Genomic DNA, 54,786 nt, shown 5'->3' on the forward strand with positions numbered 1-54,786 from the left:
CAGGGGATAGGCGGGACGGCCGCGGTGGTCTCGAAGGTAACGGGTTCTTTGACGATTCAGGTATTGTTCGATCGGTTTCCAATCAATCAGCTGATCCAACTTCAATAGTGGGAAACGGTCGATGTGTTTGGCAATCATGGCTTGTGCGGTTTGCTGGAAGAAGGTGCTCATGAGAAATCCCCTAAATGTCTTGGTGGGAATTTAGGGGATTTTGGGGAATTTTGCAAAGGTCTCAGTCTATTGGTTAAATGAGAATATTATTTATTTGATATAGATCAGTATGTATAATTAGGTAAAGTATGGTTAGGGAAGAGGGTTTACTCTATAATCCAACCGTTTGTAATTTTATTTCGGCGAAGGCCGGATTTTGGGAGTTGTTATGTCAACTATGTTTTTTATCCAGTTTGCCGTTGTACTGCTGTGTATCCTGATTGGCGCGCAGGTTGGCGGTATTGGTTTGGGCGTGCTCGGCGGTATCGGCTTGGCCGTATTGTCTTTTGGTTTCCATCTGCAGCCGACCAGCCCGCCGATTGATGTGATGCTGATGATTATGGCGGTAGTGTCTGCCGCGGCGGCAATGCAGGCCAGCGGCGGTTTGGACTATATGATTAAGATTGCCACGCGCGTGTTGCACCGCAATCCGAAATACATCACCTTTATTGCGCCGGCGGTAACTTACACCTTTACCGTCTTGGCAGGTACGGGCCATGTGGCTTACTCGGTCTTGCCCGTGATTGCCGAAGTCAGCCGTCGCAATGGCATCCGTCCTTCCCGTCCGCTGACGATGGCGGTTATCGCTTCCCAATTTGCGATTGTCGCCAGCCCGATTGCCGCCGCGGTTGTTGCCTGCGTCACCATGCTTGAGCCGCAGCACATCACGATGGCGGACGTGTTGAAAGTAACCATTCCGTCCACGATTTTGGGTATCGGTTTGGCTTGCGTGTTTGTAAACAAACTGGGCAAAGAATTGAAAGACGATCCGCATTATCAGGCTTTGCTGAAAGACCCGAACTATGTGAAAGAATACATCGATGTGGAGGAACAACAAACTGATGTTGCCATTTCGCCGAAAGCCAAATTGTCGGTCGGTATTTTCTTGACTGCGGCATTGCTGGTGGTCGTGATGGGTGCGCTGCCTGAGTTGCGTCCGGCTTTTGAACACGATGGCGCGATCAAGCCTATGGGCATGGCGCATACGATTGAAATCGTGATGTTGTCTGCTTCTGCACTGATTATCTTGGCGTGTAAACCCAATGGCGATGCGATTACCCGAGGTTCGGTATTCCATGCCGGTATGCGTGCCGTGATTGCGGTATTTGGCGTGGCTTGGTTGGGCGATACCTTGATGAACGGCCACTTAACAGAAGTGGAATCGACCGTCAGCCATTTGGTTGAATCTGCACCATGGACCTTTGCCTTTGCCCTGTTTGTCTTGTCGGTATTGGTCAACAGCCAAGGCGCGACAGTGGCGACGCTGTTTCCAATCGCCATCAAACTGGGGATTCCTGCGCCCATCATCATCGGTACATTTGTTGCGGTAAACGGCTATTTCTTCATTCCGAACTACGGTCCGATTATTGCCGCTATCGACTTCGATACAACCGGCTCGACCAAAATCGGCAAATTTATCTTCAACCACAGTTTCATGATTCCAGGCCTGTTGAGCATGGCATTCAGCTTAGCCATCGGCTTGTTGTTGGTTCAGATATATTATTGATAGGCTGAAAAATAAAGGCCGTCTGAAATTAAATTTCAGACGGCCTTTTTGATATTGTTATTTGAGAGCTTAATTGCAGTATTTATTGACGTCGTTTTGGTATTGCTTAATCAGGCTGTCGCGATTGGCCAAGCGTGCGCTTTCGGCGACTTGGCGGTTGATTTTGGCGATTTTGCAGTTTTCCAGCTTGTTTTGGCGGTTTTGCTCTTCGATTTTTTTATTGCGCTCTTCGATTTGTTTGTTTTGTTCCGCAACCTGTTCGTTGGGCTGCTCGGCAACCGGCTCAGATGCTGCAACAGCAGGTGCAACGGCAGGTTTGACGTTGTGCGTGCGGATGTTGACTACCCCGGAACGCTTCGGTTGCAGGCGGTTTGGCGTATCGGAATAGCTGTTGCCCGACGTGCCTTTCCAAGTGTAAACCTCGGCCGCGCCGGTCAGGGCGGCGGAAGAGAGAAGGGCTGCTGTCAGACAGGTTTTGAGTGCGGAAGATTTCATGGATTTCCCTTATGTAAATGATGTTCTCATTCGACCTATTTTACTTGAAACTGCAATGCGTTGGCATATTTTTGTACTGCGGATCAAATCATGTAAAAAAATAACGTTAAAACATGTATTGCCAATGTTAGCATCAAGCCGGTGTGATATAATGCCGTGCATCTTGCACAAACTGAAAGACCGAGCATCATGCGTATTGTAGAAAAAGCCTATACTTTCGACGACGTTTTGTTGGTTCCAGCGCACTCAAACGTGCTGCCTCGAGATGTCAAACTTCAAACCAAACTCACCCGCGATATCACGCTCAACCTCCCTCTACTTTCTGCTGCAATGGATACCGTTACCGAAGCGCGTCTGGCCATCTCTATGGCTCAAGAAGGCGGCATTGGTATTATCCATAAAAACATGACGCCGGAGTTGCAAGCGCGTGCCGTTTCCAAAGTGAAGCGCCATGAGAGCGGCGTGGTGAAAGATCCCGTTACCGTTGCGCCGACCGCATTGATCCGCGAAGTCTTGGAAATGCGCGCACAACGCAAACGCAAAATGTCCGGTCTGCCTGTTGTGGAAAACGGCAAAGTGGTCGGTATCGTGACCAACCGCGACCTGCGTTTTGAAAACCGTGTCGATCTGCCTGTTTCTGCCATCATGACCCCTCGCGACCGTTTGGTTACCGTTCCTGAAGGTACCAGCATCGATGAAGCCCGCGAAATCATGCATGCGCACAAAGTTGAGCGCGTTTTGGTGTTGAACGACCAAGACGAACTCAAAGGTCTGATTACAGTTAAAGATATTCTGAAAACAACCGAATTCCCTAATGCCAACAAAGATGCCGAAGGCCGCCTGCGTGTCGGTGCCGCGGTGGGTACCGGCGGCGATACCGAAGAGCGCGTCAAAGCATTGGTGGAAGCAGGTGTGGACGTGATTGTGGTCGATACTGCCCACGGTCATAGCCAAGGCGTTATCGATCGCGTGCGCTGGGTAAAAGAAACCTATCCGCACATCCAAGTCATCGGCGGTAACATCGCTACTGCTAAAGCCGCTTTGGATTTGGTGGCTGCCGGTGCGGATGCCGTTAAAGTCGGTATCGGCCCTGGCTCGATTTGTACGACCCGTATCGTAGCAGGCGTAGGCGTGCCTCAACTGACTGCGATTCACAATGTTTCCGAAGCCCTGAAAGGTACAGGCGTTCCCCTGATTGCCGACGGCGGTATCCGCTTCTCCGGCGATATTGCCAAAGCTCTGGCAGCAGGTGCATATAGCGTCATGCTCGGCGGTATGTTTGCCGGTACGGAAGAAGCACCGGGCGAAATCGAACTCTACCAAGGCCGCTCTTACAAGTCTTACCGCGGCATGGGTTCGTTGGGTGCGATGAGCCAAGGCTCTGCCGACCGCTACTTCCAAGACAAAACCGACAGTACAGACAAATATGTTCCTGAAGGCATCGAAGGCCGCGTTCCTTACAAAGGTCCGATCGTGAACATCATCCACCAGCTGACCGGCGGCCTGCGCTCCAGCATGGGTTACTTGGGTTGCGCCAATATTGCTGAAATGCACGAGAAAGCAGAATTTGTGGAAATCACTTCTGCCGGTATGAGCGAATCCCACGTTCACGACGTACAAATCACTAAAGAAGCGCCTAACTACCATCGTTAAACGAGTATAAAAAGGTCGTCTGAAAATATTTCAGACGGCCTTTCTGTTTTTATAAGGTTTTAAAAATGAAGCAAATATTGCTTGCCGCTGTTATGCTTAGTATTTGGGGCGTGGTATTTGCAGAATAATTGGGGAGACAAACGCTTCACGCACTCAAACCAGAGTGCATCTGTTGAAATGACATGTATCAACTAGTACGTTTTGAACTGAGCGATTAAACCAAGTTTAAGACGGCCTTTTAAAAATCGTATTACAATAAGCCAAAATTAAAAACACATTCCATTATGTCCAAAAAAATCCTGATTATTACCCCAAGCTGGATTGGTGACTGCGTCATGACCCAACCGCTTTATCACCGTTTGCATGAGCTGCATCCCGGCTGTACCATTGATGCCTTTGCGCCCAAATGGTCGATGGCCGTATTTGAGCGTATGCCTGAGATCAACCGTGTGATGGAAAATCCGTTTGGACATGGCGCGTTGGAATTGAAAAAACGCTGGCGTATCGGACGTGAATTGGGAAAAGAAGGCTATGATCAAGTGATTGTTTTGCCCGGTTCACTCAAATCCGCCATTATTGCCTTGGCTACAGGCATTAAACAGCGTACGGGCTACGTCGGCGAGTCGCGCTATTTTTTACTGAACGATATCCGCAAGTTGGATAAGGCCGCGTTGCCTCTGATGGTTGACCGCTATACTGCGCTGGCGCATCCGACCCCAGCGGATTTTAACGGGCATTCCGATAATCCGTGTTTCACGATTGATCCTGAAAGCCGTCAAGCCGCTTTGTCAAAACATGGTTTGGCGACGGATAAACCGATTTTGGCATTTTGTCCCGGTGCGGAATATGGCCCGGCCAAGCGTTGGCCTGCGCGTCATTTTGCCGAACTCGGCCGCCGATATTTGGCCGAGGGCTGGCAGGTTTGGCTGTTCGGTTCGCAAAAAGATTTTGATATTGCAGATGAAATCAACCGACTTTCAGACGGCCTGTGTACCAATCTTTGCGGTAAAACCAATCTTTCTGAAGCCATTGATTTGTTGTCTTGCGCCGATACGGTCGTGTGCAATGACAGCGGTCTGATGCACCTAGCGGCCGCGCTTGATCGGAAATTGGTTGCGGTTTACGGCTCATCCAGCCCTGACCATACGCCGCCTCTAAGCCAAAAGGCAAAAATCGTCAGCTTGAATTTGGATTGCTCGCCATGTTTTAAACGCGAATGTCCGTTAGGGCATACGGATTGTTTGAACAAGCTGACGCCGGATATGGTGCAAAAAGTGGCGGAAGAGCTGACTCGTTCGGCGTAATCCAAGATATATACTGGAAAACAGTAAAGGACAGATTTGAGTCTGTCCTTTTAATCTTTCGTTTCTTTTATTTTTTAACAAAAGGCCGTCTGAAAATCATATTTCAGACGGCATTTTTTGGTTTGAAATCAATACATTTGATTATTTTTGATGCAGATTATAAACGTATTCCACTTCCTCGCGGCTGCCCATGAATACGGCAACACGTTGGTGCAGACCGGTAGGTTGGATGTCGAGCATGGCTTCGATGGCGTCGTTTGATGCGCCGCCGGCCTGTTCCATAAGCAGGCTCATCGGGTTGGCTTCGTACATCAGGCGCAGTTTGCCCGGTTTGGATGGGTCGCGTTTGTCTTGCGGATACATGAATACGCCGCCGCGCATCAGGATGCGGTGGATTTCGGCAACCATGCTGGCTACCCAGCGCATATTGTAGTTTTTGCCGCGTACGCCGGTTTCGCCTGCCAGCAATTCGTCAATGTATTGTTGAACAGGAGCGAACCAATGTCTTTGGTTGGACATATTGATGGCGAATTCTTTAGTGGATTCCGGAACGCGCGGATTTTCTTTGGTCAGCAGGAATTGGTTGGCATCATCCAGAGTGAAGACGAACACGCCATGACCGACAGTCAGTACCAGTTGGGTTTGCGGACCGTATAAAACATAACCTGCGGCCACTTGGTCGCGGCCTTTTTGCAGGAAGGATTCGGTAGTCAATGCGCCTTCTGGTTTCGCCAAAATGGAGAAAATGGTGCCGACGGAGATGTTGACGTCGATATTGGAAGAGCCGTCCAACGGGTCAAACAATACCAAATAGCCGCCGTTTTCGTGCGTGGCGACATAGGTGTCTTCTTCTTCGCTGGCAAGACCGGCGATGTTGGTATTGGCTTTTAAAACATCAATCATGATGTTGTTGGCGATGACGTCAAGTTTCTTTTGGTCTTCGCCTTGGATATTGCCGGTACCTGCCATGCCCAAAACGCCGGAAAGCGCGCCGAGGCGGACTTTGGCGTTGATGTCCAAACAGGCGGCGGCTACGGATTCCAGTACGCTGGCCAGCTCTTGCGGCAGTTTGTGTTCGGGCAGGTGTTGGGCTAAGAATTGGTTCAGTGTCTTCATGGTTTCACTCTTTTCCTAAGTTTGAATCGGGTATTTTTCAATTTCAGGCCGTCTGAAAACGGCGTATTCATTTGGTTTTGCTGTCGGCCATGCCTAAAACTTCTTTAGTGCAGGCGATGCTGGTGTCTTTGATGCGTTTTTTCAGCTCGTCGCTCATGGAGTCGCTGCCGCCCAAAAGCGAGGCCGCTTCTTCAGGATTGATTTGGTCGACTGTTTTTTCGCCGATGCAGCGGCAGATTTTTTCAGTGGTCGCGGAATCAAACGGGCTTTTTCCGGAGGCTTTTTCTACGCAGGCTTCGGTTGCCGAGCGGACAAATTCGGTGCGGAAACTTTGGGTAAATTCTTCTTTAAATTCGTTTTTTGCTGATTCGCTGCACGCGCAGAGCAGGAGTGTGCAGGCTAGGGGTGTGCGTATATTCATGAGTGGACGGCCGTTAATTGTTATGTTGTGAATTGTAGTGGAAAAAGGCTTAAGTATAAAGGGTTAAGGCCGTCTGAACAGGTATGGCGGCAAAATCAAAGCGTTTGGGTATACGTTCAGACGGCAGTGTTTATTTCGTTTTGCTTTCCAATACATAATGCGCGCCGACATCTTGCGCCAAAATTTTGGCAAGTTCGGGCAGATTGTTTTGCAACTGTTCGGCAAGCATATAGGGCGGGTTGATGACGAACATGCCGCTGCCGTGCATACCGAAGCCGTCGCTGCGCGGCGTATGGACATGAAGCTCGGCGTGCAGATAATTGTCGGGAGCGATTTTTTTGAGTTCGTCCGGAAGTTTGCGGCTTTCTTCGCGGCTCAAGCAGGGATACCAAACCATGTAGCAGCCGGTTTCAAAGCGTTTTAAAGCATCTTTCAAGACTTGGACGACACGGCGGTAGTCTTGTTTTTCTTCGTAGGGCGGATCAATCAAGACGGCGGCGCGGCGCGGCGGAGGAGGCAGAAGTGAAATCAAACCTTGATAACCGTCCGCTTGGCTGACCTGCACTTTACGCGCAGGGCGAACTTCGCGCATATTGTTTTGTAAATGGACAAAATCGGCAGGGTGCAGCTCAAAGAGGCGCATTTTGTCGCTGTCGCGCGTGAGCGCCTGTGCTAGCCAAGGCGAGCCGCAGTAAAGGTTGTCTTGCGGCAGTATTTGTTTCAGACGGCCCACAAATTCGGCCAATTCGGCAGGCAGCTTGTCAGCTTGTTCCAAGAGCACAAAGCCTTGTTTGTATTCGCCGACTTTTTGCGCTTCATCGCCGCTCAAATCATACAAACCGGCACCGCTGTGCGTATCGATATACCAATAGGGCTTGTCTTTGCGGTTGAAATATTCGAGGACGAGGAAGAGGGTAAAGTGCTTGAGCATATCGGCATGGTTGCCGGCATGGAAGGCGTGGCGGTAGCTGAGCATGATCGGGCTGCGGAAATAAAAATTCGATTATACCCCAAACCATCGCCATCACCGCTTTCAGACGGCCTTTGTGCCTGGAAAATGCTACAATATCCGCCTTATCGTACCATCGGAAAGAAGACATCATGTTTACAGGCATCGTACAAGGTATGGGCAAAATTACAGACATCGCCCAACCTTCGCCCGACTTTCGTACCCACACAGTTGAGCTGCCCCCCGAAATCGCCGACAATCTGCAAACCGGCGCCTCTGTCGCCAACAATGGTTGCTGCCTGACCATTACCCGAATCGACGGCAACAAAGTCAGCTTTGATTTGATGGACGAGACCTTACGTAAAACCAATCTCGGCAGCTTGAAAGTCGGCGACAGTGTCAATTTGGAACGCGCGGCGCGGTTTGGCGATGAAATCGGCGGCCATGTAATGAGCGGCCATGTGATGGCGGTTACCCGAATTTCCCGAATTGAATCAAGCGAGTTCAACCGTACAGTTTGGTTTGAGCTGCCGGAAAACCTCAAGCCCTACATCCTGACCAAAGGCTTTGTCGGTTTGGACGGTTGCAGCCTGACCATAGGTGAAATCAGCGACAGCGAATTTTGCGTACACCTGATTCCGGAGACTTTGGAGCGCACCCTGTTTGGCAGCCGCAAAGAAGGCGACCTCATTAATATTGAAATCGATCCGCAAACCCAAGCCGTTGTCGATACCGTGATGCGAGTATTGGCGCAAAAGGCCGTCTGAAAAAAAGAAAGCCGAAATGAAATTATCCAATTTTTTGAAAAAAGCGAATTCCGTTTTAAACCGTCTGGATTTAATCCTGCCTGACGAAGCCGGTAAAACCGACTGGCGCGCTTTGGCCTACCGTTGGCACAGCGTGGGCAAAAAAGGCATTTTGGAAAGCCTGCCACGTCCGCATACGTTTCCTTTGAGCAGATTGGCGGCAGTCGGTTCGCAAACCGACAGGCTGAAACGCAATACCGAGCAATTTTTGGCAGGCCGTCCGGCAAATAATGTCTTGATGACCGGCGCACGCGGTACGGGCAAATCTTCCTTGGTTAAAGCGTTGTTACACGAATACGCCGAGCGCGGCCTGCGACTGATTGAGGTGGATAAAAGCGATTTGATCAGCTTACCGGCTTTGTTGACGCTGTTGTCCGAGCGCCCCGAGAAATTTATCGTTTTCTGCGATGATTTGTCGTTTGAAACCGGCGATGAAACCTATAAAGCCTTGAAAACTGCTTTAGACGGCGGACTGTCGCAACGTTGCACCAATGTTTTGGTTTATGCCACTTCCAACCGCCGTCATTTAATTCCTGAATACATGGATGAAAACGGCGGTACTACGGGCACTCGCGGCGAAATCCATCAGAAAGAGGCTGTTGAGGAGAAAATCTCCCTTTCCGACCGCTTCGGCTTATGGCTGAGTTTTTATCCTTTCGATCAAAACGATTATTTGACCGCCGTGGCGAACTGGTTGGACGATTTCAATGTGCCTTTTGACGATACGGCGCGCCAAGCTGCGTTGCAATGGGCGCAAATGCGCGGCAGCCGTTCAGGCCGCTCGGCATGGCAGTTTGCCTGCGATTGGGCAGGCCGGTTGCCGGAAGAAAGAGTGCTGGATTAAGGCTGAAAAAGTAAAGGCCGTCTGAATATGGTTTCAGATGGCCTTTTTGTATTTTATTTATCCATCAGCGCAAGCATGAAGACAACCATTGCTGGCGTTGGCGCGGATTGAGCAGATGATAGAAGCGGTATTGGATTTCCATTTCATCCACCGCATAGTCCATGCTGGAGAGGTAGCGGTTTTCAACATAATCGCGGGCGGCGTTTGAGTCGAATGAGTCGCCGGAGAGGATTTTGATGATGGTTTGACGGCGGTTGCGGTCGGAGCGTACGGTTTTGCGGTAGGCTTTATCGTTGATCTGTTTGAAGTCGGTACGCAGGCGGCGCAGGGCGGCGTGTTGGTCGGCGGATAAATTGAGCTGTCGAATGTCGCAATTCGGGTGGAAGTCGTCCAAAGTGGCCAGAAACGGACCGGCATATGCAGGCAGACTGGAACAGAGTAGGGCGAGTGCTAAGAAAATAAAAGTCGGATAGCGGGAAAGTGCAACAGACACGGTGTTTTCCTAATGTTTCATCAGGTTTGGAAATATAACCGATAAGCGTGTGAAAGGCAGTATCAATGCAGTTAACTTTTGTTAATGATGTTAGATTTTTTTGCACATGTATGTAATCTAATAATTTATTTTCAAAGCCTTACTATGTGATTATAAGTTTCATTAATGTATATGAAATGTAAATTCATAAAAATGACGGTAGAGACGTTGTCGGCGGCATACAACATAGGGTTAAAAATGCGATAATGACAAAGGAACACACTTTAGGAGAATAAACATGACCGACTACCGTATTGCCCCCAGTATTTTGTCCGCTGATTTTGCCCGCTTGGGCGAAGAGGTTGCCGAAGTTATCCGCGCCGGTGCGGATTTGATTCATTTTGACGTGATGGACAATCATTATGTGCCGAATCTGACTTTCGGCCCTATGGTTTGCGCGGCTTTGAAACCGTATGCAACCGTGCCGGTCGATGTGCATTTGATGGTTGAGCCGGTGGACGATTTGATTCATGCGTTTGCCAAAGCCGGTGCCAATATCATTACCTTTCATCCCGAAGCCAGCCGCCATGTCGACCGCAGCTTGGGTTTGATTAAAGAATACGGCTGTCAGGCAGGTTTGGTATTGAATCCTGCTACGCCGGTCAATATTCTGGAAAACGTTTTGGACAAACTGGATATGGTTTTGCTGATGTCGGTCAACCCGGGCTTTGGCGGACAAAGCTTTATCCCGAATACGCTGGTGAAAATCCGCAAAGTGCGCGAGATGTTGGACGAGTATGAACGGCAAAGCAGCCGCCGTATCGCATTGGAAGTCGATGGCGGCGTGAAAACAGACAATATTGCTGAAATTGCAGCGGCAGGTGCGGATACGTTTGTGGCCGGCTCGGCAATTTTTGGCAAACCGGATTACAAAGCCGTTATCGATGAAATGCGTCAACAGTTGGCGCAAGTCGGATAACTAAGCCGGGATATTCTTGGTTTCCAAACTTTGGAATCATCAATGTTTAATATAAAGGCCGTCTGAAATGATTTTCAGACGGCCTTTTGTTTTAATCTAAACCCTTACAGCGGCCATTTCAATGCAGGATTGCTTTCAATGACTGCTTTGAATTGGTTTTGAATACGCTCAATCGCTTCTTGGGTATCCGCTTCAAAACGCAATACCAAAATCGGCGTGGTATTGGAAGCACGCATCAGGCCGAAGCCGTCAGGAAATTCAACGCGCAAGCCGTCGATGGTGATGATTTCGGTCGCACCTTCGAACTTGGCATTGGCAGCCAACTCTTCAATCACTTTGTGGCCGTTGCTGCCTTCCGGCAGGTCGATGTTGAGTTCCGGAGTGGAAATGCTTTGCGGCAGCTTGTTCAATACTTCGGACGGATTGTCGAAGGCAGACAGGATTTCCAAGAGGCGTGCGCCGGCATACATGCCGTCGTCGAAGCCGAACCAGCGTTCTTTAAAGAAAACGTGACCGCTCATTTCGCCGGCAACCAGTGCGCCGGTTTTTTTCATGGTGGATTTGATGAAGCTGTGGCCGGTTTTTTCCATCACAGGTTCGCCGCCGTGTTCTTTAATCCAAGGCGCAAGCAGACGGGTGGATTTAACGTCGAAAATTACTTTGGCTTTAGGATTGCGGCCCAACACGTCTTGCGCGAAAAGCATCAGTTGGCGGTCCGGATAGATGATGTTGCCGTCTTTGGTGACCACGCCCAAGCGGTCGGCATCGCCGTCAAATGCCAAGCCGATTTCGGCATCGCTGTTTTGAAGCTCGACGATGAGGTCTTGCAGGTTTTTCGGTTTGGAAGGATCAGGGTGGTGATTAGGGAAATTGCCGTCCACTTCGCAGAAAAGTTCGGTAACTTCATTGCCCAAACCTTTGTAGAGTTTGCCTGCAAATGCGCCGCCGACACCGTTGCCCGCGTCGATGGCGATTTTCATCGGGCGTTTGAGCTTGATGTGGCCGACGATATTGTTGTGGTATTCGCCGGAGATGTCTTTTTCGGTTACGCTGCCTTGTTTGTCGGCAGTAACAAAACCGTCTTTTTCAACAATGGCTAAAAGTTCTTGAATGGCTTCGCCTGCGAGCGTGTCGCCGCCGAGCATCATTTTGAAACCGTTGTAATCAGGCGGATTGTGGCTGCCGGTAATCATCACGCCGCTGCCGCCGCATTCGTTGATGGCTGCGAAGTAGAGCATAGGGGTGGCAACCATACCGACGTTGAGGACGTCGATGCCGCTGTCTGTAAAACCGCGTTGAATTTGTGCCATCAGACCGGGGCCGCTCAAACGGCCGTCGCGGCCGAGTGCGATGCGTGTAATGCCTTTTTCGGAGGCTTTGGTGGCAATGGCTTTGCCGATTAAGTAGGCAGCTTCGTCAGTCAGGGTTTTACCGACGATGCCTCGGATGTCGTAGGCTTTGAAAATGTCGCGGGCGATATTTGCCATGTGGATTTCCTTTGAATTTAAGGGAAAATAATAGGCGTTATTCTAACACGGCTAAAAGGCCGTCTGAAAAAATCAGACGGCCTTTTGTCGTTACATCAAAGAACAGTGTTGTTTGGACGAATCAATTGTTGAAAGTGTTGCACTGGTTGATGTCGCCGCTTTCCAAACCGCGCTTGAGCCAAGTCATGCGTTCTTCGGACGAGCCATGGGTAAAGCTGTCGGGCACGACATAGCCCTGGGCCTGTTTCTGCAAGCGGTCGTCGCCGACGGATTCGGCGGCAAGCATCGCTTTTTGAATGTCTTCTGTTTTGAAGATATTGTTGTTGATGGCGTAGTGTCCCCAAATACCAGCGAAACAGTCGGCCTGCAATTCGAGTTTGACGGAAAGGGCATTGGCCTCTTTTTTGCCGACTTGCTGTTGCATTTTGTGGACTTTAGGCAGAATGCCGAGCAGGTTTTGAACGTGATGACCGACTTCATGAGCAATAACGTAGGCAAACGCGGCATCGCTGGCGGATTCGAGCTTGGTGCGCATGTCTTCGTAGAAACTCAAATCCAAATAAACTCTTTGGTCGCCCGGACAGTAAAACGGGCCCATGGCAGATTGGCCCGTACCGCAGGCGGTGGACGTACTGCCTTTATACAACACCATGGTTGCCGGGGTATAGCGTTGGCCGTGTTGCTGGAAATATTTACTCCATGCTTTTTCGGTATCAGCAAGGACGACACGGGACAGTTCTTTCAACTCGGCTTCTTGTTGGCTGTCGAGTCGGGAAGCTTGCTGGGTAGGGATGCCCATCGAAGATGAGCCGCCGACCAAACCGCTCAAATCCACGCCGTAATATGCGCCGACCAAAACCACGATAATGCCGAGTATGCCCGGTGTTTTGCCGCCACCACCGCCACTGCTTCCGCGGCGATCTTCGACGTTTTGGCTTTGTTCACGACCTTTCCAATCCATAACGCGTATCCTGTGTAGTTTTCATGCGGCGGATTATACTATGGAATGTCAAATGTGTTTGATCGAATTGTGAATATTGCTTGAGGCCGTCTGAAAATGCGGCATCGGGAAAGTGAAAACGGCAGTATCTTTCAGACGGCCTTGGGGTTTGTTAGAATGAGTCAACCTACTATTGGGAGATATAAGATGAAAGTCAGCAGTAAAGCTATTGTCAACGGTGAATTTGAAGACAAATACGGCAAGCGCGGCAGCCAGTTCAGCCCGAACGGTATGCCTACTTATTCGATTCCTTTTGAGATCGAAGATGCTCCTGAAGGAACAAAGTCGTTTGCCGTGGTATTGGAAGACAAAGATGCCATTTCAGCATCGGGTTTCGTATGGACGCATTGGTTGATTTCGGATTTGAAACGTACTTCCGTGGAAGAAAATGAAAGCATTTCTGCAACGGATTTCACACAAGGCGCGAATACTTGGGCGAGCGCGTTGGGTAAATTTGAAATCGAAGAGGCTTCGTTTTATGGCGGTATGGCGCCACCGAACAACCGCCATCGTTACGAGCTGATTGTGTACGCGCTGGATACCGTTTTGGATTTGCCGCGCGGTTTCCGCTTTAATGAGCTGCATTTTGCCATGCAGGGCCATGTGTTGGATTCGGCATGTGTGGTCGGTACTTATGATGTGTGAAGGTATCGTCATTAATGATTGAAAAACAGCCTGTCCGTTTTGAATTCGGACAGGCTGTTTTTCTGGGAAATCAAATCAATTAAACCACTTCGGCTTTAGTGATGATGACAGGTTCGGTCGGTACATCGTCGTGGTAGCCGTGGCGTTTGGTAGAAACGCCTTCGATGGCATCGACTACATCAAAACCGTCAACGACTTTGCCGAATACGGCATAGCCCCAGTCTTGAACGACGGTTTTGCCGTACAGCTCTTTAGAACGGAAGTTCAGGAAAGCGTTGTCGGCAGTGTTGATGAAGAATTGCGCGCTGGCAGAATGAGGATCGGAAGTACGCGCCATGGCGATGGTGTATTTTTCGTTAGGCAAACCGTTGGACGCTTCGTTTTGAATCGGATCACGGGTTTCTTTTTCGTTCATGTTTTCATCCATGCCGCCGCCTTGAATCATGAAGCCTTTGATGACGCGGTGGAAGATTACGCCGTCGTAGAAGCCGTCTTTAACGTATTGCTCGAAGTTTTTAGCAGTAACGGGGGCTTTGTCGAAATCGAGTTCGATTTTGATGTCGCCTTTGTTGGTGTGCAGGATAATCATGGGTTTCCTTTCGTTAGAATCCGGTTTTGAATCATTCGTTAAATTGTGTCTGAACGAGAAACTTCAAGGCCGTCTGAAAAATATTCTTTCAGACGGCCTTGTTACTTAGTCGATGGTTTACATCAGTACAGCATAAGCCCACAGAGCAACCAATACCACGCAGAGGATATTCAGCAATAAGCCGACATTCATCATTTCGCGTTGCTTAATCAAGCCTGTACCGAACACAATCGCGTTAGGCGGTGTGGCAACCGGCAACATGAAGGCACAAGATGCGCCGACACCGATGACGAATACCAAGACTTGTTCGGGCAGACCCATTTGCGCGGCGATGCTGGCGAAAATAGGCACAAGCAGGGCGGCGGAAGCTGTGTTACTGGTGAACTCAGTCAGGAAGATGATGAAGGTGGCAACCACGAAAATCACCAGCAATGCAGGAGAGTGGGAGAACGTGGAAGCAACTTGCTGACCCAGAGCTTCAGATGCGCCGGAAGATTGCAGCAACGCGCTCAAGCTGATACCGCCACCGAAGAGCATCAATACACCCCAGTCGGTATTGCGAGCAACTTCTTTCCATTGCGCCACGCCGAATACGACGACGGCAACGGCGGCAATCAGGGCGATAACGGTATCGGGGTTGGAAATGCCAAATGCGGCTTTGATTTTGGAGCTGAATACCCAAGCGATGGCGGCTGCCAAGAAAATCAACAGCGCGATAACGCGGTGCAAAGTCCAAGGGATAGATTCGGCTTTAACTTCCACGCGCTCGTTCAAATTAGGTTTGAGGATGACGTACATGGAGAACAGCATCAGCGGCAGAATCAACAGCATCATCGGCAGGCCGAGCTTCATCCAGCCGACGAAGTCCAAGTTTAGCGCTTTGGCGGCAATCATGTTCGGCGGAGAACCGACCACGGTGCCCAAGCCGCCGATACTGGCGCAGTAGGCGATACCGAGCAGGACGAAAACGTAGGTTTTGCGTTCTTTTTCTTGGTCGAGGTGGCTCATCATACCCATTGCCAAAGGCAGCATCATCGCGGCAGTTGCAGTGTTACTGATCCACATAGACAGGAAGGCGGTAACGGCAAACAGCATCAACACGGCAACTTTCATATTGCCACGGGACAGGCGCAACAGGCTGACAGCGATTTTACGGTCGAGACGCTGCATGTGCAGGGCGGTTGCAAGCGCGAAGCCGCCGAAGAAGATGTAAATCGTCGGGTCGGAGAAACCGGCCATCGCTTTTTTGATGTCCATATCCGGGAAACCGAGTACAACGGCAAGGATAGGGATCATCAGTGCGGTAACGGTAATGTGTACGGCTTCGGTAAACCAAAGCGCGGCAACGAAAATCAACAGCGCTATACCTTTGTTGGCGTCGGGGCTGTAGGGAAGGATGTAATAAATGCCGAAGCAGACAACGGCGGAGATGATGGTGGTCAGCAAGCCTTTAAAGTCGGTAATCGGCTTTTGTGCACTGAGCAGCTCGACGTTTTCCGGATGCTGGGTTTTGTCCTTTGCGTGCAGATCCATAGAATGTTCCTCTGAAGTTTGCTGGTTTTTCTTTTACGCTTGTGCTGGCCGTTTTCAGACGACCTGACAGCGACAGTATATTTGTAATTTGATGTAGTGTAAATAAATTGTAAATTATTTTTCAAAATAAAATAAAAAACGGACAAGCAGCAGGAAGGCTGTTTGTCCGTTCGATTAGGAAAGTGATTGGATTTTAAACGTTTTGCGTCAGATTGTCTTGTTCCTTAAACAACAAGCCGCAAACGGCCAAACCTGCCGCCGCCAGCAAGGCTCCGGCAATGCCGATATTGGAAAGGCCGAACCAGACGGTTACATAATGCCCCAAAAGCGCACCGCCGCCGATACCGACGTTGTACAAACCTGAATAAATCGAGTTGGCCACATCTGTTGCATCCGAGGCAAATGCCAAGACTTTCGACACCATGCCCAAGCTGACGATGACGATGGCCACGCCCCAAATAAACACCAGCGCGTACACCGCATAAGGGAAAGAGGCAAACGGCAGAAGCAGCAGGGCGGATAGCAGGATGACCGCCACCGCGCCAAGCATAAACAGGCGTTGCGATTTGGCAAACCATTTACCAAACAAATAAGAAGCGGCAAAGCCTGCCAAACCATACAGGCTCAAAACGATGGTAACTTGTTCTGCCTTAAATCCGCCTACTTGCAACACAAAAGGCTCGATATAGCTGTATGCCGTGAAGTGTGCCGTAATAATCAACACCGTCATTGCATAGAGCAACATCAGGTTGCGACGTTTGAACAAACTCGGCAGGCTGCTTAAAGAGCCGGTATTTTGGCTGGGTAAAGCAGGCAGGTTTTTGGCCAACACCAGCATTACGCCGGCAGCACAGACGCCGATCAGCAGGAAGCTGAGCTGCCAGCCGAAGTATTGCCCGACCACGCGTCCCAGCGGAATACCCAAAACCATGGCCAAAACCGTACCCGTACTGAGCAAGCCCAAAGCCTGATTGGTTTTGCCCGTGGGCGCAAGCCGTACCGCCAAAGAAGCCGTAATCGACCAAAAGACCGCGTGTGTCAGCGCAATCCCGATACGGCTGACCAAGAGGATGTTGAAGTTCCAAGAAAAGAACGATAGCGCGTGAAACAGCGCAAACAGTGCAAACAGCATCAGCAATAATTTGCGCCGTTCGATGTTTTTCGTCATCAGCATCAGCGGCAGCGATAGGAGCGCAACAATCCACGCATACACCGTAATCATCATGCCCACTTCCGTTGCCGGTTTGCCAAAGCTCTGACCGATGTCGCTCAAAAGCGCAATCGGAATGTATTCGGTGGTATTGAAAATAAATGCACCCACCGCCAGCGCGCATACGCTAACCCATTGTTTAAATGTTGAAGTCATTATTATGTCCGTTTGATGAAGCAAAGGGCGTTATTGTACGCCTATCTGCATTTTTCAGACGGCCTTAATGAAGAATTTGCAAGCTGTTTGTGTAAGGAGTAAAGTATTTGGCAACTATATTTGTTTGAATGAAAGGAAATACAAATGCAAACTGTTACCCTCAATATCGACGGCATGACCTGCGGCGGCTGCGTGAAAAGCGTAACCCGTCTTTTGGAAGGCGTAGAAGGCGTGGAAAAAGCAGAAGTCAGCTTGGAAAACAAAAATGCAGTGATTACTTTTGATGAAAGCAAGACAGATACCGATGCGCTGATTGATGCCGTAGAAGATGGCGGCTACGATGTGGCTTTGTAACCGATAAGCGTATTTTGAAAAGGCCGTCTGAAACGCTTCAGACGGCCTCTGTCTCTTGATAACTTACTTTTTGCCATTATTTGGATTACACCGCCACATGGGTAAACAAAAGTTTTCGCGCATATCTGAAGCAAAGCGGCAGCAAGTGGCTGCCGTATTACGACGAGGCCTGTACCAAACCGTTAGCGGCCGACTAAGGCTACCTGAAACTTTTCAGGTAGCCTGTTTCTATTCTGCCCAAGCCGCCTAACGCTCCTCCAGCCCGGCCAAAATCGCACAATCCGGGCAGTCGTCTCCCGCGCAGGCATCGTGCCAGCGTTGCAGCTCGGCCACCATGCCCTGCAAGCGTTCGATTTTGGCTTCCAGCTCGGCGATGTGCCGCGCGGTGAGTGTTTTCACTTCGCGGCTGGTGCGCTGCGGGTTGTGTTGCAGGCTCAAAAGCTGCCCGATCTGCGGCAGCGAAAAGCCCACTTCCCGCGCATGGCGGATAAAGCGCAGCCGGACAAGGTCGGCCTGTCCGTAGCAGCGGTAGCCCGCTTCGCTGCGCGCGGCCGGGGCGATTAGGCCGTGCTTTTCGTAGTCGCGGATTTGTTTGGCGGAAAGGCCGCTCTCGGCCGCGGCCTGGCTGATGTTCATCATGATGCTTGACCTTTACTTCGGGTGAAGCTTTATAGTGGCGGCACTTAGCGGGAAAGCAAGAGCAGACCCATCATTTCAGGCTACCTGAAAGCTTTGGCTGCAACGGGCTTTAAAACCTCAGCCTCATTCCAACAGAAAGGAAACCCTATGCAAACCATCACATTAAACATCGAAGGCATGACCTGCGGCGGCTGCGTGAAAAGCGTTACCAGCATCCTCGAAGGCGTAAACGGCGTGGACAAGGCCGAAGTGAGCCTGGAAAACAAGAACGCCGTCGTGGAATTCGACCCCGCCCAAACCAACCCCGCCGCGCTGATAGAAGCGGTGGAAGACGGCGGCTTTGATGCGGCTTTGTAAATCGAATCGCAACAAATCGACTGCAACACCCCAAAGGCTACCTGAAAACCCTGCTCCGCTTTTTTCAGGTAGCCCAACCACATTCAGAAGGAAGAAACCATGCAACAAAAAGTCCGTTTTCAAATCGAAGGCATGACCTGTCAGGCCTGCGCTTCGCGTATTGAAAAAGTGTTGAACAAAAAAGATTTTGTCGAATCAGCAGGGGTGAACTTTGCCAGTGAGGAAGCGCAGGTTACGTTTGACGACAGCAAAACCTCCGCAGCCGACATCGCCAAAATTATCGAGAAAACCGGCTACGGCGCGAAGGAAAAAACGGAAGACGCGCTGCCGCAGCCCGAAGAAGCAGCGCATGTAAGCTGGAGGCTGTGGCTTTTGTTGGCCATCAATATTCCGTTCCTTATCGGCATGGCAGGGATGATGATCGGGCGGCACGATTGGATGATTCCGCCTGTATGGCAATTTGTGCTGGCAAGCGTGGTGCAGCTTTGGCTGGCCATCCCGTTTTACAAAAGCGCGTGGGCGAGTATTAAAGGCGGTCTGGCGAATATGGACGTGCTGGTTACCATCGGTACGGTGTCGATTTACCTGTATTCCGTTTATATGCTGTTTTTCAGCCCGCACGCGGCGCACGGCATGGCACACGTGTATTTTGAAGTAGGCGTGATGGTGATCGGTTTTGTGTCGCTGGGCAAATTTTTGGAACACCGCACCAAAAAATCCAGCCTGAACAGCTTGGGCTTGCTGCTCAAACTCACGCCGATCCAAGTCAACGTGCAACGCGATGGCGAATGGAAACAACTGCCCATCGACCAAGTGCAAATCGGCGACCTTATCCGCGCCAACCACGGCGAACGCATTGCCGCCGACGGCATCATCGAGAGCGGCAGCGGTTGGGCGGACGAGAGCCATCTTACCGGCGAATCCAACCCCGAAGAGAAAAAGGTGGGCGGCAAAGTGTTGGCAGGTGCGCTGATGACCGAAGGCAGCGTGGTATACCGCGCTACGCAGCTCGGCAGCCAAACCCTGCTCGGCGACATGATGAATGCGCTGTCCGAAGCGCAGGGCAGCAAGGCACCGATTGCGCGCGTGGCGGATAAGGCGGCGGCGGTATTCGTGCCTGCAGTCGTGGGCATCGCGCTTCTGACTTTTATCGCCACTTGGCTGGTAAAAGGTGATTGGACGGTTGCGCTGATGCACGCCGTTGCCGTTTTGGTGATTGCCTGTCCGTGCGCGCTCGGTCTGGCAACCCCTGCCGCGATTATGGTCGGCATGGGCAAAGCAGTGAAACACGGCATTTGGTTCAAAGACGCGGCGGCAATGGAAGAAGCCGCCCACGTCGATGCCGTCGTGCTGGACAAAACCGGCACGCTGACCGAAGGCAAGCCGCAGGTTGCCGCCGTTTATTGCGTTTCCGACAGCGACTTTGACGAAGACGCTTTGTACCGCATCGCCGCCGCCGTCGAACAAAACGCCGCTCATCCGCTCGCCCGAGCCATCGTTTCCGCCGCCCAAGCGCGCGGTTTGGACATCCCCGCCGCACAAAACGCGCAAACCGTTGTCGGCGCAGGCATTACCGCCGAAGTGGAAGGCGTGGGTTTGGTGAAAGCAGGCAAAGCCGAATTTGCCGAACTGACCTTGCCGAAGTTTTCAGACGGCGTTTGGGACATTGCAAGCATTGTTGCAGTCTCGGTCGATAACAAACCTATCGGCGCATTCGCACTCGCCGACGCATTGAAAGCCGATACCGCCGAAGCCATAGGCCGTCTGAAAAAACACAATATCGATGTTTACATCATGAGCGGCGACAACCAAGGCACGGTCGAATACGTCGCCAAACAACTGGGCATCGCACACGCCTTCGGCAATATGAGTCCGCGCGACAAAGCCGCCGAAGTACAGAAACTCAAAGCCGCCGGCAAAACCGTGGCGATGGTCGGCGACGGTATCAACGACGCACCCGCGCTCGCCGCCGCCAACGTCAGCTTCGCCATGAAAGGCGGAGCGGACGTTGCCGAACATACCGCATCCGCCACGCTGATGCAGCATTCGGTCAACCAACTCGCCGATGCCCTGTTGGTATCGCAGGCGACTTTGAAAAACATCAAGCAAAACCTGTTTTTCGCCTTCTTCTACAATATCTTGGGCATTCCGCTCGCTGCGCTTGGCTTTTTAAATCCCGTCATCGCAGGCGCGGCAATGGCGGCAAGCTCGGTTTCGGTATTGGGTAATGCCTTGCGCCTGAAACGGGTGAATATTGAGTGATAATATAAAGGCCGTCTGAAGACTGTTTTTTCAGGCGGCCTTTAATCCATATTTTCTGATTTCGAGATCCAAGCGGGAGTATGTCGTATGGACATGATGTTGTTTACCAATATTGTATTGATTGTTTTATGTATTTTTACCATGTTGCTGGTGTGGTCGCGCAACTGGAAACGCAAGCAGGCGTATTTTGAGAAAATCAAAAGCAATCCGGAAAACCTCAAATGGGTTGGGCAAAATCTGACCGGTCAGGAATGGAAGGATTTGAAAGTCGTAAGCGACCGTTTTGGTCTGCCCATGTTGCAGGCCAAGCAATTAATTGATTTTTATAAAAACAGTCAGCTCTAATTGATGATTTAACGATAGAACTTGACTGAAGTTAAGGCCGTCTGAAATAGCACTCTTATAATAATATAAGTGATATTTCAGACGGCCTTGCTGTTGATTCAAATAAAGGGAGGAGAACAAAAATGACCGTTTACTTAATCGGCGACTCCGTTCGGCTTGCTTCGGAGCCTTACACGCGCGCCGCTTTGCCTGAGGTGGATATTGTTTCTCCATCGGAAAACTGCCGTTCGTCGCATGATGTGTTAGAGCATATCAGGCAATGGACAGAGGGCGCGACTGTGGGAGACATTATCCACATCAATTGCGGTTTGCACGACATCCGCCATAATCAAGGCTGTAATGAGCCGGTGGCCGATATAAAAACCTATCGCAGCAACCTGATTCAAATTTTTGATTATTTGAAACAGACAGGTGCAAAAATTATTTGGGCGTGCAGTACGCCGTTTTTGGAAAGCGTACACAATATCGTCAAACCCTCGCGCCGCTATCTGGCTGATTTGAAGGCCTATAACCGTGTGGCGGAGGATTTGGCAAGGCAATATGGCTTTGCCATCAATGATTTATACAGCCTGATGTTTGAGCAGGATTTGACTGATGTGATGCTGTGCGACGGGCTTCATTTCAATGAGTTTGGCAGTAAGATGATAGGCAAGGCAGTAGCCGAAGCGATATTGAAACAGATGGATTAACCTGATTTAACTCGTTTTATCATGTTTTGTCTTTCAGACGGCCTTTAAAGTTGAAACGAAGTCCCCGATATAAGGTGATGTAGCACTCATCCTATCAATATTTAATCCAGGAGTATGACCATGAGCGGCGAATTAGATAAAATCAGCGGTAAAGTAAAAGAAGTGGCTGGAGATGTATCCAGCAATGCTAAACTTGAAGCTGAAGGCTTGGTTCAACAAGGCGTTGGCAAAGTAAAAGAAGTGGTTGGCGACATTGAAGAAAAAGTCGGCGGTGTTTTGCAAAAAGGCAAAGAAGAAGCTGAGCATTTGGTTGATGAAGCCAAAGAAAAAGCTGAAGGCTTGATTAATGATATTAAAAGCAAATTTTAATATTTAAAGAATAAAAGGCCGTCTGAAAGATTTTTCAGACGGCCTTTGTTTATGGTTTTAAAGCTTAGGCAAACTGTTTGCCAAATTCGATAAATTCGTCTTTTTTGGCTTTGGCTTTGCCGGAGTCGATGGCTTCTTGAGCGGCTTTGACACCATCTGCCAGCGAAGCAACCACATTTCCTGCGTAGAGCGCAGCAGCGGCATTGAGGACGACGATATCGCGTGCGGCACCGGCTTTGCCGTCCAACACTTCGTTCATTTTTTGCAGGGATTCTTGTGCGTTTTCAACTTTGATTTCGTCCAAATTGCGGCGGATTTCCATGCCGAAATCGGCAGGGCTGATGTCGTATTCGGTAATTTTGCCGTCTTTCAGTTCGGCAACACGGGTTTTGCCGGTCAGCGTGATTTCATCCAAACCGCCTTCGCCGCACACGACCAAAACATGTTTGGAGCCAAGCTGTTGCAATACGCGGGAAAGAATGCCGCACAAGTCGATGTGGAACACGCCCAAAAGTTGGTTTGCCGCACCGGCCGGATTGGTCAGCGGGCCCAAGATATTGAAGATGCTACGGAAACCGAGCGAACGACGGACAGGGGCAACATAGCGCATGGCGCTGTGATGGTTGGGCGCGAACATAAAGCCGATACCGGTTTGCTGGATGCTTTGGGCAACCTGTTCGGGGTTGAGGTTGAGGTTGGCGCTCATTTGTTCCATGACATCGGCAGCGCCGCTGGATGAAGAAACAGAGCGTCCGCCGTGTTTGGCGACTTTCGCGCCTGCCGCAGCCGCGACAAACATGGAAGTCGTGGAAATATTGAAGGTTTTGGCACCGTCGCCGCCCGTGCCGACAATATCGACCAAGTCATCGGCGTTTTCTAGCGGCACTTTGGTGGCAAATTCGCGCATCACGCTGGCTGCGGCGGTAATCTCGGAAACGGTTTCAACTTTAATCCGCAGGCCGGTCAGGATAGCGGCGATTTGCTCGGGCGGAACTTGGCCGCTCATGATTTGGCGCATGAGGTCGGTCATTTCATCGTAGAAAAGTTCGTTGTTGCTGATGAGGCGTTCAATCGCTTGTTGAGGGGTAATCATGATTTTCCTTTGTTCGTGTCCGGTGTGATTCAGGCCGTCTGAAAATGCGGTTTGAACACTGTCAAACACCTTTCAGACGGCCTTTCATTAAGATTTTTGCGGGCGATAGTTTTTGAATTCTTCCAAGAAGTTTTTCAGCATATCGTGGCCGTGTTCGGTCAGCAGGGCTTCGGGGTGGAACTGTACGCCTTCGACGGCATATTCTTTATGGCGTACGCCCATGATTTCGCCGTCTTCCGTCCATGCGGTAATTTCGAGGCAGTCGGGCAGGGTGGCGCGGTCGATGGCGAGGCTGTGGTAGCGCGTGCAGTTGACCGGATTGGGCAGGTCTTTAAACATGCCTGTGCCGTGATGGAAAACAGGGGAGACTTTGCCGTGCATCATTGTTTGCGCGCGCACGACATTGCCGCCGAACGCTTCGCCCATGGTTTGATGGCCGAGGCACACGCCCATGACGGGCAGCCTGCCGGCAAAGTGCTGCATGGCCGCAACAGAAATGCCTGCTTCTTTCGGTGAGCAAGGGCCGGGGCCGATGACCAGATATTGCGGTTTTAGGGCTTCGATTTCTTCGATGGTAATTTCATCGTTGCAGCGTACCAAAACTTCCTGCCCCAATTCGGCAAAGTATTGAACGATGTTGTAGGTGAAGCTGTCGTAATTGTCGATAAATAAAAGCATTTGCAAACCTTTAATGACATCTTGGCAGACAGGGTAAGGCCTGCCAAAAGTGTAAAAATCGTTTATGTTTGCATAATATCACAATCTTTACCTAAAGGCCGTCTGAAACGGCGGATAAGACAAAACAGCTAAAAAATGCTATGCTTTACGCTTTGAACCTAATCTGTTTGAAGTGATGAAAAAGTATCTTATCCCGACTGCCGCCGTTGTTGTCGCCGCTGCGCTCGGCACGCCTTATTATCTTGGTGTCAAAGCGGAAGAAAGCCTGACCGAGCAGCAAAAGCTGTTGCAGGAATCCGGTTTCCTGACCGTTGAGTCCCACCAATACGATCGCGGCTGGTTCAGTTCAACCGAGACGACCGTCATCCGCCTCAAGCCGACCCTGCTTCAAAATACGCAAAAATATCTGCCGGACAATTTGAAAACCGTCCTGCAAGAGCCGATTACGGTCATCAACCACGTGACCCACGGCCCGTTTGCCGGCGGCTTCGGTACGCGTGCGCACGTGGAAACCGAGTTCCAATACCATCCGGAAACCAAAAAAGTTTTGGATCGCTTCTTCGGCCAGCAAACGCCGTTGACCATGACCAATACGGTTTATCTTTCCGGCGACGGCAAACTCAGCCTCAATATCCCCGCCTTCGACTATGAAGAGCTCTCCGGTATCAAGCTTAACTGGAAAGGCTTTGGCGGCAATACCGATTACAGCCAAGGCTTCAAAAGCTATCGCCACGATTACCTTGCGCCGTCTTTGCAAGTCAAATTGGCCGACAAAGGCGATGTGTCTTTGGAAAACCTGCGCTTCCAATCCGAAACGGAAGACGGCCTGACCAAACTTGCTTTGGGTAAGAGCAGCATTACGCTGGATAAATTCCTGCTGCAATGGAAAGAAAACATCGATTACAACGTTAAGTTGAACGAATTGGTCAACCTTGTGACCAACCTGCAAATCGGTGCGTTTATCAATCCGACCGGCACGATTGCTCCGTCTAAAATCGAAGTCAACAAACTGCGTTTCGATACCCAGACCAGCGAAGTCGATAAATTCATCAACAGTGAAGGCCGCTTCCAATTTGAAAGCCTGACTTATGGCGAAGACAAATACGGCCCTCTGGACATCAATGTCGCTGCCGAGCATTTGGATGCGGCATCACTTTTGGCATTGAAAAACAAAATTGCCGAAGTGTCCGTGAAGAAAATGAGCGAAGAAGAAATTCAGGCTTCCTTGATTCAGACGGCCAAAAACGAGGCTTCGGGCCTGTTTACCAATAATCCGGTTTTGAACGTCAAAACCTTCAAATTCACCATGCCTCATGGCGATGTCGATGTCAGCGGAAAACTCGCGTTTAAAGGTTTAGCAGCCAAAGACCTCAACAACTTGGGCGATATGCTGAAGAAAACCGAAGCCGACTTCAACATGAGCGTACCGCAAAAATTGTTGGAACAACTCGCCGTCAACCAAGCAAGCAACCTGTTTAGCGTCAATGCCGAAGATGAAGCCGCAGGCCGTGCCAGCACCGACGATATCAACGAGACCTTGCGCCTGATGGTGGACAGCACCATCAAAAGCATGGCAAGCGAGAAATATCTGACCTTAGAAGACGATAATGTCAAAACCCATCTGACTCTGCAAAACAGCGAGTTGAAATTAAACGGAAAAGTCCTTCAAAGCGACCCGGAACCCGAGTTTGACGAATCAGACTTTCCCAATAACTAATCCTCAATCACACAAACAGCGGTTTTAGCTTCACTGAAGTTAAAACCGCAAATCAACCCACAATCAAAAAGGAAACCCATGTTCCGTACCATGCTCGGCGGCAAAATCCACCGTGCCACCGTTACCGAAGCCGATCTCAACTACGTCGGCAGCATTACCATTGACCAAGACCTGTTGGATGCGGCAGGTATTTGCGTGAACGAAAAAGTCGCCATCGTCAACAACAACAACGGCGAACGTCTTGAAACCTACACCATCCCCGGCGAACGCGGCAGCGGCGTCGTTTGCCTCAATGGCGCGGCCGCGCGTTTGGTTCAAAAAGGCGATATCGTGATTATCATGTCTTACGTCATGTTGTCCGAACCCGAAATTGCAGCGCATGAGCCGAAAGTCGTCCTCGTCGATGAGAACAATAAAATCCGCGACGTGATTTCTTATGAGCCGCCGCACACCGTGTTGTAATATTCAAACAAAGGCCGTCTGAAACGTTTCAGACGGCCTGTTTCCCAAATTCAACTTATCTGAAAGGCTTTGCCGTGAATATCCAAATCAACAACATCACCGTCAGCAACGATGCGCCCTTTACCCTTTTCGGCGGCATCAATGTCCTTGAAGACCTCGACTCTACGCTGAAAGCCTGTGAACAATACGTTAAAGTAACTGATAAACTCGGCATCCCTTACGTGTTCAAAGCCTCTTTCGACAAGGCAAACCGCTCTTCCATTCACTCTTTCCGCGGTGTGGGTCTGGACGAAGGCATGAAGATTTTTCAAGCGGTAAAACGTGAGTTTAACGTTCCCGTGATTACCGACGTTCACGAGCCTTACCAATGCCAGCCGGTTGCCGAAGTCTGCGATGTCATCCAGCTTCCTGCCTTCTTGGCACGCCAAACCGATTTGGTGGTGGCAATGGCGAAAACCGGTAATGTCATCAACATCAAAAAGCCGCAATTCCTCAGCCCGTCTCAAATGAAAAACATCGTCGAGAAATTCCAAGAAGCAGGCAACGAGCAAATCATTTTGTGCGAACGCGGCGCAAATTTCGGCTACGACAATTTGGTGGTCGATATGCTCGGCTTTGGCGTGATGAAAAAAACGTGTAACAACCTGCCCGTTATTTTTGACGTAACCCATTCCCTGCAAACGCGCGAATCCGGTGCCACCGCATCAGGCGGCCGTCGCGCCCAAGTATTGGACTTGGCGCTTGCCGGTATGGCAACCCGATTGGCCGGTTTGTTCCTTGAATCTCATGCCAATCCCGACCAAGCCAAATGCGATGGCCCAAGCGCATTGCCGCTTGCCCAATTGGAAGATTTCCTGACCCGTGTTAAAGCAATCGATGAAACCGTGAAATCGTTTGCACCTATGGATATTCGTTAAGGGCGAATAAGTTAAAAGGCCGTCTGAAAGCATTTTCAGACGGCCTTTTTATCGGCGTTACTGTCCGCGTAAAAACAACGCATCCAATTCTTTTAAAGTCAGTTTGACCCAAGTCGGACGACCGTGGTTGCACTGGTTGCTGCGCGGCGTGTTTTCCATATCGCGCAGGAGTGCGTTCATTTCGGGCAAAGTCAGTTGGCGGCCGGCGCGGACTGAGCCGTGGCAGGACATGGTGGCGAGGATGTGGTTTTCGTGTTCCTCGATGGTTTGGCTGCTGCCGACTTGGGCAAGTTCGCCCAATACATCTTTGGCCAGCGAAACAACGTCGGCTTTACCGAGCATGGCGGGAACTGCGCGGATGGCAAGGATATTGCCGCCCATGTCGGACAATTCCAGCCCGAAGCCTGCCAGGGTTTCGGCATGATCGGTAAGGGCGGCGCATTCTTCGTGGGACGCGGCAAAGGTTACGGGAATGAGCAGGCGCTGGCTTTGCAGGTTGCCGTTTTCCTGACGTTGGCGTTTCATTTTCTCGTAGTTGACGCGTTCGGCGGCAGCGTGCATATCGATGAGCAACAGGCTGTCTTCGGCTTGGGCAAGGATGTAGATGCCTAAGAGTTGGGCGATGGCGAAGCCGAGAGGCGGCAGTTCGGATTGGGAGGGAAGGCCGTCTGAAAGCGGCGTATCTGTTTGGGGAGTAGGCGTTTCAGACGGCATATTACCGAAACGTGCCTGCTCGAATTGGCTCAACTCAAGGTCGATGTCGTCGGTTTTTTTGTAGAGCTCGGCATAAGTATTCATGGCCGCGCGGCTTTCTCGTAGGGACAGGCTGCGTTGTTGCGGCGCGCGCGCGGCTTGGTAAGGCATGGGCGCGGTTTTGCCTGATGAGCCAAAGGCATTGCGTGTATCGGGTTTGTTGCCTGTCGGGTAGTTTGATGTGTTATCAAACAGATTTTCGCTGCCGTTTTCAGACGGCATTGTGGTGGAAACAACGCCGGTAATGTCATGCAGCACTTCGCCTGCGTTGCTGACGCTTTCGGTCAAGTCGGCGCGCGTGTCGGCAAGTGCTTTGTTGAGTGTGTGGAACACAAGTTGGTGCACCTGCTGGCTGTCGCGGAAGCGGATTTCGGTTTTGGTCGGGTGGACATTGACATCCACGGCTTCAGGCGGCAGGTCGAGAAAGAGGACGAAAGCAGGCGTCAGCGCGTTGTGCAATACGTCTCGGTATGCCTGCTTGACGGCATGGAGCATGACTTTGTCGCGCACGAAGCGATGGTTGACGAAGCAGTATTGTTTGTCGGTTTTGCCTTTGGCGAAAGTCGGCTTGGCAATCGCGCCATAGAGCCGCAGCGCGCCATTGCCGCTGTCAATTTCCAATGAGGCCGTCTGAAAATCATCGCCGACAATGGCGGCAATCCGTTCATGCAGGCTTTGTGCAGGAAGTTTGAACACTTGTTTGCCGTCGCGTTTGAGTGAGAAGGTAATGTGCGGATGCGCCAGCGCAAGGCGTTCGAGCATGGTGGCACAGTGGGCGTATTCGGTGTTTTCGGATTTGAGGAACTTGCGTCTTGCTGGTGTATTGAAGAAGAGTTCGGCGGCTTCGATGGTGGTACCGACGGGGTGGGCGGCGGCGGTGGGGCTGCTGAGTTTGCCGTCTTCAGCTTTGACTTGGGTCGCGTGCGCGCTGCCGTCTTGGCGGCTGGTCAGAGTCAGGCGGCTGACGGAGGCGATACTGGCCAAGCCTTCGCCGCGAAAGCCCATGCTGGCAACGTGTTCCAAATCGTTTAAGGTTTTGATTTTGCTGGTGGCGTGGCGGTGTAGTGCAAGCTCGATGTCGTCCGGATGGATACCGCTGCCGTTGTCGCTGACGCGAATCAGGCGGATGCCGCCGCCGGCCAGCTCGACATCAATCGCTGTTGCGCCTGCATCGATACTGTTTTCAACAATTTCTTTCAAGGCGTTGGCAGGGCGTTCGACCACTTCGCCAGCGGCGATTTGGTTGACAAGATGGTCGGGCAGGGCGGCAATTCGGGACATCGGTTTCTTTCAAAAAAGCAACGGCAGAAGGGGAATATTACAGGTATTTGCGCATCAATTCGCATTCGACGCGGACGGTTTTGTTCAGCTGTAACACGGCAGTACCGAGCGACTCATAACGATTGAGGCGATAGAAAGGCACGGAATTGAGCGAGGCATACAGTTTGAGAAAGCTGAGGCCTGCATTTCGTGCCATTTCTTCGGCACGGCTGAGCAGGGCCGTGCCCAAGCCGAGATTGTGGAAGAGCGGATGGACGTATAAAGCGTCCAGTTGCGCTTCTTTGAAATCGACTTGGAAGAAGCCTTGAATCAGCCCTTTGTATTCGACCACCCACAAAGCTTTGTTTTTGTCAGAGATGGTTTCCAAATAGCTGTTGATGTCGAGCAGACTTTCCCATGCGTGCATAATGGTTTCATCGTAACTGCGGATGCAGGCATATTGAACGGCATGCAGATGGGCGTTGTGTATGGCTTGGCAGTCTTTTTCGGTTGCCGGACGGAGGATGGTCAGAAGGCTCATGGCGGATGGTCGGAAAAATTGATTTCAGACGGCCTTTGGCAATCAAAGGCCGTCTGAAAAAAGTGGGTAAGGTTACAGGCTTTGATGTAAGGTTTGTGCGGTTTGGAACGCGTTGTCCGCATCGTTGGCCAAGACGGTAAAGTGGCCCATTTTTCGGCCTTGGCGCGCGGCTTTTTTACCGTAAAGATGCAGATGTGCATTCGGGTTGCTTTGCAGCGGCAACCATTTGGGTTCGCCGCCGTCTTCCTTCCAAACGTCGCCCAAAATATTCGCCATACAGCAAGAACTCAGCAATTTGGTGTCAGCCGGAGGCAGGTTGCACATCAGGCGGACTTGTTGCTGGAATTGGTCTGCCGCGCAGGCATCGATGGTATGGTGGCCGGAATTGTGCGGACGCGGGGCGATTTCGTTGACGACCAATTCATGTGTATCGCCGACAACAAACATTTCTACCGCCAATACGCCGACGTAGTTTAATTCATCGGCCAAACGCTGCGCCATTTGTCGCGCCTGTTGTTGAATGTCGGCACTCAGTCGCGCAGGGACAATGGAGTAGGCGAGGATGCCGTTTTCGTGAATATTTTCGGCAGGGTCGAAAGTTTGCACGTTGTCATTGTTCAGACGGCATACGATAACGGAAATCTCGCCGCGCAAATCCACCATTTTTTCCAAAACGCAATCCACGCCGCCGTGTTCGACAAACGCGACTTTGAGTTCATCCAATGTTTTTACGCGGATTTGGCCTTTGCCGTCATAGCCTAAAGTGGCAGTTTTCAGGATGCCGGGCAGAAATTGTACGCTTTCTTCAGTAATGTCTTCGGCCTTGCAAACTGCTTGATACGGCGCGGTTTGCAGACCTGCTTTGCGTATCCATGACTTTTCCTGAATGCGGTTTTGCGCGATGGCAACGCAGTCGCCGCTGGGGGAAACATTGGTGTGTTTGGCGAGAAAACGCATCGCATCGGCATTGACGTTTTCAAACTCGGTCGTAACCGCCGCGCATTTTGCCAATTCTTCCAAAGCTGCTTCATCGTCAAACGGCGCACACAAATGGCGGTCGGCAAATTCCGCCGCTGGCGCATTCGGGTCGGGATCGAGTACGGTTATTTTGTAGCCCATGGTTTTGGCAGCAACAGTAAACATTCTGCCTAATTGTCCGCCGCCAAGAATGCCGAGCATAGCAGGAGGGAGGATGGGGGATGTATTCATGGATAATCGCTTTATGAAGAAATTGGGTAGGGTGTTTGCGGGCTGTCTGAAAAGGGTTTACGGCTTTAGACGGCCTGATGTTTTAAAGCTTGCCGATAAATTGCGGCGGAACGTTTTCAGTTAACCATACGCCGTTGTCCGCCAAATAAAATTGATGTCCTGCCGCAAGCATGGCGACAGTGTCGATGGTCAATACAACCGGCTTGCCGTGTCGGGAACCGACATTAATGGCTGTTTCGGCATCGGCAGACAGATGAACAAAATGGCGCGAGGCAGAATGCAGGCCTTGTTCCAAAATAGACGGAACAGAGCGCTCAGCCGTACCGTGATACAAAATCTGAGGAGGCGTCACCACTTTGTGTTCAACCTGAACTTGTGCCGTCGAATGACCTTGCGCAGCGCGGATGCGTTTGCCGTCTTCTGATACGGTAAACCGTTTTTTATCGTTGTTTTCGACCACTTCCATCAATATTTCGTAGGTCAGCGGATTGCCCGTAAAGCCGCGCTCAGGATGGTTTACCTGCGTCAGTAGGGTATCAATATCCACCCAGCCGTCTTTATCCAAAGTAATACCGATTTGCTCGGGATGATGACGCAAGATAAAGCTGAGGAATTTGCTGATGGATTTTAGTTGTTTTTCGTTGAGTATCATAATCTTGTTGTTTAGTCATTTCAGAGCGCAGGCCGTCTGAAAATTATTTATCCAACCCTTCTTGCACCATTTGTGCTGCGCGTATTACTGCGCGGGCTTTATTTTGGGTTTCCTGCCATTCGGAGGTTGGGTCGGAGTCGGCAACTACGCCTGCGCCGCTTTGGACGAAGAGGGTATTGTTTTTAATCACGGCGGTGCGGATGGCAATGGCCAAGTCCATGTCGTTGTTGAAACTCCATACGCCGACTGCGCCGCCGTAGATGCCGCGTTTGCTCGGTTCGACTTCTTCGATGATTTCCATAGCGCGGACTTTAGGCGCGCCGGAAAGTGTGCCTGCCGGGAAGGTAGCGGCGAGGATATCCATATTGGTCATGCCGTCTTTCAGACGGCCTTCGACGTTGGAGACGATGTGCATCACATGGGAATATTTTTCAATCACCATTTTGTCGGTGACTTTGACTTCGCCGGTTTTACTGATACGGCCGACGTCGTTGCGTCCTAAGTCAATCAACATGACGTGTTCGGCAATTTCTTTGGCATCGCTCAGCAGGTCTTGCTCGTTGGCGAGGTCTTCAGCTGGTGTTTTGCCGCGCAGGCGCGTGCCGGCGATAGGGCGGACGATGACATCGTCGCGTTCGCGGCGGACGAGGATTTCGGGCGAAGAGCCGACAATATGGAAATCGCCGAAATCGTAGTAGAACATATACGGCGATGGGTTCAGCGTACGCAGGGCGCGGTAGAGGGCAAGCGGATTATCGGTAAATTCCATGCTCATGCGTTGGCTGGGGACAACCTGCATGCAGTCGCCGGCAAAGATGTAGTCTTTGATTTTATTGACGCAGGCTTTAAAAGGTTCTTCTCCAAATTCGCTGACCGCTTGAGTTTGCTTGCTGCCGAGGGAAAGTGGGATGGCGCAACTTTGGCGTAACTGGGTACGGATGTCTTCAAGACGTTCGCGTGCGCGTTCGTAGCCGTTGGTCTGAGACGGATCGGTATAAACAATCAGGTAGATTTTGCCGCTTAGGTTATCCACTACTGCAAGCTCTTGCGAGAGCATCAGGAGGATGTCAGGCGTACCGAGCGGATCGGCTTTGGCCGTATGTTTCAGGCGGTGGGAAAAATGTTCAAAATTGTAGATGGTTTCATAACCAAAGTAGCCGACCAGGCCACCGGTAAAGCGCGGCAGGCTTGGGATTTCGGGCGTTTTGAAGCGGTTGTGGAAGGCTTCGATAAAGGGCAGGGGATTGCCGTCGTGTTGTTCGACGATTTCGCCGTTTTGATACACATCGACATGTTTGCCGCTGGTTTTGAGATAGTGGCTGCAAGGCAGGCCGATAAAGGAATAGCGGCCGAAGCGTTCGCCACCGACAACGGATTCGAGCAGGTAGGTGAAAGGCTTGTTGGCAAGTTTGAGGTAGATTGAGAGCGGTGTGTCCAAGTCGGCAAGCAGCTCTTGAACGAGTGGAATGCGGTTGTAACCTTGTGCGGCTTGGGCTTGGTATTCTTGTTTGCTGATCATCTTGATAAGTCTTTCAGACGGCCTGTTTTAGGGTGTTAAATCGTGTGAAGAGTATAGCATTTTATTGGGATTGTTGACAGTCTGAGCGTTATGTCAGATATGGAAAACGCCGTCTGAAAAAGACGGCGCGAGGTATCAGGCAAGGGTATTGGAGATTTTGTTTTTCCGGCTTCGTTTCCACTTGAAGAGATAAGCGGCAATAACGGGAATCAGGGCAATAATGGATTTGAATGTCCAGCCTGAATACCATGTACCTTCGGGAACATCGCTTGCAAGCCAAGTGAAGTACGGCCACCAACAGGCAACTAGGCTGCCGAGGAACAGCGGCCAAATATGACGGCTTAAGTTGCGTTGCCATAAAAGGAAACAGATGGCCGCCCAAACGAAAGTCAGTACGGTAATCAGGAGAATGGTGTAGGCATCTGAAATCAGGATGGCGGCAATGTAGTAGCTGAGTACGACCCATAATAGGGCAAGTATCAAGACGATGATTTCTTCCGGGCGTTTAAACATATTTTCTCTCTTTTGTAAGACTGGCAATACGTTAATACTATACCCTAAACAAGAAGCGATGATAAGAGTCTTTCAGACGGTCTTGTAATCGGGTTTGCTATAATGTGCGCAATCAATTTTTTGGAAAGGACAAACCATGACGGCAAACTTTCAAGAAACGCTGAAGGCTTTGGGCAAACAGGTGAAAAAGGAAGCCGCGGAGCGGGAAGCCGAAGCGAAGGCTAAAAAGCTGGTAGAGGATGTAGATTTCAGCAAGGCGGTTGGCAAGGTTACGCCGTTGAAAAATGCCGGTAACTATTATGAACAGCCTCGTGATAAATCACCTATCAAGCCGCGACCTAAAGAAATGGCGACTTTGGAGCAGGAAGATTATTTTTATGTAGGCAGCGGCGGCTGGGAAGAACCGCCGGCTTCGTTCAGTAAAAACGGGCAGGGTAAAAATGATTTGATGCGTTTGCGAAACGGCCATTATCCCGTGGTGGCGGATGTAGATTTGCACGGCTATACGCAGGAAGAAGCGCAGCAGGTATTGAACGAATTTATTGAGTTTACGAAAAAACGCGGTGTTTGCGGCGAGATTGTCCACGGCAGCGGCTTGGGTTCTGCAGGCTATAAACCGGTTTTGAAAAATATGACGCGTCGCTGGTTGATGCAGCATCCTGATGTATTGGCTTATGTCGAGCCTCGACAAGGCAATGATGGCGCAGTCAGGATCTTGTTGAAACGCCAACGCCGAGACGATGATTGGAAACAGTAAAATATAAAAAGCAGTGTCGATAAAATGACACTGCTTTTTTATGGTTGTCAGACTAAGAAGATTTCTTTTTGGAAACCGATTCGCAACCTTTTCCATTGGTCATTGTGGTTTTGAAATCTTTGGCAGAATCCATATCAGTGCATTTGTAAGCATTGCCCAAACTATCCATCCAAACGGAAAGGGTGTAGCCAGTTTTTGTGGGAATGGCTTTCAAACGATAGGCTCGGCTTTTATTGGTATCAATCATTTCGGCAGAGTATTGGTATTTGTCTGCCAAATCTTTATGGCCTTTATATGAGGAAATAAAGTCATCCAACTTGGTTTTAATCTCATCAGTTTTCCACTTTGGATTTTTAACCATCTGGGTTTTAAAAGCAGAATTGATGGCAACTAACTCGGCATGCGCTTGTGATTGGTAGCCGCGTTCAATGTAGCGGTTGTAAGAGGGAATGGCAATGATGCTCAGAATGGCTAAGATGGCGACGGCAATCATCATCTCAACCAGCGTAAAGCCTAGTTGTTGGGTAGAGGTAGTATTCATTTTATTATTCGCTGGCAACGTAAGACTGAAGGACGACTTGGGTATTGGCATTCTTACCCCATGCTTTGGCAGTAACGCGGTAGGTAATTCGACCCTCGGTAGTTTTGCCTAAATATTCGATGATGTAGCGTGGATTGTTTGCGATGCCGCTTTTTTTATCTAAAGGATATTCCGTACCATTGGTGTCAATACACAGGCTTTTGTCGCATTTACGCTTCCAAGCATCTACGGTTGGGCTACCTTCTTCAGTAAAATCGCCATTGGATTTGACATTTGGTGTGGAACATAAACCTTTTTCACATTTTGCGGTAAAAGTAGTCTTTTTCCCTTCAATATCAAAAATTTGATTTTCACCTTCACGCAATGCCGCTTCGGCCAAAGTGGTTGTCAGTTTGCGGTCGGCATCGTTGGTGCTGATACGCTGTTCAGTATTGTAGGACTGGGTAGCTGTGACCACGAGCAGGGCGATGACGACCATCATCATTAAAACGATAAACAAAGCATAGCCCTGCTGCCGGTCAGGTTTGATTAGAGTGATCGGTCGGCGCATACGTTTCCTCCGCGGATAGTGGCATTAATATTATAGATATCGACTTTATTGTCTTGTTCTTTTGATGGGTCAATACTGCCGTTATTCAGTACGATTTGGATAGAAGCCGGAGACTTAGCCTCAGCTGAGATATCCAATGCGTTTTTGTAATCAAATGATTCTGTATTTACTCCGCTGGCAGATGCATTTTCAGAATTAGGACATTCTGCATAGATATAGTGGATATCCATGGTTGTAATGCCTTTAATCAACAGCTGCGGATTACTCCATGAGCCATCATTTGATAATTGGAAACGGAACAAACCGCTCTCTTCGCCAAGTTTGCCGACAGCGTAGGCAATCATTTCATGTTTCATGATGGCGATACTGCCGTCTTGATCAGAGTCGTTAATTTTTAAAGCCAATTTTGCCGCCGCCAAATCTTTAATTTCTGTTTGAGGCTTTGCAATGCCTGAGCAGCTACTAACAATAGCAGTTTTTGCAGCAGGGTTTGCTTTGTCGATTCCATATTGAAACAGCAGGGCTTTGCCGGTTTGAGCAAAACCTGCATAGCCTAATTTATTGATTTCTTTAACCGGTAACAGCTTATTCACACTAGCTGTTTTCAATGTGTATTCATCCGAGCTTTTGTCTTCTATTACTGCAGAGGCGGGAGAATTCGACATATTGAAGCAACCGAAATTGCCTGCCATACGCGCATCGCGGACGATCATATTGGCGGTGTTGCGCAAATCTTGCTGGATACCGATGCGGGAGTTGGCAGATTTGTTTAATCCGCGTGCAGTGAAGTAGGTGGAGCTGACAGCCATTAAGACGATCATACTGAGCAGACTGGCAACCAGAAATTCAAGGATGCTGAAACCGCGCATCGCGGTTTTATTGGGAATATGGTTGAGTAAGCGTTTATTGTTCATTGTTAGTCTCTTACGCGTGATTGGTAGGTATAGACAACGTGATGCCCCGATTTATTGAGATTTTTTGCGCTATTTTCTTCTTCGACATCTTGCAACCATAAAACTTTCACGATGGTCGTGTCGCCTTTGCCATCGCATTTTGCGTTAAACCCATTTTCGTAAGTCGGCTCTGCACCGGAAGAATCTTTACAGATGGTCGAGAAGACTTGGGCTTCGGGAAGGGCTTTGGCTAAGTCGGCCTTAAACTGGGCAATTTGCGCCTGCGCAAGTTGCGCTTTGGTCATTTTGGCTTCAAATTTTGCAGTTTGTTTAGAGTCTGATTTGAGGTAGGCATCGTAGGATTTTTTATAACGAGTAGTTTTTTCGCCTGCAGTATCGGTTTCTTCAGAGAGCGTCGGATTAATGAGCATGCCTTCAATCAAATTTTGCGTAATTTGGGCGACTGTGGTTTGATTTTCAGACTCACGCACGTTGGATACGGTACGTAATTGAACAGCCAGAAGGGCCAGTACGCCGATAGCAAGGACAAACATGGCAATCAAAACTTCAATCAGGGTCATGCCTGATTGAAGTTTTGGGGTAAAGCTTGATGAGCTCGTTTTCAGACGGCCTTTAAATGATCTGAGATGAGTAGGATTAGTAATGTTCATAAGATACCGTTGTTATTCTTTGGAAGTGTATTCACACATTTTGCGCTCATCGTTTTTAGCACAGATTTCGACATGCCCATTGCCATTGATTAAAAGTACGGTAGCACGGGCTTTCTTGGTTTCAGCATCGGTGGCAGATTTATCTGACAGGCTGATTTTGATGTGGCCGTCTGAAAATTGATAATCCTTGCCATCAGTTGAATGGCCAAATGTACCATTGGGAAGAAATCTCCACCAGACTTCTTTTGGAGCTGAAGCAGAGAGGGCAGAACGGTCATTGCCGATAGGGATATAGTTGAAGCTGTATTCTACTTTTTCGGTATCTCCATTAAGAATAATGGAGCGGATGGATAAATCGACTGTATCGTTTTTATAGTTGGAATCTCCGTTTTTATCGGCGTAGGCCAACATACCATTACCGGCATATTTGGAATCGCAACCATTATTGGGCGAGCCATCGGATTTGATTTTGACCGGGCAGATGTAAACGGGAAGATTGAGACGGACGGCCTCATTTCGCGCGAAACGCAGCAGATTAGCAATTTGCTCTGCTTGCGATGCCGCACGTCTGGAGGCAATCCATTGATTCATATTGGGAAGTGCGATGACGGCCATTACTGCTGCAATAGTAATGACGATCAGCAACTCAATTAGGGTGAAGCCTTTTTGTGTCTGATACATGAGTGATTTTTTGGTAGTAATGTGTTGGGTAACTGACGTTTTCTCTTTTGCATTTGCCTGTGGCAATGCTTTTGCTTTTATTGGATTTATTCTAAACGATTTTGGAATGCGTGACTAATAAAATATGAAATTCGGTTAGTTTTTCAGACAATCTGTCTCAATCTTCCATCAACATAGATTCTGGAACATAGGCAGCATTATCAAATTTGGTAAATTGACCCATCCAAGTGAGGAATACTTTCCCGACTGGACCGTTACGGTGTTTGCCGATAATACATTCCGCCAAGCCTTTTGCGGGTGATTCTGAGTTGTAGTATTCATCACGATACATGAACATAATCAAGTCGGCATCTTGTTCGATTGCGCCGGACTCACGCAAGTCGGACATCATCGGGCGTTTGTCGGTACGCTGTTCAACGGTACGGCTCAACTGCGACAGGGCAATGACGGGAACTTGCAACTCTTTCGCCAATGCTTTGAGGGAGCGCGAAATTTCGCCAAGTTCGGAAGCACGGTTGTCAGAACGGCCGGAGCCTGACATTAATTGCAAGTAGTCGATGACGATCAAGCCCAATTTACCGTTGAACTGGCGAGCAAGACGGCGGGCGCGGGCGCGCAGTTCGAGCGCGGTCAAGCCTGGAGTTTCATCGATATACATGGGTGCATCGGAGAGTTTAACAACTGCTTCGTTCAGACGGCCCCAGTGTTCGTCTTGCAATCTGCCGGTTTTTAAAACGCTTTGGTCTAAACGTCCGACTGAACTCAGCATACGCATAACCAGCTGCGCACCGCCCATCTCCATCGAAAATACGGCGACAGGCAGCTTGCCCTCTACGGCAACGTGTTCCGCAATGTTGATCGAAAAGGCAGTTTTACCCATGGAAGGACGGCCTGCGACGATAATCAAATCGCCCGGTTGGAGGCCTGATGTTTTTTTGTCGAGGTCGATAAAACCTGTCGATATGCCGGTTACTTCATCAGGATTGTCGCGCGAATAAAGCATATCGATGCGCTCGACCACTTCTTTCAAAAGGTCGGGCATCTCAAGGAAGCCTTGTTTGGATTTGGCGGTACTTTCGGCGATTTGGAATACTTTGTTTTCTGCCTCGTCCAAAAGCTGGCCTGCATCGCGCCCTTGCGGATTGTATGCGCTGCGTGCAATTTCCGTGCCGACTTCGGCAAGCTGGCGCATGATGGAACGCTCGCGCACGATTTCGGCGTAGCGGCGGATATTGGCAGCAGACGGCGTGTTTTGCGCCAGCGTAATCAGATAATTGAATCCGCCTGCCGCTTCCAATTCTTCATTGCGCTCCAAACTTTCTTGAACGGTAATGACGTCTGCAGGACGGCTTTCATTAATCAGGTTGGCAATCGCACGAAAAATCAGGCGGTGTTCGTGGCGGTAGAAATCTTCGCCGGAAACGACATCGGCAATACGGTCCCAAGCAGAATTTTCCAGCATCAGACCGCCTAAGACGGATTGCTCCGCTTCTGTGGAATGTGGCGGCAGTGACAATGCGCTGATTTCACGGTCTTCAGACGGCATATCGGAATAATTGCTCATGACGGGCATCTCTGGCTGGAAAATTGCAATCCACTATTATAGCGCAGTGTAAGTTCAATTGGTTTGTTTAGGCTAAAGCAGGTAAAATAGCAATGTTGTCGATTTGACAACACACACTACCAAAATATAAATATCAATAATTAGGAGCATAAAAATGGAACACAAGCTGCCACAATTGCCTTATGAACTGGATGCGTTGTCCCCTCATCTGACCAAAGAAACTTTGGAATTTCACTACGGCAAACACCATCAAACTTACATCACCAATTTGAACAATCAAATCAAAGGCACTGAGTTTGAAGAAATGCCTTTGGAAGAAATCCTGAAAAAATCTTCCGGCGGTATGTTCAACAACGCTGCCCAAACGTGGAACCATACTTTCTACTGGCTGGGCTTTACCCCTAAAGGCCAAGGCAAACCTGCCGGCGAATTGGCTGCGGCCATCGATGCCAAATGGGGCAGCTTCGAGAAATTCCAAGAAGCGTTCGATGCTTGCGCGGCCGGTACTTTCGGCTCTGGTTGGGCATGGTTGGTGAAAACGCCTGCCGGTGAATTGGATCTGGTTTCTACTTCCAATGCAGGTACTCCGCTGACTACTGAAAACACTCCGCTGTTGACTTGCGACGTATGGGAACACGCCTACTATATCGACTACCGCAACAGCCGTCCTAACTACCTGAAAGGTTTCTGGGAAATCGTTAACTGGGATGAAGTTGCCAAACGCTTTGCCGCATAAAACGATATGAATGAAAAGGCCGTCTGAAGAATTTTCAGACGGCCTTTTTGTCGATATGGGCGTGATGAAATGGTTTAGATGAATGTTTTTTCTGTTTGATGCGCAAAATTATCATGGAGCAGAAAAAAGGATAAACGAGAGATTATGCTAAAATATTGTCAACAATTTTTCGATTCCGCATGATATGGAATCAGCGTTTGACACATATAGACAAGAGGATTTTATGAAATTTTTAGACCGTGAGGCGATCATTGCCAAACCCGGCTTTAATCGTTGGCTGGTACCGCCCGCTGCTTTGGCCGTGCATCTTGCCATCGGGCAGATATACGCTTATTCCGTGTTCAATGCGCCGCTGACCAAGCTTATCGGTATCACTGAGTCGGCTGCAGGAGATTGGAAGCTGACCACGGTGGGTTGGATTTTCAGTATTGCCTTGGCGATGTTGGGCGCGTCTGCGGCCATGTTCGGTACATGGATGGAACGCGTTGGGCCGCGTAAAGCAATGTTTGTTGCCGCCTGCTGCTTTAGCTTGGGCTTTTTTGTGTCGGCGATCGGCGTCCATACGCACAATCTGTTTTTGCTTTATTTGGGCAACGGTGTGATTGGCGGGGTTGGTTTGGGCTTGGGCTATATCGGGCCTGTATCGACTTTGATGAAATGGTTTCCCGATAAACCAGGCATGGCTACAGGTTTGGCGATTATGGGTTTTGGCGGCGGCGCGATGTTGGCTTCGCCTTTGTCGGTATCGCTGATGAGTTTTTTCTCCAGTGAAACTTCGGTTGGCGTCGCGCAGACTTTTGTGGTTTTAGGGTTGTTTTATTTGGTGTTGATGATGTTCGGTGCATTTACGATCCGTGTACCTGCCGATGGCTGGAAACCTAAAGGTTATGTTGCGCCGAAAATCAAAAGCAAATTGGTCAGCAGTAATCATGTCAATGTCTCACAAGCCATGAAAACGCCGCAATTCTGGCTCTTGTTTTGGGTGTTGTGTCTGAACGTGACGGCGGGTATCGGCGTTTTGGGTCAGGCTTCTGTCATGATTCAGGAGCTGTTTTCTGAAACTTCTGTCGGTAAACAGGCTGCCATTGGTGCGGGTGCGGCGGCAGGTTTTGTGAGCCTGTTGAGTCTGTTTAATATGGGGGGGCGCTTTTTGTGGTCCAGCGTGTCCGACAAAATTGGCCGTAAAAATACTTATACTATTTTCTTTGTGCTCGGCTCGCTGTTGTATTTTGCCATTCCGTCGATTGGCGAGAGCGGGAACAAGGCTTTGTTTGTTATTGGATTCTGCGTCATCATTTCCATGTATGGCGGCGGTTTTGCAGCGATTCCGGCGTATCTGAAGGATTTGTTCGGCACTTATCAAGTCGGTGCAATCCACGGCAGGATTTTGCTGGCATGGTCAACTGCGGCTGTTATTGGCCCGGTGTTGGTCAACTATATCCGCCAAAGTCAAATTGAAAGTGGCGTTCCGGCTGCTGAGGCTTATAGCATTACCATGTACATTATGGCAGGTTTGTTGATTGTCGGTTTGTTGTGTAATTTGAGTGTCCGTTCGGTTCACGAAAAGCATCACGAAAAAGACATTAAAGTCGCGGCACATAGTGGCAACCCCGATGATGAAACCGCTGTATCCGATGCCTATCTGATCAGCAAGAAGGTATCAGCCGGCGGTATCGGCGTATGGTGGCGCTGGGCTTTGGTCTGCATTCCTTTGGGCTATGGCGTCATTATGGTGTTTGTTAAAGCCTTAAGTTTGTTTAATTGATTGTTGAAAATTAAAGGCCGTCTGAAAGTTTCAGACGGCCTTTTCAAATGTTAAATAACTAATCTTTTGATACGCTGATGGTATGTTTGATGTGTTTTAAATTCGCGACGATGGTAAAAGTCATCATCACCAGTAATGCCCATGAACTCCATTTGCTGATGTGTACCGATGCCCACGCGCCGATTTGGTTGGGATAGCGCCAAACGCCGAATAGGGTTCCCAAATTTTCCGCCAGCCAAATGAAAAATCCGATCAGGACGAAAGCGAGCAGGAGCGGCATTTTGCGAGTGGTGTCATAGGGCGTGTATAAGACCGTTGTCCGGGCGTATAGGCCGAGAGCAAAAGCAGCGAGATACCAGCGATAGTCGCCGATATAGTGATGGGTGAAGAAATTGATATAAATCGCCAGTGCGCACAAAGTGCCCAACCAATACGGCGGATGGCTTTTGATTTTGAGGTCAAACAGCCGCCATGCTTGAATGATATAGCTGCCGACTGCGGCATACATAAAGCCTGCAAACAGCGGTACGCCGCCAATTTTGGTGTATGCCTCATCCGGATAGCTCCAAGACTGGATATCACCTGAGGTTTTGAACCATTCTAAAGCAAAGCCCACCAAGTGAAACAGCGTAATCGATTTCACTTCATCCCAAGTTTCCAGCTTGAAATACAGCATGGCTGCTTGTACGGAGATGGCAAAAATCAGCAGCAGGTCATAGCGCGAAATCCCTAACCAGCCTGTTTTTGGGATGAGGAACATGGCAATGAAAAACAAGCCTGCAAATAAGCAGGCTCGTGCTTCTTTCAAACCGAAGAACCAAAATTCAACGATAAAGCGTCGCCAACCATGCAAATCCTTGCGTTTGGGATGCTCAGTCAGCCAAGTATCCAGTTTTCCCAACATATTTTCAGACGGCCTCTTTATCTTGATAATGTTTTAGGCAGACTGAATTGGAATGACACGGTTTTGCTTACGTTTTGCGCCACCTTCGCAATAGTTGGTTTTGACATAATCTTCAACGATTTGTAAAAACTCGGCAGCGATATTGTCACCTTTGAGGGTCACTTTGCGTTCACCGTCTACATAAACCGGTGCAATCGGAGTTTCGCCTGTACCGGGCAGGCTGATACCGATATCGGCAAGCTTGCTTTCGCCCGGGCCATTGACTACGCAACCCATTACGGCAACGTTCAATGATTCAACGCCTGGATACTCAGTGCGCCAAATAGTCATTTTTTGGCGTAAATAGTTTTGTACGTCTTGCGCCAATTCTTGGAATACGGTGCTGGTGGTACGGCCGCAGCCTGGGCAGGCTGTAACCATTGGTGTGAAGGAACGCAAGCCCATGGTTTGCAGGATTTCCTGACCGACAATGACTTCCTGAGTGCGCGAACTGCCGGGCTCGGGGGTTAGGGAGATTCGAATGGTGTCGCCGATGCCTTCTTGCAATAATACGGCCAGAGCTGCGGTGGAAGCCACAATGCCCTTGCTGCCCATGCCAGCCTCAGTCAGACCGAGATGGAGCGGGTAACGGCAACGGCTGCCTAATTCCCGGTAAACCTGAATCAAGTCTTGTACGGCGCTGACTTTGCACGACAAAATGATTTTGTCTTCAGGTAAGCCCAAAGCCACGGCTTTTTCTGCCGATTCCAGCGCCGAAACAATCAAAGCCTCTTTCATGATTTCTTCAGGCGGCTTCGGTGTAGCAGAAGCTAGGTTGGCATCCATCATGCGCTTGGCAAGGCTTTGATCAAGCGAACCCCAGTTCACTCCGATGCGTACGGCTTTATTGTTTTTTGCCGCTGTACGAATCATAAAGGCAAATTTCTCATCGCCTTTTGCGCCTTTGCCGACATTGCCTGGGTTGATGCGGTATTTAGACAGGGCTTTGCCGCACTCGGGAAATTCAGCCAATAAGCGTTCGCCATTGAAATGGAAATCACCAATCAAAGGCGTGGTATAACCCATATCGTCTAAGCGGCTGCGGATTTCGGCGACTTTGGAAGCTGCTTCTGGAGTATTGACCGTGATGCGTACCATTTCCGAGCCGGCATCGCTCAACTCTTTGACCTGTCGGGCGGTTGCTTCTGCATCTGCGGTGTCGGTATTGGTCATAGATTGCACAACAACGGGCGCATCCGAACCGACGATGAGATGATCGATTTGTACTTGATGTGTCAGACGGCGTTTAGGTATGGTCATTTTAGTTTTTTCCTGCAACAAAAGAGGCGGATTTTTCACCGGCAACACGGTATTTCAAAGGTTCGATAGGTGTGCCGCCGTAATTGGCTTCAGAGCCGGCTGCAATACCGATCCAAACATTGTAAGGCGCGCCGCCTCTCAGATGTTGTTCGCTTCCGGCCGGAACGATACGGCTGAATACTACTTTTCCATCTTTGTCTGTAATAATCAGATTGCTTCGGTATTGGACTTTAATCCAAAGTTCGTCTTTCTCAACTTTGACGGCAGGCTTCTCATCTTGTACGACGGCGGAAGCTGCTGAGGCAGCTTGATCATTAGCCGCTTCAGACTTATTGGTGATTTCTTTTTTGCCGTCTTCTGTCATTTCGCTAACGGCAACATTATCCGTTTTTAAGGCAGGCGTTTTCATCGTATCAGCAACATCTTTGCTGTTCTGAATATTTGCCTGCTCATTTTCAAAACTGGATTTGCTTTGCCAAAAGTAAACGCCGCCTACAGCCAAAGCCAATGCGGCTATTCCCAATATCCATTTTGGGAAGCCTTGTTTCTCAGTGTCTTTGTAGCTTAAGCCGGTGTTAGTGCTGCGTGTTACCGCGTATACATGGTCTTCAAGTTGCGGAGTAATGGAGAGCAAATGTTTGGCGATGGTTTGTTCGTCAATTTTCAGAAATCGTGCATATGAACGCAGATAGCCTGAAACAAAGACTAAACCGGGAAAACCTGAATATTCCCCTTTTTCCAAAGCATCAATTTGTTCGGCAGACAGTTTCAAACGTGAAGCAACATCTTGAATATCGATTTTGGCATCAGTTCTGTGTTTGCGTAATTCATCCCCCAATGTTTTGGCGGCTTGTGTGTCGTAGTTGATTTTATCGTTATTTTCCATTTAGTGGCCCGTTGTGACAGTTTGTAGTTCGTCTGAATAGGGGAAGTTTGCCCTAAGTTGGGCTTCATATTCGTATGCGGCGTGTTTATTGCCCAAGGCGGTAGCCAAACGCCAGCCTAAGAGTAAATCGTCAGCCTGCAGGACATCAACTTTGCTTTGGTATTGGCGGAAATAATAGTCGGCATCGTTCAGATTGCCTGCCATCATTTTGGTTCGGGCAAGTTCTTTGAAAGCAGGGAAGAATTGCGGATTCGCTGCTAAAGACCTTTCCAAATAGGCTTGGGCTAAAGAGTATTGGCCTAACCTTGCGCTGCAAATGCCTTTATTCATATTGGCAATAAAGGGGCTCGGGTAGGTCGGGTCGGCCAGTGCCTTATCAAAATAAGCCAAAGATTCGGCTGGTGCATTCATTTGATTGCACAAAAACCAACCGTAGTTGTTGTTAACTTCTGCACTATCAGGTTTTAAAGACAATGCTTTAAGAAAGCTTTCCTGGGCTTTGTCTTTAACCTTCAAATACTGATAAATCTCAGCGCGTACCAACCAAGCAAGGTCATTTTTGGAATTGGACTTAAGCGCCTCTTCGATACTTTCAGTAGCTTGGCGGTAGTTTTGGCCGCGCATATATTCCACAGCCAGTTGGGTTTTGATATTAGAAACTTGAATGGCACGTTCTTTAGGGCTTGGGCCGGAAGAGGAAGCGCAGGCAGAAAGAGTCAGTGCGGTAAGTAAAGCGAATCCGAACTTGATTTTCATAATTAACCTTATTGTTCGACCAAAATCTGTTGCCATTTTTGTTGGCGGCGTGTTTTATCTTGTACTTGTCCGGCCAATTGTCCGCAAGCGGCATCGATATCGTCGCCGCGGGTTTTGCGGACAGTAACGACAAAGCCGGCTTGTTGCAGAATATCGCGGAAGACACGGATATTTTCATTGGTAGAACGTTCGTAGCCGGAATTTGGGAAAGGATTGAACGGAATCAGATTGAATTTGCATGGTACGTCTTTAACCAATTCAATCAATTCGCGCGCATGTTGTGCTTTATCATTGATACCGTCGAGCATAACGTATTCAAAGGTAATAAAGTCACGGGGGGCTTTGACCAGATAACGTTGACAGGCCGCCATCAATTCTTTGAGCGGGTATTTTTTGTTGAGAGGAACAATCTGATCGCGCACTTCATCGTTGGATGCGTGTAAAGATACAGCCAAAGCAACAGGCATTGCATCACGCAGTCTGTCCATTTGTGGAACCATGCCCGAAGTGGAAACAGTCACGCGGCGGCGGCTCAAGCCGTAGCCGTGATCATCCAGCATAATGCTCAAAGCGGTAACAACATTATCAAAGTTTGCCATGGGTTCACCCATGCCCATCATCACCACGTTGGAGATAACGCGTTCGTTTTTAGGGGTAACGCCCATGGCTTTATTTGCCCACCAAAGCTGACCGATAATTTCAGCGGCAGTCAGGTTGCGGTTGAAACCTTGTCGTCCGGTAGAGCAGAAGGTGCATTCCAATGCGCAACCGACTTGGGAAGAGATACACAAAGTTCCGCGTTCGGCCTCGGGAATGAAAACGGTTTCTACACCGTTGCCCGTACCGACATCCAGCAACCATTTGCGTGTACCATCAGTAGATTCTTGTGCCATCATTAATTTAGGCACTTCGATTGTGGCTTGTTCATTCAACTTGGCGCGCAATGATTTGGCCAAGTCAGTCATTTCTTCAAAGTTTTGTGCACCGGCTTGATGCATCCAACGCATTACTTGCTTGGCACGAAAAGGCTTTTCGCCCATTTCGGCAAAGTGTTGCGTCAGTCCGTTTAAATCATAATTCAGTAGATTGGTTTTCATGTATTTTTATGTTTCTCAGTAAAGCTTTTAAAGCAAAGAGGCTTATTGAGCAGCTTTGCTTTAAAAGCCTTTGGGTTTTCAGACGGCCTTTAATTTGTAGGACATACAAAGCAGTTTTGCCGTCCGATATGAATCGGACGGCCGTAAAGCGGCTACAGGCTTTTACTCTTAGCGTGGGCAGATTTCGCTTTGGCTGAAGAAGTAAGCAATTTCAATCGCAGCATTTTCAACGCTGTCAGAACCATGTACGGCATTAACACTGACAGATTCTGCAAAGTCGGCACGGATTGTGCCAGGAGCTGCATCGGCTGGATTGGTTGCGCCCATCAATTCGCGATTTTTGGCAACGGCGTTTTCACCTTCCAATACCTGGATCATAACGGGATTACGTGTCATGAATTTAACCAAGTCTTCATAAAAAGGTCGGTCTTTGTGTACGGCATAAAACTCTTTTGCTTCACGCTCAGAGAGATGTTTCATTTTCGCCGCAATAATGCGCAAGCCGTTTTCTTCAAAGCGGCTGTAAATCTTGCCGATGACGTTTTTTTCTACTGCATCGGGTTTGATGATGGAAATCGTACGTTCGATGGCCATGTTATGTCCTTGTTTTTATTAATAGGTAAGTTGCCGTAGCCAAGAGGCGAGGGAAGTGTATTCTACCAAATTTCGCCCCTTTTTGGGAAAGGCATTATTTGCTTAAAGTCAGGTGTGGTTGTTCCAAATAGACTTCAGATTGCATTTCGATCATACGGCTGGCTGTACGGGTAAATTCTTCGGCAAAATCGCCTTCAACGTAAATATCGTTTACGCCAACTGCGCTAGTGGCGCACAGCTTCACACGGAAATCATATAAAACGTCAATTAACCATGTCAGACGGCGTGCTTCTGCTTTTTCTTGCGGGGTTAGACGTTCTAATCCTGAAAGGAAAACCATCTCGTAATGTTCGGCTAAATACAAATAGTCAGCTTGTGAGCGCGGGCCAAAACATAATGCACGGAAATCAAACCAGATGGCGCGTTCTGACTGGGCTTTATGGGGGATTTCCCGTCCATGGATAATGCTGATGCCTGGGTTTAATTCAGAGATTCCGCTCATTTCTTTAAATAAAGCAGCGAGTTTTTGCTCGTTTTCTTCATTATTGGGGACAAAGAAAATTTCGGCAGGACGCAGCGTACGCAAGCGGTAATCTTCGCCGCCATCCACATTTAAAACGGTCAGGTTGGACTCGATAAGGGCGATGGTTGGGAGAAAGCTGCTGCGGTTTTGGCCTTGAGGATAGAGTTCGGATGGGGCGTAGTTGGAAGTGGCTACCAAGACTACACCTTCACTCAACAGGTTTTCCAGTAAACGGCCCAAAATCATGGCATCGGCAATATCACTGACGTGAAACTCGTCAAAGCATAATACGCGTGTTTCTTTGGCAATTTCTGTTGCAACGGCTTTTAAAGGATTGGCTTCGCTTTTCAAGACTTTAAGGCGTTGATGGATTTCGGCCATGAAAGCATGGAAATGCACGCGACGCTTACGGCGATAAGGGAGGCAACCGAAAAAAGCATCCATCAAAAAGCTTTTACCGCGTCCTACGCCGCCATAAAAATAGAGTCCTTTAGGTACTTGAGGGGAACGCAAGCTACGGCCGAGAAAACGGTTGCGTTTGCGTTTGAACATCATCAGCTCGGTCCATAAACGATCCAAATATTCAATGGCTCGCGCTTGGGCTTCGTCGCGGATAAAGTTGGGCTGTTCGGCTGCAGCTTGATACCAAGTCAATGGGCTGTGGTTTTCAAATGGAGGTGGTGTGAATAGTTGGTCTCTATTGCTCATGTGTAACCTTTATTATGCTTTACTGGCGATAGTTGAAACATCATCCGCAATAGTTTGGACAGTAGTTGGAATGATGTTTTCATTACAGAATAGTCGGTCTATTATAAATGATTTCAGACGGCCTGCGTTTTTTGCAAAAGCATTGTAGTAAATATAGTTGAAATAGTGTGTGATTGAGGTATGCGTGAAAAGAGCCGGCTTTAGTATTTTTGGTGAAAACAAAAAAACGCCGCATTTCTGCGGCGTTTTGCTACTAAGTATTAATGAGCACTTTCTTGCAATGCCAAGTCTACACGCTCACGCAACTCTTTACCCGGTTTGAAGTGAGGAACATGCTTTTCTGGCACTTCCACGCGTTCACCGGTTTTCGGGTTGCGCCCGATACGGGCAGGGCGGTGGTTCAAGTCGAAGCTGCCGAAGCCGCGGATTTCGATACGTTGTCCACGAGCCAGTGAGCGGGTCATGGTATCAACCAAGACTTTTACACTGTATTCGACATCTTTAGCCAGCAGTTGGTTGCCATTTTTTTCGGCAAACACTTCTGCAAGGCGAACCATCAATTCAGACTTCGTCATGTCTGCAACCTTATTCTTGGTCGCCGGACAGTTTGGCTTTCAGCAAGTCGCCCAGGCTGGTAGTACCGGCATTGGCAGTTGCAGCGGCGTTAACTGAATTCAGCGCTTCGCGGTTTTCTTTAGCGTCTTTCGCTTTAACAGACAGACGGATGCTGCGGTTTTTGCGGTCAACGGTAACGATAACGGCTTCAACTTCGTCGCCTTCTTTCAGTTTGGTAGTCAGGTCTTCAACTCGGTCAGCAGCGAATTCAGAAGCAGGCAGGTAGCCTTCAACTTCTTCAGACAGAGCAACTACGGCACCTTTGGCGTCAACAGATTTCACAGAACCTTTAACCAAAGAACCTTTGTCGTTTACGCTGATAAAGTTGCCGAACGGATCACCTTCCAGTTGTTTGATACCCAAAGAGATGCGTTCTTTTTCAACGTCGATGGCCAATACAACGGCTTCAACTTCTTCGCCTTTTTTGTATTTGCGTACAGCTTCTTCGCCGGCTTCAGTCCAAGACAGGTCAGACAAGTGAACCAGGCCGTCGATGCCGCCAGGCAGACCTACGAATACGCCGAAGTCAGTGATAGATTTAACTGCGCCGGAGATTTTGTCGCCTTTGTTGTGGTTGGCGGCAAACTCTTCCCAAGGGTTAGCTTGGCATTGTTTCATACCCAAAGAGATACGGCGGCGGTCTTCGTCGATTTCCAGGATCATTACTTCAACTTCGTCACCCAATTGAACAACTTTGCTTGGGTGTACGTTTTTGTTGGTCCAATCCATTTCGGAAACGTGTACCAAACCTTCGATGCCTTGTTCGATTTCAACGAATGCACCGTAGTCAGTCAGGTTGGATACTTTACCGAACAGGCGGGTACCTTGTGGGTAACGACGGGTCAGGCCGCTCCAAGGATCTTCGCCCAGTTGTTTCATACCCAAAGAAACGCGTTGTTTGTCTTGGTCGAATTTCAGGACTTTAGCTTCTACTTCTTGACCAACTTCCAAAACTTCGCTTGGGTGTTTCACACGGCGCCATGCCAAGTCGGTGATGTGCAACAGACCGTCGATGCCGCCCAAGTCAACGAATGCACCGTAATCGGTGATGTTTTTAACGATACCTTTGATAACTGAACCTTCTTGCAGGTTTTCCAGCAAGGCTTTACGCTCTTCGCCCAAAGTAGCTTCCAGAACAGCGCGGCGGGACACAACAACGTTGTTGCGTTTTTTGTCCAGTTTGATCACTTTGAATTCAATTTCTTTGCCTTCGAAGTGAGAAGTGTCTTTTACAGGACGTACGTCAACCAAAGAACCCGGCAGGAATGCGCGGATGCTGTTGATCATAACAGTCAGACCACCTTTGACTTTGCCATTGATAACGCCGGACAGGATGTCGCCGTTTTCCATAGCTTCTTCCAAAGCGATCCAGTCGGCAGCGCGTTTGGCTTTTTCGCGGGACAGTTTGGTTTCGCCGAAGCCGTTTTCAACAGATTCGATGGTAACGGTAACGAAATCGCCAACTTTAACTTCAATCTCGCCCTGAGCGTTTTTGAATTCAGCAACATCAATCAGAGATTCTGATTTCAGACCTGCGTTAACGGTAACGAAGTTTTGATCGATGCCGACTACTTCGGCAGTAATCACTTCACCTGGGTTCATCTCTTGCAGGGTAAAGCTTTCTTCCAGCAGCTGGGCAAAATTTTCCATAGTCATATATACTCTTTTCGGTACACCGCCAAGGGGTGCGGGTTAGGTTTGAAATGACCTGCCGTCCTTGGCGCGGCAGGTTGGGAAATGTTTTCAGACGGCCTTGTTATAGGGCTAACAGGCCGTCTGAAATGAAAACTTCGCGATTATACTCCAAATTTTAAACTTTATGATACCAATCAAGCACTTTTTTTACAGCTTCTTCGATAGAAAGGTTATCGGTATCTAAAAGCAGGGCGTCGGGCAGCTGTTTCAACGGAGCAACAGGGCGGCGGCGGTCTGCTTCGTCGCGCGCTTCAATGTCCGACAAAATACGCTCGAATGCAACGCCTTCGCATGGGATACCGAGTTGTTGGGCGCGACGTTGGGCGCGGACATTGGCACTTGCGGTCAGGAAAATTTTTAATGCAGCATCAGGGAAAATAACCGAGCCGATATCGCGGCCGTCGGCGACCAAGCCTTTTTCGGTTAGGAAGTCGCGTTGGCGTTGCAAAAGGGCGGTACGCACTTTAGGCAACTGCGCGACGGCAGATGCGCCCATACCGATCGCTTCGGTACGGATTTGCTCGGATACATCTTCGCCGTTTAATAATACGGCGCTGCCTTCAAATTGTGCGGGCAAAGTTTCTGCCAGTGTGCTGACGGCGTCTTCATCTGTCCAGGCAACATTTTGTTTTTGTGCGTAAAGCGCAGTCAGGCGGTAAAGCGCACCGGAGTCGAGGTAAAGAAAACCCAAGGCTTCGGCTACGCGTGAGGCAACCGTTCCTTTACCGGATGCGCTGGGGCCGTCGATGGCGATAACTTTTTGCTTGAGGCTCATGTGTTCTCCTGAATGCGATAGGTATTTGAATTAACCGTTTATTATACGTTGCTTTGGCCGTCTGAAAACGAAAATTTTTGTGTGATTTAGATTTGAGGGAAAAGCGGCTCGGCCTTATCAGGTATAATGGCCAAAATCATAATTTAACCGCTTTATCTGATTGTTCGGGCCGTCTGAAACAACGGGTCGGGAACGGTCTTAGAATTTAGAAACATTATGTTACAAACCGATAATCTTACTTCTGCACAACCTCAGCGCATTATCACTGCTCAAAATATTTCCGCTCAGGAAGAATTGCTTGAACGCGCTTTACGTCCGAAAACTCTAGACGACTATATCGGACAGGATAAAGCAAAAGAGCAGTTAGCTATTTTTATTCAGGCGGCAAAAAAACGTGGTGAAGCGCTTGACCACACTTTGTTGTTTGGTCCTCCGGGTTTGGGCAAAACTACTTTGGCGCACATTATTGCCAAAGAGTTAGGAGTTAATTTGCGCCAAACCAGCGGCCCGGTTTTGGAACGTGCTGGCGACCTTGCAGCCTTGTTGACTAATCTCGAGCCGCATGATGTGCTGTTTATCGATGAAATCCACCGTTTAAGCCCAGTGGTTGAAGAAATCCTTTATCCTGCGCTTGAAGATTATCAGTTGGACATCATGATAGGCGAAGGTCCGGCCGCGCGTTCGGTCAAAATCGATTTGCCGCCGTTTACATTGGTGGGCGCAACGACCCGTGCCGGTATGTTGACCAATCCGTTGCGCGACCGTTTCGGTATCGTGTCCCGATTGGAGTTTTATCAGAATAAAGATTTGGCGACTATTGTTGCCCGTTCTGCTCAACTATTGCAGTTGGATATGGGCGACGAGGGCGCTATGGAAGTGGCCAAGCGCAGCCGCGGCACTCCGCGTATTGCCAACCGCCTTTTGCGACGTGTACGCGATTATGCCGATGTGAAAAACAACGGCATCATTGATGCGGAAATTGCCGATGCGGCTTTGAGTATGCTGGATGTGGACGGGCAAGGTTTGGATGTGATGGACAGGAAATTCCTTGAGGCGATTTTGCACAAGTTCAGCGGCGGTCCTGTCGGGTTGGAAAACGTGGCCGCTGCGATTGGCGAATCGACCGATACCATCGAAGATGTGATTGAACCATATCTGATTCAGCAGGGCTTTTTGCAACGTACACCGCGCGGACGCGTAGCAACCGAACGAGCCTATCTGCATTTTGGCTTGAAGGTTCAAGAATAATAATGAAGGTCGTCTGAAAACTGCTTTCAGACGGCCTGATACTTTCAATTTCATATGATTGTCGGCAAATATCTGCCGATAATTGGTTAAAATGTTCCCCTTTTCTTTTTTGAAGTTTCCCCATGAATATCTTATCCGTAGAAAATGCTTCTTTTGCTGTCGGTCATGTCGCCTTGCTCGACAAAACTTCTTTTCAACTCGACAGCGGCGAGAAAATCGGTTTAATCGGCCGCAACGGTGCGGGTAAGTCTTCGTTTTTAAAAATCCTCGCCGGTGTACAAAAGCTTGACGATGGACAGATTATTGTTCAAAACAACCTCAAAATCGTTTATGTGCCGCAAGAATCCTTTTTTGATAAGGATGCAACCGTATTTGATACCGTTGCCGAAGGATTGGGCGAAATTCGCGATTTATTGAGCCGTTATCATCATGTCAGCCATGAGTTGGAAAATGGTTCGAGTGAGACTTTGTTGAAAGAGCTCAACGAATTGCAGCTTGAAATCGAAGCGAAGGACGGCTGGAAACTGGATGCGGCAGTCAAGCAGACATTGGGCGAACTCGGTTTGCCGGAAAACGAAAAAATCGGCAACCTCTCCGGCGGGCAGAAAAAGCGCGTCGCCCTGGCGCAGGCTTGGGTGCAAAAGCCCGACGTATTGCTACTGGACGAACCGACCAACCATTTGGACATCGACGCGATTATCTGGCTGGAAAACCTGCTCAAAGCATTTGAAGGCAGCTTGGTTGTGATTACCCACGACCGCCGTTTTTTGGACAATATCGCCACGCGCATCGTCGAACTCGACCGCGGCACTCTGCGCTCCTATCCCGGATCGTTCTCCAAATACAGCGAGAAAAAAGCGCAAGAGTTGGCAGTCGAGGCGGAACATAACCGCTTGTTTGATAAATTCCATGCTCAGGAAGAAGCATGGATACGCAAAGGCATCGAAGCGCGCCGTACCCGTAATGAAGGCCGCGTGCGCCGTTTGGAAGAGCTGCGCCGCCAGCGCGCCGAGCGCCGCAATGTACAAGGGCAGGTCAACTTTAAGCTCGACAGCGGCGAAAAAAGCGGCAAAATCATCGCCGAATTGGAACACGCTTCTTTTGCCTATGGCGACAAAGTCATCATGGACAAATTCTCCGCCATTTTGCAGCGCGGCGACAAAATCGGCTTAATCGGTCCAAACGGTATCGGTAAAACCACCTTCCTTAAGCTGATTTTGGGCGAATTGCAGCCGACCTACGGCAGAATCCGTATCGGCAGTAAACAGGAAGTTGCTTATTTCGACCAGTTCCGCAGCGCGTTGAACGAAAACGACACCGTGTTTTACACGCTCGGACAGGGCAATGATTACGTTGAAGTCGGTGGTAAGAAAAAGCATGTGATGAGCTATTTGGAAGATTTCCTGTTCCATCCAGCCCGCGCACAAAGTCCCGTTTCATCACTCTCCGGCGGCGAACGCAACCGACTCCTGTTGGCAAAACTCTTTACCCGCCCTGCCAATATCCTGGTCTTGGACGAACCGACCAACGACTTGGACATCGATACCCAAGAGCTGCTCGAAGACCTGTTGCGAGATTACCAAGGCACGGTATTCCTTGTCTCGCATGACCGTATGTTCTTGGATAATGTGATTACTCAAAGCATTGTTTTCGAAGGACAAGGCCGTCTGAAAGAATACATCGGCGGCTATCAGGACTATATCGACGCAAAATCGCGGGAAGATAAAATTCAGACGGCCTCTGCGCCTAAAGCGGTTGCCGAGCCTGAAAAAATCAAACCCAAAGCCAACCGCACGGTCAAACTTTCTTATAAAGAACAGCGC

The 54,786-nt window shown here is 49.3% G+C and carries 56 protein-coding genes and 1 pseudogene (1 of these 57 only partly in view); 21 read left to right on the forward strand and 36 right to left on the reverse strand.

Annotated features, from left to right (window positions below; genetic code table 11):
• Positions 1–171, reverse strand: a pseudogene (locus ACTHSW_RS06345) (IS5/IS1182 family transposase); the annotation flags it as partial.
• Between the two features lie 217 nt (positions 172–388).
• Between ACTHSW_RS06345 and ACTHSW_RS06350 the strand changes: the two are divergent.
• Positions 389–1,717, forward strand: a complete 1,329-nt coding sequence (locus ACTHSW_RS06350) for an anaerobic C4-dicarboxylate transporter family protein (protein ID WP_070460920.1) — start codon at positions 389–391, stop codon at positions 1,715–1,717.
• A 69-nt stretch (positions 1,718–1,786) separates the two neighbouring features.
• Here the strand turns inward: ACTHSW_RS06350 and ACTHSW_RS06355 are convergent, their stop codons facing one another.
• Complete coding sequence (locus ACTHSW_RS06355; RefSeq protein WP_070460916.1) at positions 1,787–2,212, reverse strand: DUF4124 domain-containing protein; 426 nt, start codon at positions 2,210–2,212, stop codon at positions 1,787–1,789.
• Between the two features lie 189 nt (positions 2,213–2,401).
• On the opposite strand from ACTHSW_RS06355, the gene guaB reads away from it, so the two are divergent.
• Together guaB and waaF are read left to right on the forward strand one after the other, a co-directional pair.
• Positions 2,402–3,865 carry an IMP dehydrogenase gene (gene guaB, locus ACTHSW_RS06360; RefSeq protein ID WP_003678893.1) on the forward strand — a complete coding sequence of 488 codons (1,464 nt, stop codon included), beginning with the start codon at positions 2,402–2,404 and terminating at the stop codon, positions 3,863–3,865.
• 284 nt (positions 3,866–4,149) lie between these two features.
• Positions 4,150–5,169 carry a lipopolysaccharide heptosyltransferase II gene (waaF, locus tag ACTHSW_RS06365; protein ID WP_070460911.1) on the forward strand — a complete coding sequence of 340 codons (1,020 nt, stop codon included), beginning with the start codon at positions 4,150–4,152 and terminating at the stop codon, positions 5,167–5,169.
• 141 nt (positions 5,170–5,310) lie between these two features.
• Here the strand turns inward: waaF and ACTHSW_RS06370 are convergent, their stop codons facing one another.
• The 3 genes from ACTHSW_RS06370 to ACTHSW_RS06380 all read right to left on the reverse strand — a co-directional run bounded on the left by ACTHSW_RS06370 (position 5,311) and on the right by ACTHSW_RS06380 (position 7,682).
• A complete protein-coding gene (locus ACTHSW_RS06370) occupies positions 5,311–6,285 on the reverse strand; it encodes a class 1 fructose-bisphosphatase (protein ID WP_070460909.1) in 975 nt (324 codons plus the stop codon).
• 67 nt (positions 6,286–6,352) lie between these two features.
• A complete protein-coding gene (locus tag ACTHSW_RS06375) occupies positions 6,353–6,706 on the reverse strand; it encodes a hypothetical protein (RefSeq protein WP_440373795.1) in 354 nt (117 codons plus the stop codon).
• A 130-nt stretch (positions 6,707–6,836) separates the two neighbouring features.
• Positions 6,837–7,682 carry a 23S rRNA (adenine(2030)-N(6))-methyltransferase RlmJ gene (locus ACTHSW_RS06380; protein ID WP_049344693.1) on the reverse strand — a complete coding sequence of 282 codons (846 nt, stop codon included), beginning with the start codon at positions 7,680–7,682 and terminating at the stop codon, positions 6,837–6,839.
• A 125-nt stretch (positions 7,683–7,807) separates the two neighbouring features.
• Here ACTHSW_RS06380 and ACTHSW_RS06385 point away from each other — a divergent pair, with 125 nt between their 5' ends.
• Both ACTHSW_RS06385 and ACTHSW_RS06390 read left to right on the forward strand, forming a co-directional pair.
• On the forward strand, positions 7,808–8,422 hold the full coding sequence (locus ACTHSW_RS06385) for a riboflavin synthase subunit alpha (protein WP_049344692.1): 615 nt from the start codon (positions 7,808–7,810) through the stop codon (positions 8,420–8,422).
• A 16-nt stretch (positions 8,423–8,438) separates the two neighbouring features.
• On the forward strand, positions 8,439–9,305 hold the full coding sequence (locus ACTHSW_RS06390) for an ATP-binding protein (RefSeq protein ID WP_036472369.1): 867 nt from the start codon (positions 8,439–8,441) through the stop codon (positions 9,303–9,305).
• A gap of 64 nt (positions 9,306–9,369) precedes the next feature.
• On the opposite strand, the gene ACTHSW_RS06395 is transcribed toward ACTHSW_RS06390, so the two are convergent.
• Complete coding sequence (locus ACTHSW_RS06395; protein ID WP_070460901.1) at positions 9,370–9,798, reverse strand: Spy/CpxP family protein refolding chaperone; 429 nt, start codon at positions 9,796–9,798, stop codon at positions 9,370–9,372.
• A gap of 277 nt (positions 9,799–10,075) precedes the next feature.
• Here ACTHSW_RS06395 and rpe point away from each other — a divergent pair, with 277 nt between their 5' ends.
• Entirely contained in the window at positions 10,076–10,756 is a 681-nt protein-coding gene (gene rpe / locus ACTHSW_RS06400) for a ribulose-phosphate 3-epimerase (RefSeq protein ID WP_070460899.1), read from the forward strand.
• 104 nt (positions 10,757–10,860) lie between these two features.
• Here rpe and ACTHSW_RS06405 read toward each other — a convergent pair whose 3' ends face one another.
• Entirely contained in the window at positions 10,861–12,243 is a 1,383-nt protein-coding gene (locus ACTHSW_RS06405; protein WP_107811016.1) for a phosphomannomutase/phosphoglucomutase, read from the reverse strand.
• A 121-nt stretch (positions 12,244–12,364) separates the two neighbouring features.
• Positions 12,365–13,204, reverse strand: coding sequence for a KPN_02809 family neutral zinc metallopeptidase (gene ypfJ / locus ACTHSW_RS06410; protein ID WP_070460895.1), 840 nt, complete (start codon positions 13,202–13,204; stop codon positions 12,365–12,367).
• Positions 13,205–13,390: 186 nt separating this feature from the next.
• Between ypfJ and ACTHSW_RS06415 the strand changes: the two genes are divergently transcribed.
• The gene (locus tag ACTHSW_RS06415) at positions 13,391–13,888 is read left to right on the forward strand and encodes a YbhB/YbcL family Raf kinase inhibitor-like protein (protein ID WP_070460894.1); all 498 of its coding nucleotides are present in this window, start codon (positions 13,391–13,393) and stop codon (positions 13,886–13,888) included.
• A gap of 79 nt (positions 13,889–13,967) precedes the next feature.
• Here the strand turns inward: ACTHSW_RS06415 and ACTHSW_RS06420 are convergent, their stop codons facing one another.
• The 3 genes from ACTHSW_RS06420 to ACTHSW_RS06430 all read right to left on the reverse strand — a co-directional run bounded on the left by ACTHSW_RS06420 (position 13,968) and on the right by ACTHSW_RS06430 (position 17,376).
• Positions 13,968–14,477, reverse strand: coding sequence for a peptidylprolyl isomerase (locus tag ACTHSW_RS06420; protein ID WP_003747093.1), 510 nt, complete (start codon positions 14,475–14,477; stop codon positions 13,968–13,970).
• Between the two features lie 117 nt (positions 14,478–14,594).
• Positions 14,595–16,010, reverse strand: coding sequence for an SLC13 family permease (locus tag ACTHSW_RS06425; protein ID WP_049333338.1), 1,416 nt, complete (start codon positions 16,008–16,010; stop codon positions 14,595–14,597).
• Positions 16,011–16,203: 193 nt separating this feature from the next.
• A complete protein-coding gene (locus ACTHSW_RS06430; protein ID WP_070460890.1) occupies positions 16,204–17,376 on the reverse strand; it encodes a sugar transporter in 1,173 nt (390 codons plus the stop codon).
• A gap of 144 nt (positions 17,377–17,520) precedes the next feature.
• Between ACTHSW_RS06430 and ACTHSW_RS06435 the strand changes: the two genes are divergently transcribed.
• The gene (locus ACTHSW_RS06435) at positions 17,521–17,730 is read left to right on the forward strand and encodes a heavy-metal-associated domain-containing protein (RefSeq protein ID WP_004519826.1); all 210 of its coding nucleotides are present in this window, start codon (positions 17,521–17,523) and stop codon (positions 17,728–17,730) included.
• A gap of 246 nt (positions 17,731–17,976) precedes the next feature.
• Here the strand turns inward: ACTHSW_RS06435 and cueR are convergent, their stop codons facing one another.
• The gene (cueR, locus tag ACTHSW_RS06440) at positions 17,977–18,369 is read right to left on the reverse strand and encodes a Cu(I)-responsive transcriptional regulator (RefSeq protein WP_070460888.1); all 393 of its coding nucleotides are present in this window, start codon (positions 18,367–18,369) and stop codon (positions 17,977–17,979) included.
• Between the two features lie 147 nt (positions 18,370–18,516).
• On the opposite strand from cueR, the gene ACTHSW_RS06445 reads away from it, so the two are divergent.
• From ACTHSW_RS06445 to ACTHSW_RS06465, 5 genes are all read left to right on the forward strand, one after another.
• Positions 18,517–18,726 carry a heavy-metal-associated domain-containing protein gene (locus ACTHSW_RS06445; protein WP_003674677.1) on the forward strand — a complete coding sequence of 70 codons (210 nt, stop codon included), beginning with the start codon at positions 18,517–18,519 and terminating at the stop codon, positions 18,724–18,726.
• 99 nt (positions 18,727–18,825) lie between these two features.
• Positions 18,826–20,988, forward strand: coding sequence for a heavy metal translocating P-type ATPase (locus ACTHSW_RS06450; RefSeq protein ID WP_440373796.1), 2,163 nt, complete (start codon positions 18,826–18,828; stop codon positions 20,986–20,988).
• A gap of 87 nt (positions 20,989–21,075) precedes the next feature.
• Positions 21,076–21,333 (forward strand): hypothetical protein, encoded by a 258-nt coding sequence (locus tag ACTHSW_RS06455; RefSeq protein WP_049329664.1) that lies wholly within the window; start codon positions 21,076–21,078, stop codon positions 21,331–21,333.
• Between the two features lie 122 nt (positions 21,334–21,455).
• On the forward strand, positions 21,456–22,022 hold the full coding sequence (locus ACTHSW_RS06460; RefSeq protein WP_004519820.1) for an SGNH/GDSL hydrolase family protein: 567 nt from the start codon (positions 21,456–21,458) through the stop codon (positions 22,020–22,022).
• Positions 22,023–22,142: 120 nt separating this feature from the next.
• Complete coding sequence (locus ACTHSW_RS06465) at positions 22,143–22,391, forward strand: CsbD family protein (RefSeq protein WP_039862155.1); 249 nt, start codon at positions 22,143–22,145, stop codon at positions 22,389–22,391.
• 64 nt (positions 22,392–22,455) lie between these two features.
• Here the strand turns inward: ACTHSW_RS06465 and trpD are convergent, their stop codons facing one another.
• Positions 22,456–23,484, reverse strand: coding sequence for an anthranilate phosphoribosyltransferase (trpD, locus tag ACTHSW_RS06470; protein WP_249551671.1), 1,029 nt, complete (start codon positions 23,482–23,484; stop codon positions 22,456–22,458).
• A gap of 87 nt (positions 23,485–23,571) precedes the next feature.
• Positions 23,572–24,162: an aminodeoxychorismate/anthranilate synthase component II gene (locus tag ACTHSW_RS06475; protein ID WP_440373797.1), complete on the reverse strand. Its 591-nt coding sequence runs from the start codon at positions 24,160–24,162 to the stop codon at positions 23,572–23,574.
• 175 nt (positions 24,163–24,337) lie between these two features.
• On the opposite strand from ACTHSW_RS06475, the gene ACTHSW_RS06480 reads away from it, so the two are divergent.
• From ACTHSW_RS06480 to kdsA, 3 genes are all read left to right on the forward strand, one after another.
• Positions 24,338–25,879 carry a YdgA family protein gene (locus tag ACTHSW_RS06480; RefSeq protein ID WP_440373798.1) on the forward strand — a complete coding sequence of 514 codons (1,542 nt, stop codon included), beginning with the start codon at positions 24,338–24,340 and terminating at the stop codon, positions 25,877–25,879.
• 78 nt (positions 25,880–25,957) lie between these two features.
• Complete coding sequence (gene panD / locus ACTHSW_RS06485) at positions 25,958–26,341, forward strand: aspartate 1-decarboxylase (RefSeq protein WP_036490602.1); 384 nt, start codon at positions 25,958–25,960, stop codon at positions 26,339–26,341.
• Positions 26,342–26,415: 74 nt separating this feature from the next.
• The gene (gene kdsA, locus ACTHSW_RS06490) at positions 26,416–27,258 is read left to right on the forward strand and encodes a 3-deoxy-8-phosphooctulonate synthase (protein ID WP_070460880.1); all 843 of its coding nucleotides are present in this window, start codon (positions 26,416–26,418) and stop codon (positions 27,256–27,258) included.
• 57 nt (positions 27,259–27,315) lie between these two features.
• Here kdsA and mutL read toward each other — a convergent pair whose 3' ends face one another.
• The 6 genes from mutL to ACTHSW_RS06520 all read right to left on the reverse strand — a co-directional run bounded on the left by mutL (position 27,316) and on the right by ACTHSW_RS06520 (position 33,705).
• Positions 27,316–29,292: a DNA mismatch repair endonuclease MutL gene (mutL, locus tag ACTHSW_RS06495; protein ID WP_107811014.1), complete on the reverse strand. Its 1,977-nt coding sequence runs from the start codon at positions 29,290–29,292 to the stop codon at positions 27,316–27,318.
• A gap of 37 nt (positions 29,293–29,329) precedes the next feature.
• Positions 29,330–29,812: a GNAT family N-acetyltransferase gene (locus ACTHSW_RS06500; RefSeq protein WP_003747064.1), complete on the reverse strand. Its 483-nt coding sequence runs from the start codon at positions 29,810–29,812 to the stop codon at positions 29,330–29,332.
• A gap of 72 nt (positions 29,813–29,884) precedes the next feature.
• The gene (locus ACTHSW_RS06505) at positions 29,885–31,021 is read right to left on the reverse strand and encodes a 5-(carboxyamino)imidazole ribonucleotide synthase (protein WP_440373799.1); all 1,137 of its coding nucleotides are present in this window, start codon (positions 31,019–31,021) and stop codon (positions 29,885–29,887) included.
• A gap of 82 nt (positions 31,022–31,103) precedes the next feature.
• Complete coding sequence (locus tag ACTHSW_RS06510; RefSeq protein WP_440373800.1) at positions 31,104–31,673, reverse strand: RNA 2'-phosphotransferase; 570 nt, start codon at positions 31,671–31,673, stop codon at positions 31,104–31,106.
• A 43-nt stretch (positions 31,674–31,716) separates the two neighbouring features.
• Positions 31,717–33,192 (reverse strand): anthranilate synthase component I, encoded by a 1,476-nt coding sequence (gene trpE, locus ACTHSW_RS06515; RefSeq protein ID WP_070460872.1) that lies wholly within the window; start codon positions 33,190–33,192, stop codon positions 31,717–31,719.
• Positions 33,193–33,327: 135 nt separating this feature from the next.
• Positions 33,328–33,705, reverse strand: coding sequence for a hypothetical protein (locus ACTHSW_RS06520; protein WP_070460870.1), 378 nt, complete (start codon positions 33,703–33,705; stop codon positions 33,328–33,330).
• A gap of 136 nt (positions 33,706–33,841) precedes the next feature.
• Here ACTHSW_RS06520 and ACTHSW_RS06525 point away from each other — a divergent pair, with 136 nt between their 5' ends.
• Complete coding sequence (locus ACTHSW_RS06525) at positions 33,842–34,462, forward strand: Smr/MutS family protein (protein ID WP_070460868.1); 621 nt, start codon at positions 33,842–33,844, stop codon at positions 34,460–34,462.
• A gap of 52 nt (positions 34,463–34,514) precedes the next feature.
• Here the strand turns inward: ACTHSW_RS06525 and ACTHSW_RS06530 are convergent, their stop codons facing one another.
• The 6 genes from ACTHSW_RS06530 to dnaB form a co-directional block, all read right to left on the reverse strand.
• A complete protein-coding gene (locus ACTHSW_RS06530; RefSeq protein WP_070460866.1) occupies positions 34,515–35,003 on the reverse strand; it encodes a PilX family type IV pilin in 489 nt (162 codons plus the stop codon).
• Between the two features lie 4 nt (positions 35,004–35,007).
• Positions 35,008–35,553, reverse strand: a complete 546-nt coding sequence (locus ACTHSW_RS06535; protein ID WP_070460864.1) for a pilus assembly PilX family protein — start codon at positions 35,551–35,553, stop codon at positions 35,008–35,010.
• A complete protein-coding gene (locus tag ACTHSW_RS06540; protein WP_070460863.1) occupies positions 35,532–36,467 on the reverse strand; it encodes a PilW family protein in 936 nt (311 codons plus the stop codon). Before ACTHSW_RS06540 ends, ACTHSW_RS06535 begins: the two co-directional genes overlap by 22 nt.
• Positions 36,468–36,469: 2 nt before the next feature.
• Positions 36,470–37,117, reverse strand: coding sequence for a type IV pilus modification protein PilV (gene pilV / locus ACTHSW_RS06545; RefSeq protein WP_191620578.1), 648 nt, complete (start codon positions 37,115–37,117; stop codon positions 36,470–36,472).
• 12 nt (positions 37,118–37,129) lie between these two features.
• Positions 37,130–37,798: a GspH/FimT family pseudopilin gene (locus ACTHSW_RS06550; protein WP_070460935.1), complete on the reverse strand. Its 669-nt coding sequence runs from the start codon at positions 37,796–37,798 to the stop codon at positions 37,130–37,132.
• A gap of 157 nt (positions 37,799–37,955) precedes the next feature.
• Complete coding sequence (gene dnaB, locus ACTHSW_RS06555; RefSeq protein WP_070460859.1) at positions 37,956–39,362, reverse strand: replicative DNA helicase; 1,407 nt, start codon at positions 39,360–39,362, stop codon at positions 37,956–37,958.
• A gap of 154 nt (positions 39,363–39,516) precedes the next feature.
• Between dnaB and ACTHSW_RS06560 the strand changes: the two genes are divergently transcribed.
• On the forward strand, positions 39,517–40,098 hold the full coding sequence (locus tag ACTHSW_RS06560; RefSeq protein WP_070460856.1) for a superoxide dismutase: 582 nt from the start codon (positions 39,517–39,519) through the stop codon (positions 40,096–40,098).
• Positions 40,099–40,321: 223 nt separating this feature from the next.
• The gene (locus ACTHSW_RS06565) at positions 40,322–41,863 is read left to right on the forward strand and encodes an L-lactate MFS transporter (RefSeq protein WP_070460853.1); all 1,542 of its coding nucleotides are present in this window, start codon (positions 40,322–40,324) and stop codon (positions 41,861–41,863) included.
• A 58-nt stretch (positions 41,864–41,921) separates the two neighbouring features.
• Here the strand turns inward: ACTHSW_RS06565 and ACTHSW_RS06570 are convergent, their stop codons facing one another.
• The 10 genes from ACTHSW_RS06570 to cmk form a co-directional block, all read right to left on the reverse strand.
• Positions 41,922–42,767, reverse strand: a complete 846-nt coding sequence (locus ACTHSW_RS06570; protein WP_070460851.1) for a DUF817 domain-containing protein — start codon at positions 42,765–42,767, stop codon at positions 41,922–41,924.
• Between the two features lie 33 nt (positions 42,768–42,800).
• Positions 42,801–44,066: a flavodoxin-dependent (E)-4-hydroxy-3-methylbut-2-enyl-diphosphate synthase gene (gene ispG, locus ACTHSW_RS06575; RefSeq protein ID WP_070460849.1), complete on the reverse strand. Its 1,266-nt coding sequence runs from the start codon at positions 44,064–44,066 to the stop codon at positions 42,801–42,803.
• Position 44,067: 1 nt separating this feature from the next.
• A complete protein-coding gene (locus ACTHSW_RS06580) occupies positions 44,068–44,952 on the reverse strand; it encodes a helix-turn-helix domain-containing protein (protein ID WP_070460848.1) in 885 nt (294 codons plus the stop codon).
• Positions 44,953–45,708, reverse strand: coding sequence for a type IV pilus biogenesis/stability protein PilW (gene pilW, locus ACTHSW_RS06585; protein WP_063075505.1), 756 nt, complete (start codon positions 45,706–45,708; stop codon positions 44,953–44,955). It abuts the gene before it with no gap.
• Positions 45,709–45,716: 8 nt separating this feature from the next.
• On the reverse strand, positions 45,717–46,805 hold the full coding sequence (gene rlmN, locus ACTHSW_RS06590) for a 23S rRNA (adenine(2503)-C(2))-methyltransferase RlmN (protein WP_003683577.1): 1,089 nt from the start codon (positions 46,803–46,805) through the stop codon (positions 45,717–45,719).
• Between the two features lie 168 nt (positions 46,806–46,973).
• Positions 46,974–47,399, reverse strand: a complete 426-nt coding sequence (ndk, locus tag ACTHSW_RS06595) for a nucleoside-diphosphate kinase (protein WP_004519785.1) — start codon at positions 47,397–47,399, stop codon at positions 46,974–46,976.
• A gap of 94 nt (positions 47,400–47,493) precedes the next feature.
• A complete protein-coding gene (zapE, locus tag ACTHSW_RS06600) occupies positions 47,494–48,630 on the reverse strand; it encodes a cell division protein ZapE (RefSeq protein WP_049333700.1) in 1,137 nt (378 codons plus the stop codon).
• 260 nt (positions 48,631–48,890) lie between these two features.
• Complete coding sequence (locus ACTHSW_RS06605) at positions 48,891–49,205, reverse strand: integration host factor subunit beta (RefSeq protein ID WP_003678992.1); 315 nt, start codon at positions 49,203–49,205, stop codon at positions 48,891–48,893.
• Positions 49,206–49,215: 10 nt separating this feature from the next.
• Positions 49,216–50,901 carry a 30S ribosomal protein S1 gene (gene rpsA, locus ACTHSW_RS06610; RefSeq protein WP_003678994.1) on the reverse strand — a complete coding sequence of 562 codons (1,686 nt, stop codon included), beginning with the start codon at positions 50,899–50,901 and terminating at the stop codon, positions 49,216–49,218.
• Positions 50,902–51,055: 154 nt separating this feature from the next.
• Positions 51,056–51,715, reverse strand: a complete 660-nt coding sequence (gene cmk / locus ACTHSW_RS06615; RefSeq protein ID WP_107811012.1) for a (d)CMP kinase — start codon at positions 51,713–51,715, stop codon at positions 51,056–51,058.
• Between the two features lie 216 nt (positions 51,716–51,931).
• Here cmk and ruvB point away from each other — a divergent pair, with 216 nt between their 5' ends.
• Together ruvB and ACTHSW_RS06625 are read left to right on the forward strand one after the other, a co-directional pair.
• Complete coding sequence (gene ruvB, locus ACTHSW_RS06620) at positions 51,932–52,963, forward strand: Holliday junction branch migration DNA helicase RuvB (protein ID WP_070460845.1); 1,032 nt, start codon at positions 51,932–51,934, stop codon at positions 52,961–52,963.
• Positions 52,964–53,085: 122 nt separating this feature from the next.
• Positions 53,086–54,786, forward strand: partial view of an ATP-binding cassette domain-containing protein gene (locus tag ACTHSW_RS06625; protein WP_070460843.1) — the 5' portion only. 207 nt of this gene lie beyond the right edge of the window; 1,701 of the gene's 1,908 nt are visible here — the first part of the coding sequence; its start codon is at positions 53,086–53,088; the stop codon falls past the right edge of the window.

This window comes from Neisseria sp. P0008.S004 (assembly GCF_051962755.1).
In the GTDB taxonomy this organism is placed as follows: Bacteria; Pseudomonadota; Gammaproteobacteria; order Burkholderiales; family Neisseriaceae; genus Neisseria; species Neisseria subflava_A.

What these genes read in the sequence shown, in the direction of transcription:
- ACTHSW_RS06350 (WP_070460920.1), top strand. Translation starts at nt 389, where the DNA reads ATGTTTTTTATCCAGTTTGCCGTTGTACTGCTGTGTATCCTGATTGGC.
- ACTHSW_RS06355 (WP_070460916.1), bottom strand. Translation starts at nt 2,212, where the DNA reads ATGAAATCTTCCGCACTCAAAACCTGTCTGACAGCAGCCCTTCTCTCT.
- guaB (WP_003678893.1), top strand. Translation starts at nt 2,402, where the DNA reads ATGCGTATTGTAGAAAAAGCCTATACTTTCGACGACGTTTTGTTGGTT.
- waaF (WP_070460911.1), top strand. Translation starts at nt 4,150, where the DNA reads ATGTCCAAAAAAATCCTGATTATTACCCCAAGCTGGATTGGTGACTGC.
- ACTHSW_RS06370 (WP_070460909.1), bottom strand. Translation starts at nt 6,285, where the DNA reads ATGAAGACACTGAACCAATTCTTAGCCCAACACCTGCCCGAACACAAA.
- ACTHSW_RS06375 (WP_440373795.1), bottom strand. Translation starts at nt 6,706, where the DNA reads ATGAATATACGCACACCCCTAGCCTGCACACTCCTGCTCTGCGCGTGC.
- ACTHSW_RS06380 (WP_049344693.1), bottom strand. Translation starts at nt 7,682, where the DNA reads ATGCTCAGCTACCGCCACGCCTTCCATGCCGGCAACCATGCCGATATG.
- ACTHSW_RS06385 (WP_049344692.1), top strand. Translation starts at nt 7,808, where the DNA reads ATGTTTACAGGCATCGTACAAGGTATGGGCAAAATTACAGACATCGCC.
- ACTHSW_RS06390 (WP_036472369.1), top strand. Translation starts at nt 8,439, where the DNA reads ATGAAATTATCCAATTTTTTGAAAAAAGCGAATTCCGTTTTAAACCGT.
- rpe (WP_070460899.1), top strand. Translation starts at nt 10,076, where the DNA reads ATGACCGACTACCGTATTGCCCCCAGTATTTTGTCCGCTGATTTTGCC.
- ACTHSW_RS06405 (WP_107811016.1), bottom strand. Translation starts at nt 12,243, where the DNA reads ATGGCAAATATCGCCCGCGACATTTTCAAAGCCTACGACATCCGAGGC.
- ypfJ (WP_070460895.1), bottom strand. Translation starts at nt 13,204, where the DNA reads ATGGATTGGAAAGGTCGTGAACAAAGCCAAAACGTCGAAGATCGCCGC.
- ACTHSW_RS06415 (WP_070460894.1), top strand. Translation starts at nt 13,391, where the DNA reads ATGAAAGTCAGCAGTAAAGCTATTGTCAACGGTGAATTTGAAGACAAA.
- ACTHSW_RS06420 (WP_003747093.1), bottom strand. Translation starts at nt 14,477, where the DNA reads ATGATTATCCTGCACACCAACAAAGGCGACATCAAAATCGAACTCGAT.
- ACTHSW_RS06425 (WP_049333338.1), bottom strand. Translation starts at nt 16,010, where the DNA reads ATGGATCTGCACGCAAAGGACAAAACCCAGCATCCGGAAAACGTCGAG.
- ACTHSW_RS06430 (WP_070460890.1), bottom strand. Translation starts at nt 17,376, where the DNA reads ATGACTTCAACATTTAAACAATGGGTTAGCGTATGCGCGCTGGCGGTG.
- ACTHSW_RS06435 (WP_004519826.1), top strand. Translation starts at nt 17,521, where the DNA reads ATGCAAACTGTTACCCTCAATATCGACGGCATGACCTGCGGCGGCTGC.
- cueR (WP_070460888.1), bottom strand. Translation starts at nt 18,369, where the DNA reads ATGATGAACATCAGCCAGGCCGCGGCCGAGAGCGGCCTTTCCGCCAAA.
- ACTHSW_RS06445 (WP_003674677.1), top strand. Translation starts at nt 18,517, where the DNA reads ATGCAAACCATCACATTAAACATCGAAGGCATGACCTGCGGCGGCTGC.
- ACTHSW_RS06450 (WP_440373796.1), top strand. Translation starts at nt 18,826, where the DNA reads ATGCAACAAAAAGTCCGTTTTCAAATCGAAGGCATGACCTGTCAGGCC.
- ACTHSW_RS06455 (WP_049329664.1), top strand. Translation starts at nt 21,076, where the DNA reads ATGGACATGATGTTGTTTACCAATATTGTATTGATTGTTTTATGTATT.
- ACTHSW_RS06460 (WP_004519820.1), top strand. Translation starts at nt 21,456, where the DNA reads ATGACCGTTTACTTAATCGGCGACTCCGTTCGGCTTGCTTCGGAGCCT.
- ACTHSW_RS06465 (WP_039862155.1), top strand. Translation starts at nt 22,143, where the DNA reads ATGAGCGGCGAATTAGATAAAATCAGCGGTAAAGTAAAAGAAGTGGCT.
- trpD (WP_249551671.1), bottom strand. Translation starts at nt 23,484, where the DNA reads ATGATTACCCCTCAACAAGCGATTGAACGCCTCATCAGCAACAACGAA.
- ACTHSW_RS06475 (WP_440373797.1), bottom strand. Translation starts at nt 24,162, where the DNA reads ATGCTTTTATTTATCGACAATTACGACAGCTTCACCTACAACATCGTT.
- ACTHSW_RS06480 (WP_440373798.1), top strand. Translation starts at nt 24,338, where the DNA reads ATGAAAAAGTATCTTATCCCGACTGCCGCCGTTGTTGTCGCCGCTGCG.
- panD (WP_036490602.1), top strand. Translation starts at nt 25,958, where the DNA reads ATGTTCCGTACCATGCTCGGCGGCAAAATCCACCGTGCCACCGTTACC.
- mutL (WP_107811014.1), bottom strand. Translation starts at nt 29,292, where the DNA reads ATGTCCCGAATTGCCGCCCTGCCCGACCATCTTGTCAACCAAATCGCC.
- ACTHSW_RS06500 (WP_003747064.1), bottom strand. Translation starts at nt 29,812, where the DNA reads ATGAGCCTTCTGACCATCCTCCGTCCGGCAACCGAAAAAGACTGCCAA.
- ACTHSW_RS06505 (WP_440373799.1), bottom strand. Translation starts at nt 31,021, where the DNA reads ATGAATACATCCCCCATCCTCCCTCCTGCTATGCTCGGCATTCTTGGC.
- ACTHSW_RS06510 (WP_440373800.1), bottom strand. Translation starts at nt 31,673, where the DNA reads ATGATACTCAACGAAAAACAACTAAAATCCATCAGCAAATTCCTCAGC.
- trpE (WP_070460872.1), bottom strand. Translation starts at nt 33,192, where the DNA reads ATGATCAGCAAACAAGAATACCAAGCCCAAGCCGCACAAGGTTACAAC.
- ACTHSW_RS06520 (WP_070460870.1), bottom strand. Translation starts at nt 33,705, where the DNA reads ATGTTTAAACGCCCGGAAGAAATCATCGTCTTGATACTTGCCCTATTA.
- ACTHSW_RS06525 (WP_070460868.1), top strand. Translation starts at nt 33,842, where the DNA reads ATGACGGCAAACTTTCAAGAAACGCTGAAGGCTTTGGGCAAACAGGTG.
- ACTHSW_RS06530 (WP_070460866.1), bottom strand. Translation starts at nt 35,003, where the DNA reads ATGAATACTACCTCTACCCAACAACTAGGCTTTACGCTGGTTGAGATG.
- ACTHSW_RS06535 (WP_070460864.1), bottom strand. Translation starts at nt 35,553, where the DNA reads ATGCGCCGACCGATCACTCTAATCAAACCTGACCGGCAGCAGGGCTAT.
- ACTHSW_RS06540 (WP_070460863.1), bottom strand. Translation starts at nt 36,467, where the DNA reads ATGAACAATAAACGCTTACTCAACCATATTCCCAATAAAACCGCGATG.
- pilV (WP_191620578.1), bottom strand. Translation starts at nt 37,117, where the DNA reads ATGAACATTACTAATCCTACTCATCTCAGATCATTTAAAGGCCGTCTG.
- ACTHSW_RS06550 (WP_070460935.1), bottom strand. Translation starts at nt 37,798, where the DNA reads ATGTATCAGACACAAAAAGGCTTCACCCTAATTGAGTTGCTGATCGTC.
- dnaB (WP_070460859.1), bottom strand. Translation starts at nt 39,362, where the DNA reads ATGAGCAATTATTCCGATATGCCGTCTGAAGACCGTGAAATCAGCGCA.
- ACTHSW_RS06560 (WP_070460856.1), top strand. Translation starts at nt 39,517, where the DNA reads ATGGAACACAAGCTGCCACAATTGCCTTATGAACTGGATGCGTTGTCC.
- ACTHSW_RS06565 (WP_070460853.1), top strand. Translation starts at nt 40,322, where the DNA reads ATGAAATTTTTAGACCGTGAGGCGATCATTGCCAAACCCGGCTTTAAT.
- ACTHSW_RS06570 (WP_070460851.1), bottom strand. Translation starts at nt 42,767, where the DNA reads ATGTTGGGAAAACTGGATACTTGGCTGACTGAGCATCCCAAACGCAAG.
- ispG (WP_070460849.1), bottom strand. Translation starts at nt 44,066, where the DNA reads ATGACCATACCTAAACGCCGTCTGACACATCAAGTACAAATCGATCAT.
- ACTHSW_RS06580 (WP_070460848.1), bottom strand. Translation starts at nt 44,952, where the DNA reads ATGGAAAATAACGATAAAATCAACTACGACACACAAGCCGCCAAAACA.
- pilW (WP_063075505.1), bottom strand. Translation starts at nt 45,708, where the DNA reads ATGAAAATCAAGTTCGGATTCGCTTTACTTACCGCACTGACTCTTTCT.
- rlmN (WP_003683577.1), bottom strand. Translation starts at nt 46,805, where the DNA reads ATGAAAACCAATCTACTGAATTATGATTTAAACGGACTGACGCAACAC.
- ndk (WP_004519785.1), bottom strand. Translation starts at nt 47,399, where the DNA reads ATGGCCATCGAACGTACGATTTCCATCATCAAACCCGATGCAGTAGAA.
- zapE (WP_049333700.1), bottom strand. Translation starts at nt 48,630, where the DNA reads ATGAGCAATAGAGACCAACTATTCACACCACCTCCATTTGAAAACCAC.
- ACTHSW_RS06605 (WP_003678992.1), bottom strand. Translation starts at nt 49,205, where the DNA reads ATGACGAAGTCTGAATTGATGGTTCGCCTTGCAGAAGTGTTTGCCGAA.
- rpsA (WP_003678994.1), bottom strand. Translation starts at nt 50,901, where the DNA reads ATGACTATGGAAAATTTTGCCCAGCTGCTGGAAGAAAGCTTTACCCTG.
- cmk (WP_107811012.1), bottom strand. Translation starts at nt 51,715, where the DNA reads ATGAGCCTCAAGCAAAAAGTTATCGCCATCGACGGCCCCAGCGCATCC.
- ruvB (WP_070460845.1), top strand. Translation starts at nt 51,932, where the DNA reads ATGTTACAAACCGATAATCTTACTTCTGCACAACCTCAGCGCATTATC.